The following is a 45,043-nucleotide window of genomic DNA, read 5'->3' as shown; positions in this document are numbered from 1 at the left end:
AAATCCTAGGAATTTGATTATTCCTATGTAAACTGTAGGATGGAATCTTAATCCTCCCTTGTAAGGTCCTATAGCTCCGTTGAATTGAACTCTGAAACCTCTGTTAACTTGTAACTTTCCAGCATCATCAACCCATGGAACTCTGAACATGATTTGTCTTTCTGGCTCACAGAATCTCTCTAAAAGATTTTCTTCGATGTATTCTGGATGTTTGTCAAGTACTGGAGCAAGTGATCCTAAAACCTCTTCAACAGTTTGTAAGAATTCTGGCTCATTGCCATTTCTTTTCTTAACGTTTTCAATGACCTCTTTAATGTAGTCTGCTGAGTTTACTTTTACATTTGTCATTTTATTTACCCCCATATATGAATTTATTTTATCATTAAATTTGTACAATTGATGTCTAAGTTTCTTTACACTATTTATATTCGATAACTATTGAATTAATCCTTCTCTTTTTTTTAAATCTTTTTTAATTTCTTAATTAATAATTTATCAAAGATTTGTCTTTGTTTCACGTTTTGTCCCTAATATATAATTCCCCATGAATTTTTTCATATTCAATTATAGATTTTTCATTTGGACTTTATTGCACTTCAATTGGACTAATGGTTTTTTTTAAATTTATAAAAATATTTTTTTCACATCCTATGCATTAGTTTTAATATTCAGAATTGTATATGTGTTAATTATTTAACCCTGTTTACAAAACGTTTACATTTGATATTTTAAAATGAATATTATTTAATTGTTTACAGTAAAATAGAAAATCAAAGAACATTTAGTACAATATCATATACTACTGTATGAATTTTTAAGACAAGGTTTATATAATATTAACTATTCAACAAGCTATCGTCATAACATTTATCTAACTTGCTTGGCTTAACCCTAATTTTTGATTTTTTTTCATAACTTTTATAGTATTTTTTAACAATTCTTTTATCAATACTATATTCCCTACTGAAAGTAGAATAATTAGGTTTCAAATTCACACCTTTAATTATACTAAATACTAAATTGTTCTAATAAATTCTTAATCATCATCATCCATCCTAGGAATACGATACCGAAATAGGTTGACATTACCCTTATTGGAATATATAATCAATATCATGGCTAAAATGTAAAATTTGTCCAATTTTGTATTTATACTTGTAATTTTGCAAATATTAAATTTTATCAAGGGGGATTCAAAAAATGAACAAAAAACTTATAACATTTAATTCAGATACTAATAAGTTATATCTGGATGGTAAGTATGTTTGTACTGTAGAAAAATCAAATGTTTATAATAAATCTACTGTTGCGAAAACAGCAAGTAATGGTTGGGAGCAAATAGCCAATAGTCAATTTAAATTAAATTTCTTAGGATCAGAAAGTGCTGCTGTTATAGCTGGTATGATAGCAGCTGTCTATGCATTCCCACCTGATGCTGCTCTTATTGGTGGTGTAGGAGTTATAGTGGGAGTTGCAGGTTTTTGCTCATTTAAATATAGAGAATACTGGGATGCCAATTATAGAAATCCCACTGTGAAACATGAATTAGATGTGTATTCAGATAGAACTTGGAGTACATATGAAACAACAATAAGGTACACAGAATTCCCTCAGCGTGGATAAATTTAAATTAAAAATGAATACACAAATTAAATTTGCAATATTTCTAATGCTGTTTTTAATGACATGTATGTTTTATTATTTTAAAAATATAACTTTAAGCTTTGTTTCAATGAATTTAATTTTTATTTTTATTTTTCTTTCTAACGCAATTAAGCAATATAAGAAATTTAGTAAAGTATCTCTTAGTGTAATATTATCCTTATTACCCTTATTACTACAACTGTATTTAATATATCGATATCTATATTAAAATAAAAAATAAGATTCATAAAAAAGTAGTGCAGTTTAAATGATGAATCACCTTAACGGGCGACATTCAGGCTGCACTATTATTATGCTCAAAAGCATTATTTGTAAATATGCATCATAAACGGTAACGCTAAACTGCTTTTGTACTTTGTTTATGAAACTAGATTTAGAACATTAAAAGTCCTTGTAAAGCTACTTTTTATAAAAATTGTAATGCAGTTATGATGCAGGTGCCAATAGAAACACCTCCCAATAGTTAAACACTAGTGGTTTATTCTATAAGTTGAAGAAGTATTTTGCAGAATTCAGTATCACAAATTTCAACGTAACAACATACTATAGTAAGTGGATAGTATCATTAATATAAAGGAGATTATAATGTTATCTGATAAGGATTATATAAGACACTCACTAGAAACAAATCTATTCTTCTTAAGAATTGTAAAGGAGCATGCCATCTTCGCAGCAGCTTCTCTACCTCCAAGAGACATAACAGTATCCCGTCAGTTAGTTGCCTTAAAAAACACCTTCGAAAAACTCTTAGCTAGAACAGTAATATTGGCAAATGGAATAATAGGAAAGGAAGCCCTCTCCTCTGGAGAATTTGTGACTAAGCTTACACTTCCTGCTGAAAAGCAAACTCAAGCATTAACTGGTATACCAATAGATACTAGAATTACTCAAAGAGAGCTTAACTTAACAGCTGCTACCCAAGGAAAGCAAACTAAACAGCTGCTAAAGCAGGTTTCCATGTTAAACAAGGCTGCAATATCCGGAACAAATACCGCTATAATATTCAAATCAAATCTTTTAAAGAATATATCTACCTGTAAAGCCTTTAGCTATACTTATCCTTCTATGCTTCATCATATAATAGAAGAATCTAAGTTCTACGTTATGCTTCTTACAAAGCTTGAAAATAAAGATGGCATTGACAGCATTAGAGAAATGATTGAGCAGGAAATTCTTTGGAATGATATTATGGGAGATCATTCTAAATTTATAAGAGGATATCTAGACCCAACTGAGGTACAGCTTTTCCAAAAGGCTAACGATTTTGCAAATACCTTTGACGCCCTTCAAAAGCAGGTTAATTCCCTTAAGAAGGAACCTAATAGATTCCCAGCAGTTACAAAGAAAAGCTTAAATGAAGTTACAGAATTGAGGAACTTTAAGAAACAGGGTACTGAAGGAATCCTAGCTTGTAAGATAAGATCTGTTATGCTGCCACTTTTGGCAGACCATGTAACTAGAGAAGCAAATCATTATTTGAGACTTCTTAGAGAATTTAGTACTGTTCATAATGTATAAATAAAAGCGCCACCCAATTAAGCTTGGGTGGCACCTTTTTATTCTTCATCGTAAAAATCTAAATAGGAGTGTTTTTCTCCGTCCTTCTGCCAACCTAAAATTGAATCCATGTTGACATTTTGTGCTGCTTGGAATACAGACTTTTCTACATCCTTAAAGTTTTTCTTTAATTCAACTAGTAAGTCCTTAATTTCATAGCGCTTGTTTCCTATTTTCTCCGCAGCTACCATGCAAGCACAGTTTAATGGCCATATACCAGCATTTTGTGTAAAACGCTGAATGTTCTGCTCTTCAATATAGTAAAGAGGACGAATTAATTCTAATCCTGAGAAGTTTGTTGATCTTAATTTGGGAAGCATTGTTTTAAAGTTCCCTGAGTAAAGTACATTTAATAATGTAGTTTCAATAACATCATTAAAGTGATGTCCAAGAGCTAGTTTATTACAGCCCAATTCCTGTGCTTTTGAATATAGCGAACCACGACGCATTTTTGCACACATATAGCAAGGGTAGTCCTTTGCAATACGGTCTACTACTTCAAAAATACCAGATTCAAATATGTTAATAGGAATATTTAGATATTCACAGTTATCAATTAAAAGCTTTTTTATATCTGGATGATATCCTGGGTCCATGGCGATAAATTCTAATTCAAACTTCATCTGGCCATGACGCTGTAATTCTTGGAATAATTTTGACATAAGTAAGCTGTCCTTTCCTCCAGATACAGCTACTGCTATCTTGTCTCCCTCTTCTACTAATTTGTAGTCCTTTATAGCTCTTATAAATTTTGACCATATATGTTTTTTATATCTCTTGGTAATACTACGTTCTATTTCCTCTAGTGGCTTTCTTTCATTAAAGGGAACTAATACGTCGCAACCACTTCCTGCAATATCACTCATCTTTAACACCTCGCTTTTTGACCACATCATTATATCATTTTTTTAATTTTTTGTCTTTGAAAATTATCGTAACTTGTAGATACAATTACCAAAAAGAATTATTTCTTAGATAACAGCTTATTTATATTAAGATGTGTAATGTTATATAAAACTAAAAACCCTATAAGATTAAATCTTATAGGGTAAAGTATTCAAAATGTTATTATCTTCTGAATCCTCTGTTGTTGTTGTTTTGTTGCTTCTTTGCTCTTCTGCAATCAGCACATCTTTGTGGCTCGTTTTCGAATCCTTTCTCTTTGTAGAAAGCTTGCTCTCCCTCAGTGAATACGAAATCTTTACCACAGTCTTTACATACTAAATTCTTATCTGCCATGTTAATTTCCTCCTTTTTGAAAATTAAGATTTAAAACTGACAACTAATTCTCAAAACGAGGACATGTTGTTCACCATTATTAAATCTCCTTAGCGATTATTTAACCGCTAGTACTTATTCATAATACCATACCACTATTTATTATGCAATAGATAATAAAATAATATTTTAAAAATCGTTAACCATATTTATAAAATATTTACTATTCCATCTATTTGGTGATGTACATTTCTGTTTTAATCTATTGAATAGCTTTCAGTTTACTTTGCTGCTCTTTGAACCTTAACAATTTTCCCTTTTATAGTCTTATGCTGAAGTGCCTCTAGCACCTGCTTTCCTTTTCCATCTAATATATCCACATAGGAAACATTATCTTGGACATCTATGATTCCGATATGATCTGCAGTTATACCTTCAATGCTGGTAATAGTTCCTACTATATCTCCTGGTCTTATTTTTTTCTTTTTGCCAGCACCTATGTATATTTTCATGATTTCCTTGTTAAGCTTAGCACTTTTGTCGGTTTTCAACTTAGGCTTAACCTTAGACTTTTCCTCAAATATTTTTCTTCCCTGCTCTACATCTTCATTAGAAGGCATCTCAGCTCTTTCTATTTTATATCCCACATATTCTTCTATGTCACTTAAAAATCTATGTTCATAAGGAGTTACAAAAGTTATTGCCATTCCTTCGCTGCCTGCACGACCAGTTCTTCCAATTCTATGAACGTAACTTTCATTTTCTAGCGGAATATCGTAGTTTATAACATGAGTTATATCCTCTACATCTATTCCTCTGGCTGCTACATCAGTAGCTACTAAAAAGCTGAATTCCCCTCGCTTAAAGCTTCTAATAGTATCAATTCTTTCCTTCTGAAGCATTCCTCCATGAAGTGCACTTACAGAATAACCTCTATTTTTCATTTTCTGAGCTAAGGTTCCTACGTTATCTTTTGTTCTGCAGAACAGTATACAACTATCTGGTCTTTCTGTGTATATAACTTTATTTAAAAGATTAAATTTCTTATCCTCTTCAATTTCGTAGTACACCTGTTTAATTTTTTCCCTATTTAATGTTTTAGATTCAATCTCAATATTAGTGGGATTAATCATGTATTTACGGGCTAGTTCTTCTATTTGCTCTGGCATAGTTGCAGAAAACAACATAGTTATTCTGTCTTTAGGCAGCTTATTTATTATAGCCTCCACTTGGTCAATAAAGCCCATATTCAACATCTCATCTGCTTCGTCTAGGATTAAATATTTAATCTTATCTAAGCTTAAGGTTCCTCTGTCAATATGATCCATTGTTCTTCCTGGAGTGCCTACTACCATATGAACTCTCTGTTTTAGCTCTCTTACCTGTGATTCGAAGGGCTGTTTACCAAAGATAGCTGCAGCTCTTACTTTTTTAAATCTTCCTATATTAGTTATATCTTCTTTTACCTGAATTGCTAATTCTCTAGTAGGTGTAAGCACCAATACCTGGGAGTCTCTTTCTTCTATGTCTATTTTTGTGCATAGAGGAATGGCAAAGGCTGCAGTTTTTCCGCTTCCAGTTTGAGATTTTACTATGATATCTCTGTCCTCAAGAGCTAAAGGTATAACCTGCTCCTGAACTTCTGAAGGCTTTTTGTAACCTAGAAGGTCTATAGCCTTTAGGATTTCTTCATCTATATTGAAACTTTTAAATTCTAAATTTGTCATACTTGTTTCTCCTTCTTATATTTTCTTATGAACTTAAATTATAACAATTTTCTCTAATAAAAGCATTCTTTTCATTAATATATCTAATTATTATATTTCCCAAAAGATAATATAAATAGTACAAAATTAAAGGCGAAGCTAATTGATTAACACTAAAGTTTCAATAATTATTTTTAAAACCAGTCACAAAATTACAATTTCTAAATATGCTGATAGTAGCATTCAAAATGAAAGGCTGGTGTTATTTATGAAAGTGATAATTATAGGTGGGGGTTGGTCTGGCTGTGCCGCTGCAATTACAGCTAAAAAAGCAGGAGCTGAGGTAGCCTTATATGAAAAAACTGATTTATTATTAGGGCTTGGAAATGTAGGAGGGATATTTAGAAACAATGGAAGATATACTGCTGCAGAGGAATTAATAAACCTAGGTGCAGGAGACTTGATTCGGATTATGGATGCTAATGCTCGGCATAAAAACATAGACTTTCCTGAGCATAACCATGCATCTCTTTATGATGTAAGTAAGGTTGAGCCAGATGTGCGAAAGTACTTATCAGATTTAGGTATCGAAGTTAACTTAATTGCCAGAGCAGCTACAGTGGAAATGGACAATAGGAGGATTAAAGCCATAAAGCTTCAAGATGGCAGCCTTATAGAGGGAGATGTATTTATAGACACTACCGGTTCTACTGGTGCTATGGATAACTGCTCTAAATACGGAAATGGCTGTGTAATGTGTGTTTTAAGATGTCCTACCTTTGGCTCAAGAGTTAGCATAAGTGCTAAGGCTGGTGCAGCGGACCTGTATTCAGAGAGGGTTGATGGAACTCCTGGTGCCTTTAGTGGTTCCTGTGAAGTACCAAAGGACAGTTTATCTGATGAGTTAATTAAAGAGTTAGATGAAAAAGGTTCTGTGGTGCTAAAAATTCCACCTGAAGATGTTAACTCAGATAAACTAAATATTAAGGTATGTCAGCAGTATGCGCTACAACAATTTGCAGAAAACTTAGTATTACTTGATACTGGACACATTAAGCTTATGAGTCCTTTCTATCCTATTGATAAGCTTAGAAAAATCCCTGGTCTAGAAAAAGTCCGATTTATGGACCCTTATGCTGGCGGAAAGGGTAACTCTATAAGGTATTTAGCTGCTGCTCCTAGAACCAATGACTTAAAGGTAATTGGGGTGGATAACCTGTTCTGTGCCGGTGAAAAGTCTGGCTTCTTCATAGGTCATACCGAAGCTATTTGCACAGGCTCCTTGACAGGTCATAATGCAGTAAGATTTGCTGCAAAGATGCCTTTGCTAGTTTTACCTAATGAAACTGTCATTGGTGATATTATTTCTTATTCTAATTACAGGCTGACTACCGAAAATGGCAATAGGATAAGACATACTTTTTCTGGAGCAGAGTATTTTAACAGAATGAAGAAGATTGGCTTATACTCAACGGATAATGGGGAGATTAAGGATAAAATCCATAGACTAGGCTTGTCTGATATTTTTGATAAAAAGTTAGTATAGAACAAAATTGAAGACTGTACCATGCTTTGGTGCAGCCTTCAATTTTTATATCAATCAGCCTTTTCTATAATGACTATGCTCAAGTTAACTTTATGACTTTTATAGTATTATTATTTTTTTATGAAACTTATTATTTCTTTCTCCACTTTTTCTACATCTGGAACATAGCTTTTTAATACTTTCATAGTTCCTCTTAAAGTATACTTGCCAAGGGCTGCAGGAATTAAAATACTATCTCCTTTTCTAAGCTTTTCAAGTCCACCCTCATAGGCTATCTCTCCACTTCCATCTACCACAGTGAAAACAAAAAATCTTTCTTCACTACTTGCTTCTTCCACTTCAGTTCTTAGGTCATACATTTCTAGACAAAAATCCTTACATAAACATAGGTAGGTTTTGTCAAAACCTTCATTTTCTATTTTGATTCCCGTACCTTTTTCTCCTCTTAGCCTCAAATCAACTACGTCTAAAGCTTTTTCTATGTGAAGTTCTCTATCCCTTCCATAGTCGTAGACTCTATAGGTAATGTCGCTATTTTGTTGAATTTCCGCAATAATAACTCCTTCACCTATGGCATGTATCTGTCCGCTTTTAACAAAGTATACCTCTCCCTTTTTCACATAAACTTTGTTCATGTAAGGCTCCAAGTTTCCAGTTTCTATAGCCTTTCTAAACTGATCCTTTGTACATCCTTCTTTTGTTCCAACTACGATATTGGCCCCCTGAAAAGCTTCTACTACATACCATACTTCAGTCTTTCCCTTATCTCCTTCTACTTCTCGACCATATTTGTCGTCAGGATGTACTTGGACAGATAAACTGTCCTTTGCATTGATAAGCTTTATTAAAAGAGGAAACCAGTCCTTAGGGATTTTTGTTCCAATTAGTTCACTGCCCTTTTCTTTTATTAAAGTATCTAATCTTTTTCCTTTAAGTTCCCCGTTTGCAACAACACTTGTTCCATTTTTGTGGCAAGCAACGTCCCAGCTCTCTCCTATATTTCCTTCTGGAAGATTATCTCTGAATAATGATAAATCTCTTCCACCCCATATTTTCTCAAAGTATAAGTTTTCAAATTTTATAGGATACATGGCAGTCCTCCAATTTTAATTTATATATCTATACTCTATTATATATATTTTTAATCTTTTCTTCAAATTCCCTGTGAAAGCTTATAACAACATTGACAAACACACATACTAAGTATAAAATGAGATGAGTTTTTACCAAAATTAAACTTAAAGGGGAGACAACTATATGACAACATCCTTTGACATATTAGGACTTAATGCCAATTTAATAGAAGGACTAAAAAAAGAAGAAATAACGGAACCTACGGATATTCAAGCTAAGGTAATACCTTTAGCACTAGAAAACAAGGACATAATAGGTGAATCTCAAACAGGAAGCGGAAAAACCCTAGCCTATCTGCTGCCTATATTTCAAAAGGTAGACAGCAGCAAAAGAGAAATGCAGGCAATAATACTGGCTCCTACCCATGAATTAGTTATGCAAATAGATAGACAAATAAAGCTTTTAGCTGATAACTCCGGCATACCAGTGACTTCAACTGCTATAATAGGAGAGGTTAATGTTAAGAGACAAGTGGAAAAACTAAAGGAAAAGCCTCATATAATTGTAGGTTCAACAGGAAGAATATTTGAACTTATAAAAATGAAGAAGATAAGTGCTCACACTGTTAAAACCATAGTGATAGATGAAGGGGATAGATTGCTAGATAGAAACAATCTATCTAAGGTTAAAGATGTAATTAAAACTACTATGAGAGACAGACAGCTTATGGTATTCTCTGCTACTATAAAGGAAGAAACTCTTAAGGAAGCAAAGGCTTTGATGAAGGATGCTGAAATTATAAAGGTTGCAGATAAAACTTCTGTAAATCCAAACATCTCACACATATACTTGGCTGCAGAACAGAGGGATAAAATTGAAGTTTTAAGAAAGCTAGTAGCTGCTATAAGCCCAGAAAGAGCTATTGTATTTATTAATAAAAGTGAAGAGACCCAGCTTACTACCCTGAAGCTCCAGCATCACAATATTGCAGCTCATGGAATATTCGGTAATGCATCAAAGGAAGACCGTAAGAAGGCTATGGAAGGATTCATAAGCGGAAAGATCCAAATTCTAGTTGCTTCTGATATAGCTGCTAGAGGTTTAGATATAAAAGACGTAAACTACATATTCAATTTAGATTTACCAGAGGACCCAAAGGAATACTTACACAGAGTTGGAAGAACAGGAAGAGCCGGAAAGTATGGCTGTGCTGTTTCTGTTGTAACAGAAAAGGAGCTTTCTTTAATAAAGAAATATGAAAGGGAGCTTGATATAGAAATTCAGCATAAGGATATCTATAAAGGAACTTTCGTTGATCCTAGAAAAGCTAAGCCTGCTGTTAAAAAAGATGTTAACAAAAATTCTGACGTAAAGAAAAAAAAGTTTAAATAACAAACTGATAATTATTTTAGAGTGCAAATACCATGTTTTTGCACTCTAAAATCATATTTTAACCCTTTGGTAGGAATCTCTATCAAATTCCTTTATTCCTCCCTTTACAGAATGTTTTACTTGATACATTGCAAAATCTGCATGTTTTATAAGTTCATCGTAATTGCCTCCGTCTATAGGATAATAGGCTATGCCGCTAGAGCATTTTATTTCTTTCTCTAGTCCTCCCGGAAGCTGGAACCTTTTACTTTCTCTATAGAAAATCTCCTTTATTTGTGCAAAGGCACTTTCTTTATCTGTAAAGCCATGAATATATATTGCAAATTCATCTCCTGATATTCTTGAAATCACTGCTCCAATTTCTTTAAAAACTGATATATTCTTTGCTGTGCACTGTATATAGTTATCGCCTATTTCATGACCATAGGTATCATTTATATATTTAAGATTATCTAAATCCATAAAAATCATTGCTCCAAAGCTTTTAGGGTCTTTCTCAATGATATCACTTACAATTCTTCTAAAAGCACGTCTATTATATAAACCTGTAAGAATGTCATAATCCCTATCGTACTCAAGCTTTTTCCTCTCTTCTACTTCATCAGTTATATTGGTGATAATGCCTAGAAGATTTTCTCTATTTTTTATTGATTTAACTTTTATCCATATGCTGTTCTCTGAATTATTAAATTTATACTCAACGGTAAGGTTGTTCTCCTGCAATATGGATTTAAAGATTTTTTCTCCTAAGATATCAAACCATTCATCATTAGATATATAGTTATCTCCGTTAATATGTTCAATATTAAGCATATTAAAAATGTTATCTGTTAGATAGGTCTTTCCTGTGTTTAAATTATATTCAAAGCAGCCTATCCTTTCATCGACTAGATTAAATATTTCTGTCAACCTAGCTGCCAAATCGTAAACCTCCCCACTTATATCTTCTAGTGCAGTGGTTAGTTCATCTATTTCGGATATTCCACTCTTCTCTAAATATAACCTGCCTGCTTTGTCCTTATTTTTTATTACTTCCTTTACTAGTCTTGAAATAGGTCTTGCAAAATAGTTTGAACCTATAATTATTATTATGATTGATACCACTATACAAAGGACAACGGATAACGCAACTGAAATTAATAGCTTAGATAAAACTTCATTATTAGGAATTAGTCTTAATATATCATCTGCTGAAATATATAGAAAAAAAACAAACATGGATGCTATTATAATCATTATAGCTATGGACATGGTGATAATTCTTAACCTAATTGACATGCCATGCTTTCTTTTCATAACTCCTCTCTACTCCTTTTATTTTTTACATATCTACTTTAAAAAATTTTCTACTATATTTCATTATATTATTGGTACCATTAATAGGTGATTAATCTATAAATAAAAACCGCCTCGGAAGCATACTCTGCTCCAGAGACGGCACTATCTTTTCTATTATTCTACAAATTCAACTATTCCTTCTTCAAGCTTAGCAATTCTAGCTAATGAATACACATCATATCCTTTATTGTCTAAAGCTTTACGGCCAGGTTGAAAGGATTTTTCAATTACTATACCAATTCCAGCAACCTTAGCTCCTGCCGCCTCCACTAAACGGGCAGCTCCTAATGCAGCTTCTCCATTGGCTAGAAAGTCATCAATAATTAGTATTGAGTCATCTGCTTTAATATACTTTTTTGATAGTGTCAGTTCATAATCTACTGACTTTGTAAAGGAATGAACGGTAGTCTGGTACACATCTTCATTTAAGATTTTTGATGTCTTTTTCTTTAAGGTTACCATCGGTAAATTCATTTGCATAGCAGTCATAACTGCTGGAGCAATTCCTGAGCTTTCGATGGTAAATACCTTTGTGATTCCATGGTTCTTGAAATAATCTCTAAAATAAGTTCCCATTTCATACATAAGTTCTGGGTCTACTTGATGATTTAAAAAAGAGTCCACCTTCAATACGTTTTGGGATAATGCTTGTCCTTCTTCTTTTATTCTTTTATGCAATGCTTTCATTTATATCACCTATTTCACAAGATTTTGTGCTTTCTTCTTTTAATATTAAATTTAATACTAGTGCTGCTATTGTTCCTGTTGAAATCCCCGATGAGAAAATCATCTTTAAGCCTTCTGGAAGTTGTGAGATAAAATCTGGACGGAAGGTAACTCCCAGCCCTAATCCAATAGATGTAGCTATAATTAATAGGTTACGATTATTTATCTTTACACGACTTAGGGTTTCAATCCCTGCTGCCGCTACTGTTCCAAACATAACAATTCCAACTCCACCAAGTACAGGCTGAGGCATTATATTTATTAAGGCTGCAAATTTAGGGAATAATCCTAAAAGAACTAGTAATATTCCAGCCATCATTGTTACATAACGGCTTGCTACCTTTGTTAGCGGAATTAATCCGATGTTTTGACTAAAGGATGTATTAGGTAATGCTCCAAAGAATCCTGCTAGCATACTTCCTACTCCATCTGATAAAACCCCTGCACCTATACCCTTTTCCTCTGATTTTATTTCTGAAACCTCATTAATAGCTTTTAAACATCCTACTGTTCCTATTATTGTAACAAAATAAGCTGGAATAAAAGGTAACACAACATTTAAGTTAAAGTTTATTCCATGTCCAAAAATCTTAGGTAAGGATAACCAACTTGCCTCACTAACAGATGAAAAGTTTATCATACCTAGTGGTATACAGATAACATATCCTAAAGCCATTCCTATTAAAATCGAGGCACTGCTTATCAATCCTTTTCCATAGTGATTTAGTAACAGTGTAATTATCATTATTAATAAAGCTATAGAAATATTTTTTAAACTACCATAATCGCTACTTCCTACACCGCCAGCAGCCCAATCTATTGATACCGGCAGTAATGTTAAACCAATTAAAGATACTACCGTTCCTGTTACAATTGGCGGGAATAATTTCATAAGAGGCTTAACAAAAAAACTTAAAATAATAACTATAAAAGAGCCTAAAATTGTTGCTCCAAAGATTCCTGCCAGTCCAAATTTTGATCCAACTACAATTGCTGGTGCTACGAAGGTAAAGTCTGTTCCCATAACACAGGCAACTCTAGCACCTACTGGTCCAATACCTCTAGATTGAATAAAGGTAGCAACCCCTGCCATTAAAATACTACTACTTATTAATGCTGTTGAAGTTTTTGCATCCAGACCTAATGCCGCTGAAATAACTATTGGTACAACAATAATTCCACCAAAGGCTGCAAAGATATGTTGAAAGCCTAATAAAATTTGTGTTAACATCTTAGGCTTGTCTTCAACTCCATAGATTAATTCAATGTGATTTTCCTTCTTCTTCATCTTTCCATCTCCCTCTATGATCTAAAGTATTTGTCTATCATACATAGAGCGTCGTAAGAGATACTTAGGCATATTAAAAATGCCAAATAAAAAAACACCCCAATAAAAATTGAGGTGTTGAGTTCCAGATAATCAGATTAAAATCCGTCTCCCCCCTAAGGTATGCCTAAATCTTAGATATACCCTAGGAGCGATGCTTATCCTAAAACAATACCTCGTAGTCTGCTAATTTACGGCTAGCAGGTAGAAACTTTCGGTCCATATTACCGATGATATACGAGCTTTTTGTATGATATGGAGTATTATATCACACTCCCCTATAAAAAAACAAATCTTTTAAAAACTTTTATTTTAACTAGGGAATTTTATAATATAATTAATATTAAGAAGTAAAAAAGGGGTGTTGTATATGAGTAATTTTATTACATCAAAGTGGCTTTATGAACATGCTGAGGATAAAGATTTAGTTATAGTAGATTGCAGAGCTGATTTATTTGATAAAGACTATGGAAAAAAGCTTTATGAAGAAGGGCACATTAAAAATGCTTTTTTTCTGGATGTTAAAAAGGATTTAGCTGACGAAGAAAAGGAACATGGAGGAAGAAGTCCTCTTCCGGACCTTAAAATGCTAAAGGATAAGCTTGAAAGCATAGGCATAAGTAATGATAAGACTGTTGCAATTTATGATGAGGCAAAGCTTGCAGGAGCAGAGAGATTTTGGTGGATGATGAAGTATCTTGGTCATGATAAAGTTTATGTGTTAAATGGAGGCATAAATAGCTGGATAGAGGAAGGCTATCCTCTTTATAACGAAGTTCCTATGGCTGAGAAAGGTGATTTTAACATAAACTTAAGGGAAGATATTAAAACAGACATATTTGAAATCAAAGGAAAAATGGCCAATAAAGACTTTATTATAGTAGATTCTAGGGCTCCTGAAAGATATCGTGGAGAGGTTGAACCCCTTGATAAAAAAGCAGGACATATACCTGGGGCAAAAAACTTCGATTGGAAAAACGTACTTGATGAAAAGGGAAAATTTAAATCAGAGGATGAACTAAAAGAATACTTTAAGCCTTTGAACAATTATAAGGATATAGTTCTTCAATGTGGTTCAGGAATTGATGCTTGTGGTAACTTTATAATATTGGATGAATTAGGTTTTAAGCCAAAGCTTTATGTAGGCAGCTGGAGTGATTGGGTTAGCTACGATGACAGCCCTGTTAGCAAGGGAGAAGAATAGAAAAGGCGCCCACTCCTGGGGTGCAAATGTACCCCAGGTACGGACACCATTATCTCTTGAGAAAGATTTGCTCTGAAAATAGAGTGACTAATCTCTATTAAATAGCTGAACAAGTTCTTCTCTTGACAGCCTATTTATCATGCTGCTATCCTTAAGCTCACCTGTAATAATGTTATCAATTAGTTCCTTTTTATGTTCCTGAAGCGTAAGTATTTTTTCCTCTATGGTACCTTTGGCAACTAGCTTAACTACTTCTACTACATTCCTCTGACCAATTCTATGAGCTCTATCTGTTGCCTGATTTTCTACTGCTGGATTCCACCAAGGGTCAAAGTGAATAACCAAGTTTGCCGAAGTAAGGTTAAGTCCCGTTCCTCCTGCTTTTAGGGAAATTAAAAACACCTTTACCTCTTCACTATTATTAAATTCATTTACCAGTCTAATTCTTTCTTTAGAAGGGGTAGATCCATCTAGATAGAAATATTCAATTTTCCTATCCTCTAAGGATTCGCCTATTTTCTTTAATGCTGAGGTAAATTGAGAAAACAACAAGGTTTTACCTCCAGAGTGTATGTTTTCTTCCAGCAGTGTCATTGCTGCCCTAACTTTTCCGCTGCCGCCCTTATATTCCTCTAATATTATAGAGGGATCTAGACAAATCTGTCTCAGCTTTGTTAAATAGGAAAAGACTTCAATTTTCCCCTGAAAATTATTTTTCATCTTTGCTCTCACATCTTTTATATAAGAGCTGTATACCGCCCTTTGAGCTGTAGTCATTTGTACAGTCATCTTCTTTTCAATTTTATCTGGAAGCTCTTCTATAACTTCTTTTTTAGTTCTTCTTAAAATAAAGGGTTTTATTAATAATTTAAGGTTTTCTAAATCAAATTCTGTGTCGTAAATAAATTTTTTATAAAAGTTTTCCTTAGAGTACAAATATCCTGGCATTACAAAGTCAAATATCGACCAAAGCTCCATTAAATTGTTTTCCATAGGTGTTCCTGTAAGTGCAAATCTTGTCTTAGCCTTAACTTCCTTAACAATCTTTGTGGTCTGAGCCTCAGAATTTTTTATATTTTGTGCCTCGTCTATGATGCAGTAGTCAAATGAAATTTCATTATATTTTTTAATATTATTTCTTAACGTTCCATAGGTAGTTAAAATAACATCATAATCCTCCAGGTTACTTATTATCTTTTCATGTTCGCTGGAACTACCATGAGCAACTCCTATTCTTAAAGTTGGAGAAAACTTTTTGAATTCATCCTTCCAGTTATATATTAAGGAGGTAGGTGTAATTATTAAGGATTTTTTATCCTCTTCAGATAGAAGAAAGGCTATTGTTTGAACGGTTTTACCAAGTCCCATTTCATCTGCTAATATGCCACCAAAACCAACCTCACTTAAGCTTTTAAACCACTTAAATCCGCCTACTTGATATTCTCTAAGCTTCGCCTTTAAGTCTCTTGGCAGAAGTAGTTCTTTACTATTCAATTCAGTTAGTTTATTTTCTATATCTTTTAATAAATGTACACCTTCTCCTAACTTATAATCCCTATTTTTTAAAGCTTCTGTTATATACAAGACTTTATTCTTCTCTATTTGTATCCATTTGTCTTCTATACTAGTATCCTCATTTAATACCTGAATTAAATTAAGAAAAGTTATTACACCTTCATCTTCAAAATCCAGGAACCCGTTATCCTTAGTTTTGTAAAACCTGTTATCTGCCTTATAACTTTCAATTATATTATTTAATTCCCCAACATCTATATCTCCAATATTGTAATTAAAGTTAAGATAGCCATTTTCCTCGTATAAGTCTATCTCAATAGACCTGGAGTCATATATTTTAATATTCTCTAGTCCCTTTCCAAAGGTAACTGAACCTAGGGAGTGTATAATATTTTCTCTATTGTTTAGAAGATTAAAAAGTTCTTCATCTCCGCCAACAAATAGCAGCTTGTTCTCCCTTCTGATAAACCTGTAATATTCTAGCTTCATAAGAACCTTCTCTTCTCTGCTAAAGTCTCTTATAAGCTGCATCTTGCTGCTATTTTCATCTAATATATTGATTTTTTCATTATAATAAGTTGCATATACGTCACAGTATATGCATTCTTCTTCCTTATAGATATGGAATTCAAAGCTTAAGGAATTAGAGGAAAACCTCTTTACCTCTTCTGAAATAGTAACATTTTTCGAAATACTGTTTAGTAAGGAAATAAGCTTATTATAATTTTGTATAGTTTTAACAAACTGCACTCTACCATTTTTTTGAAACCCTTCATATAAGAGATTATATTTTCTAATTTGATTTTCTGAAGGAAGATAGAGTTCATCATTAAAAAGATATACGTCCCTATTTTCATTTAAAATAATAGGAAGTTTTTTATGAGTTGTTAATATAAGATGGTCGTCTTTTTCTTTAAGAGTGAAGCTAAGTGGTAAATCTTCTTTAAAAACAAAGGTTTTATATTCTATACCCTTATATTTAAATATAATTTTATCTTCAAGAATACAGCTTAGAAACTTTCTTAATTCCTTAGGGTCTATTATTAAATTCCTACCTGTGCTTGAAATATTCTTGTTTGTATGGACTTTTTCCCTTATGAAATCTATAATTTTCATATCACTGAGGCGAATTTCATGATTCACGGGATTGTAGGCAAACTGATTATTGAAATATATTTTTTTCTCTTTGTCTAATGCTGAAATAAAGCTTCTTAAGTCATCAATTAAATACTTATGTTCAAAGCCTAGACGAAACTCCAGCTCATAGGTAGTTACACCCTTCCACAACTTATGAGTTACCTTTATTCCAACAGCTACCTTATCCTTCTCAATTTCCTTCTTAGGCAATTCTTTCTGATTTTCTTTTTTCTTGTAAAGCTGGTTTAAAAACTTATATCCAGTGCCGGTTAAATGCTGACACATAAATAATTTCCTGGTTTTAGATAGCTCTTTAAAGTCACTGCAACCACAGCTTACAGCCTCTACTTTTTTATCTGATAAATTTATTTTTATATGAGTCTTAAATTCATTATGGGTTACTGCGTTTAGTACATCTCCATAAATATGGTAGAAGTTTTCTATCTTTCTTCCTCTTATACCGGAAACTAGTCCTCTCTTAAAGACCTCTTCTCCAGTTTTTTTCATTAAATTGGAGGCTGGTTTGAAAATTATTTCTTCTAACTTTTTTATATTCATTTTCTCCCCCTTACCTTGTTGTTTTATTTTAAGTACTATAGTTAACTCTAATAATATAATTATACTATGTTTTTATGGTTTTTATTTTTTATTTTTTACTAAAGTACTTATCGGAAGTCTTGAAAGTTAATAAAAAATAAGCCCGACCTTTGCCGAGCTTATTTTTATATGGTTATAAAAGCTTCTCTATTATATAACTGCTTGGTAAGCAGACTGCTAATCCGTTGTGGTATCATCAGTGATATCATCCCAAGACTCCTTCATGCAGTGGCATGACTTCTTCATCATTGGATATGACATGGCAGGCTTCATAGCTGGGTGACCCATCATGTGACATGGGGCTTTCATCATCATAGGGCATGGTCTTTTTACCATATGACACATAGGTTTCATCATAGGGTACGGCTGTTTTGGCATTGGTGGACATGGCATCATAGGCTGCATAACTTGAGGTTTTATCATTATAGGCTGCTCTACAGGCTGTACTATCGGATGAATTTTTAACTGTATATTTGTATTTTCTACTACTGGCTCTATTTTAAACTGCACCTTTATTGGATCCATTACCACTGAGCCAACCTTAGGTTGTATATTAAGCTCCATATCTTGTGATTCCATTTTTGGCTGTATATTTAATGGCATACTTTGTGATTCCATCTTTGGTTGTATATTTAACTCCATGCTTTGCGCGTCCATCTTTGGCTGTATATTTAATTCCATGCTTTTCGGCTCCATCTTTGGTTGTATATTCAATTCCATGTTTTGTGGCTGCATCTGTGGCTGTATGTTTAATCCTAAGTTTTGTGGCTCCATTTGTGGTTGTATATTTAATCCCATACTTTGTGGCTGCATCTGCGGTTGTATATTTAATCCTAGATTTTGTGGTTCCATCTGTGGCTGTATATTTAATCCCATACTTTGTGGTTGCATCTGCGGCTGTATATTTAACCCCATGTTTTGTGGCTCCATATGAGCCTGTATATTTAATTCCATGTTTTGCGGCTGTATCTGTGGCTGTACTTTTACTGGCTGTACTGGCGGTGGTATATATTGTGGCGTTTTTTGTGGCTGAGGTTGTGGTTTTGGCTGAGCATATTTTTGAGGCTGTGCTTTAATAGGCTGAGCATAATTTTGCGGCTGTTGTTGTGGCTGCTTCATTTTTCTTTCCGTTTCTTCCTCTTCCATTCTATACATCATCATTGGGCACATCATAGGATACTGAAAAGGCATATAATCTTCCATTTCATAGTCTCGGTACATGATTTTCCTCCAATTAAACATTACATCAATTTATTATATGCAGAGCTTTCTACTATGTTCATGGTTAATATTAAATCTTTACGATGACAATGCCCTTTTAATCTCTACTAAGTAGCTTTTTCTTATAACTAGAAAATAGATAACCTGAACTACCATCATGCCTCCCATAACTAGAAAAGCCGCTGTAGTTATCTCTAGTTCAAAGGCATATTTTAGGGAAGAGAGTGCAAAAAAGGAGTGTATCACAGCAATTATATAAGGAAATAAAAACAATACTCCTATTTCGATAGTTAATATCCTCTTTATCTCCTTATAGGTTAGCCCTATTTTATAGAGCTGCTTATACTTCTTTTTATCCTCTAGAATATCCATATAACACTTGTTATACAAGAAGCTTGCCGTTGTTATTAGAAATATAAGTCCTATAAATATTGAACTGAATAAAATTATCCCATAGGCTATCTTAGTTCCTTCTAATATATTAGCCTTAAGAAAATTATTATAGTAGCTGCCTATTTTGTCTTCTCCAAAATTATTATGATAATCCTTGCATATCTTTAATGTGCTCTTATAATTCTCAACGTTAAAGACCCAAAAATAGTTTTTAGCTCCTTTTATATTTTCATATACATTATCTTTAACCACATATACCTCTCCATAAAAGGCAGGTAGTATTCTTCTGTCATTCTTTCCAGTAAGCTTTAATTCTATGTTATTTAATATAATAGACTTTTTCTCCTTCTGAGCTAAGGTAGAAACTATTATACTCTCATCCTCATTAAAGGGAATTGTGCCTAGAGATATCATGGCTGCTAATTCTTTGTAGGCAGTTTCTTTAATTATGGCAACTTCTTCTTTATATCCATCTGGAATAATAAATTTCATTTCGCCCTTAGTCTTAGTGTAATCTATTCTCTCTCTTTTCAAGGCATTCTCTATAAAGTCTGCTCTACTTTTATTGTTATCCCTATTAGCTAAGAAAAAAGCCTGAGGAAAACTTCTGTTTATCTGCTCTTCCTTATCCCTCCAATAAGCATATACTGACCCTACAGCTGAAAGAGCCACTGCTGAGGTTATAGTAATGAGGAAAAATATTCTCGTATTGTCTTTTACTCTGTACAATAAATTTGATACCCAGAGCATTTTAGTTTTATTCCTGTATACTTTCTTATTTTTTTTAATTAACTTAATTATAAATATACTTAATTGAGAAAATAATAAATATGTGGCTGCAATAACCATTGTTGTTACTGGTATTATTCTATTAGCTATTGTCTTTATATTGGCTGTAATGGACAAGTAATAACCTGTAGCTAACAATACTATGCATATAACTGTAAGAAAAATAGATGTCTTTGGCTCTGGTTTTGGCTTTTTAGATCCTTTAAGTAAAGTTAAAACCCTATCTTCCTTTATAATGAAGGAACAAAGCAGCGAAATTACTATACCTATTATTAGAAAAGCAGTGAAAGTAATAACTGCAGCTTTGGTTGGAAAGTAAAAGCCTAATGCACTATATCCTAACAGCTTTCCACTAACTGCTAAAAGTATTTTTGAGAAAACTAAGCCTAGCATTATGCCTAACACTCCAGCTACTGAACTAATTAGTATGTTTTCAGTAGTTATCATCCTTTGTATCTGCTTTTTAGAGGAACCTGTAATATAAAGTATTCCGAATTCTTTATACCTACTTTTTAAAAATACACTTACTGAATAAAATACAAAGAAGGATAAAAATAGATAGGCAATAATTGTGGTCATATTAAGAGCCTTTTGTAAATACAGTGGCAGCAGATCTGCTTGAAAACCTGGATGAAATATAATCATAGTGAAGGAAAATAGTAAGGCTGCGGATATGGTGCTGCTTAAAAAGTAATCAAAATATCCGCTTATATTTCTAAGCACATTTTTAGCAGCAAATTCTCTTAAGTTCATTAGTTACTTCCTCCCAGTAGTGCAAGTAAATCAATAATTTCCTGATAAAACTGCTGTCTGCTGTCACCTCTATAAATCTCGTTATATATGGCTCCATCCTTGATAAATAAGATTCTGCTGCAATAGCTTGCAGATAAAGGGTCATGGGTTACCATCATTGTAGTTACCTTTTCCCTTTCATTTATCTCTTTTAGCAATTCCATTACAGTCTTCGCTGACTTTGAGTCTAGATTGCCTGTTGGTTCATCCGCCAGAAGTAAGGCAGGCCTGTGAATTAATGCTCTTGCAATTGCTGTTCTCTGCGCCTGTCCTCCTGATATCTCAAAGGTTCTTTTGTTTAAAAGCTCTTCTATACCAAGTATCCTTGCTATTCTATCTAAAGCTTTATCCTGCTCCTTAACAGACACTCCATCTAGAGTAAGTGGAAGCACAATATTTTCACCAACTGTTAAAGTATCCAACAAATTAAAGTCCTGAAAAACAAAGCCTAATTCTCTCCTTCTAAATAAAGCAAGGTCATCTCCTTTAAGCTTTAAAGGATTTCTGTCTTTTATTTTTAGTTCTCCAGAAGTAGGTTTATCTATTGTTGAAATCATATTTAACAGCGTTGTCTTGCCACTTCCGGAAGGTCCCATTATTCCTACAAATTCTCCTTCTTCTATGGTAAAACTTATATTGTCTAAGGCACTAAATACTACCTTACTTCCATATACCTTACTTAGGTTTGTAACTTGCAAAATCTCCATACTTTTCCCCCTGCTATGTTAAAGTAATAATATTTGTTAGTACTAATATCCCTAGCAAAGTACCTGCTGCAATTCTATACACTGCAAAGACCTTCATTGGTTTCTTTTTTAGATAATCAATAAACTTCTTAATAACTATTAAGGCTACTATAAAAGCCACAATAAAACCTACTGCTAGTGAAACCCATAAAGTCCCTGTCATTATAGAAAAATCAAATTCGAAAAGATCCTTTGCTGAAGACCCTACCATAGCTGGGATAGCTATAAAGAAGGAAAACTCCGCTGCTGCTGCTGTTGATAACCCAGCAACCCATCCTCCCATAATTGTAGAAGCACTTCTTGACATTCCCGGCCATACAGCTAAAAGCTGCAGTACTCCAACCTTAAAGGCCTGCATAACTGTTATGTTATCTAAGCTTTCTACTCTGTGAGCCTTATTTCTATATACTTTTTCAATTATTATTAATAGGAACCCTCCTACAATAAATCCTAATATAACTGCTTCTGGTACAAACTTTGATTTTATCTTATCGTAGAATAACACTCCTACAACTGCCATTGGAATAGAAGCTGTAATAACGTTTATTCCAAACCTAAAGCCAGTCTTTCCTTCTCTTCCTCTAGTAATTATAAACTTTAAAAAGTCTCTTATGCTTTCTTCTATTTTCCCCCAGTACAAAACAACAACTGCCATTATTGCTCCAAGTTGAATTACAACTTCAAACATCTTTGCAAATTCCCCTTTAAAGCCAATAGCCCATCCAACTAATATCATATGCCCTGTAGAAGACACAGGAATAAATTCCGTTATTCCCTCTACTACAGCAATTAAAACTGCCTTTAATATAAAAATTAAATCCATACCCTATCACTTCTCCTTACAAACTTTATTACTGACTATAGTTTATACTAATAATAAAGAATGTAGTATTGGTTAATCTTACAGTTATGTGACAGTTGTGTAAGATTGAAAAATAGATGTTTTTTAATCTTTTCAGCAGCTCTTAGTTCTTGAACTTTATTGTAACTGTTGTTCCTTCATCAACTAAAGACTCTATCTCTACCTCATGTCCTAAACTCTTGCATACCTCTTTCGTTATGTATAGCCCCATCCCCGTAGACTCTCCATACTTTCGTCCGTTTTCTCCAGTGAAGAATGGATCAAATACTCTTTTGATATCCTTCTTAGGGATTCCAATTCCATAGTCAATAACAGTTAACCTGCTTCCCTCAGCTTTTATAATTAATTCTTTTCCTTTACCCTTTGAATATTTTATTCCATTAACTATGAGCTGCTTCAATACAAACTTTAACCACTTTCCATCAGTATAAACTTGCATATCTTCATCTATCTCAACTCTAGGGATTATTCCATTTTTTATAAAACTCTTCTTTTCCTCGTTAACGGTATCCAAAACCTGCCTTTTCAAGTTAACTCTTTCTACTAATAGATCCTTTTGAAAGGAACTTAATCTTGCAAAATACATCGCCATATTTAACCCTGCATTTAACCTGCTGACCTCCTCCTGCATTTCCTCAAATTCCTCTTCGCCTTCATACTGTTGAAGCTGAAGCTGGATTACAGACAGAGGTGTCTTCATTTGATGTATCCATTGATTAATAAATCTAAGATGATCTCTATGAAGCTTATTTCCCTTTTCTATTTCAGCTTTGTATAAATTGTGTAGCTTCTTTAATATCTCAGATACATTTTTACTTAATTCTGAGCCTCCAAGTTCTGTAAAAGCATCATTTAGAGAATTCACTCTATGTCTTAAAAGTCTATACAACTGTCTATTTTTATAATACCTAAAAGCTAAAAAGGTAAACAAAATAACGGTATTAAAAATAAGTATGTATATAATCTCACTTGTTTCTATAAATCCCTTAAGGCTGGAGTATATAATGGTGAGAGCCAACCCTAATAGGTATGTAAAAATATAACCTTTGTTATCCTTTAAAAATAATTTCATAATCAATCACCAGGTTTTATTTAATCTATAACCTGCTCCTCTTATAGTTTCTATTGCCTTATCTATGCCTAACTCCTGAAGTCTTTTTCTTATTCTACTGATGTTTACACTTAAGGTATTCTCCTCTACAAAATCTAAATCATCCCATATCTTTTCTAAAAGAAAGTTTCTGCTGACTACCTTAGGATACTTTTTCATTAGATATTCTAAAAGTATACCCTCTCTTTTAGTTATAATTACTCTTTCCCCTTTAAATTCTAGTTCTGATCTTTCTGGATAGAGCTTAAGACCATCAACTTCTACTATTTTTTCCTCTACCTTAGGCGCATACTCACCATAAGTTCTTCTTATGTGGCTTTTTATTTTTGCTATAACCACATCATAGTAGAAAGGCTTTGTAATATAATCATCTGCTCCACTTTCTAGAGCCATTATCTGATCCATGCCACTATCTCTTGCAGAGATAAATATTATAGGAATCTTTGACTGCTGTCTAATCTTTCTGCACCAGTAGAAACCATCATACTTAGGCAAGTTAACATCTAGCAATACTAAATCTGGATTATATTCATTAAAGTCATTAAGGATTTCCTGAAAGTCTTCTGCTGCCTTAGCCTGAAAACCGTATTTCACTATATATTCCTGCAGCAAAGCACTTATGGATAAATCATCTTCTATAATATATACTTTATAGTTCATGTTACCTACTCTCCTGTTTACTAATAATTCCAAAATATTACCTGTTTTTTAATTATACTATGTTTTTAGCAATGATGTAGAAATTATATATTTATTTTATGCTGCTTTGCACAAATTTAATGAAAGGTATATAACACAAAACCCAGCACCTGTAAAAGTACTGGGTTTCAATAAGTATTGTGTTGTAAAGGGCCGTAACTATTCTAATCAGCAGATTAGGATGCTACACATATTTATATCTTAATAATTAAAAGGTATACTATCTTTATTTCCAGGATACCTGTGCTTCCTTTCTAGGTACAGTTCTTGAATACTTCACATCAGGATATCCTATTACCATACAAGTTACGATTTTCTTACCTTCCTTAACTCCAAGGAAGTCCATAATTTTTTTGTTATCCTGTGCTGCTCTTACAAAGAAGCCACTGAAGAAAGTTCCAAGACCTAAAGCGTCAGTCATAAGTTCCATATTCGAAGAAGCTAGTGCTCCATTTACCTCTGAGTCAGCTGTAACTACTATTACTGCTGGAGCATTGAAGAATAATCTATCACTTTCAGGGTTTTTCTTGTACTCCTCACCCATGTTTACCCACATCTCAGCATATCTTTTGAATCTCATAGTTTCAGGAGTTAAATTAGCCAGCATGTATTCTCCTAAGCCCTTAAGACTTTCGAAAGTTAAAGCTTTAAGTTCTTCCATGCCTTCTCTTACTACTACATAAGATACATCCTGAAGGTTACTTCCAGTCTGAGTAAATCTACCTGCTTCTATAATTTTAGCAAGCTTTTCATCTTCTACTTTTTTATCCTTAAATTGTCTTACAGTTCTTCTAAACTTAATAAAGTTTAATAAATTATCTGCCTCCACTGAAAACTCTTCTTTATTATAGTTCTTTACTTCTTCCATGTTGTACTCATCTGTTGATACTGCATCCTTAGGACATACAGCAATACAGTGTCCACATTTAATACAGGTTTCATTATTAATCTTAGCTTTTCCATCAATTATTTCTATATCCTTTGGAAAACAGTCCTTAACACATAGTCCACAGCCTATACATTTTTCAGTATTTACCTTCATCATAACAATCCACTCCCACATTTTTTAATATTAAAAATTAATTTATTTATATTACATTCTTTTTTAAAATTTTAATATATAATTGAGCTTCTATAACTTTGACTTATGCATAAATAAAATTTATAATAAATTTATATAAATCCTTTAGCACATTAAGGATTATATCATCAAATAATTGCTATTGTCCAATTAATAATATTCACATATCCATAACCAAAAGTTATAGATTAGCAATATTTTTCTTATATAAATAATAAGGAGTTCTAAAATGAATTTACAACAATTAGAGTATTTGAAAAAAATAGCTGAGACTGAAAACTTCACCACTGCTGCAACTTTATTATCAGTAACTCAACCAGCTTTAAGCAAAGCAATTTCTAAACTAGAGGCTGAACTAAATGTACCTTTATTCGAAAGAACTGGACGTAATGTTAAACTTACTTCCTTTGGTGAAGCCTTCTTAAAGCATAGCAATCTAGCCTTATTGGAAATCGAAAAAGGTATTCGAGAATTGCAGGATATGGTAGATCCTGATAAAGGAATTATTTCTATTGCCTCTACCTATTGTATTGGTACTTACTTTATGCCCTTTATAATTAGTGATTTTTTAAGCTGCTGTCCTCATACCAAATTTCAATTTAGTCATGAATCTGTCCCAGAAATATTAAATGATTTAAGAGACGGTAAAATAGACTTAGGCTTTTATGACAACCTGGATGACATTCATACACATAGTGAAATTGAATCTATACCAGTAAAGGAAGAGGAATATGTGCTTATTGTGCCCAAGAATCATCACCTCTCAAAAGAAGTGGAGGTTTCTTTAAAAGATTTAAAAAATGAATCCTTTATTGTATTTCATGAAGGAGATAAAGACAAGATGCTTTCCTGCTCTGAATTTATAAATCGCGCGCCTAAGATATCTATACAACCTAACGAAGCTAGTATGCTGGGAGGACTAGTGGCTGCTGGTGCTGGCATTACCATAGTTCCTAATACTCCTCTCATTAATACTAGTGCACTATCTATTATAAAAATAAAGGAAAACATTGGACGCAAGGTTATTTATATAGGCTGGCTTAAAAACTCCTATATGTCTCCTATAGTAAAAAAGTTTAGAGATTACGTTATATCATCAGCTCCTGCTAACTCACTTAGTTTGAAAATTTAAGAGGAATTAGGTTTTAGGCTATAAGAACTTAACTATATTCTCTTTAAAATTGCCTTCATTTTGAGTTTTTTCAATAGGATAATATATTTATTTAAAGGGTATTCTATGAATGAATAGAAATTACTGAGTAATGGAGGTATTAACATATGGGAATATTTGATGGAATGTTTGGAAATAACGATGATACTAAAAAAGAAAGTAATGAGGATAATGCAAAGCTTCGCCTCCGCAAAGAAGAGCTTGATATTACTAAGAACAGAGTGCAAAAAGGTGAAGTAGAGCTTAGTAAGGAAATTGTAGAGGAGCAAAAGAGTGTTGATGTTCCTGTAACTCGCGAAGAAGTAGTCATCGAGAGAACTAACTTGAATAACGAAGTAAGTGATTCGCCTATCACCGATGAAGAAACTATCCGAATTCCTGTCAGCGAAGAGAAAGTGGATGTAAATAAACGTACAGTAGTAACAGGAGAAGTTTCTGCTCATAAACATGTTATAGAGGATACAGAACATATAGACGAAACTCTTAAGCGTGAAGAAGCTCGTGTAAATACCACAGGTGATGCTAACGTAGTTGACAACGGCACAGATAATAAAACAGATATGCAATAACTAAAATAAAAAACACCTCTGAATCCCTTAAATGATTCTTGAGGTGTTTTTTCTGAGAATGGAGGCAAAGATATGGACTGTGAAATGGATACCAAAAAGGTTGAGAATATGAAAGAAACCGATAATTATGATAAGAAGGTTACTCTTCAAATAAAAGAAGAAGAACTTGATATAGCAAAAAAGTGGATTCAAACAGGAGAAGTAAAGGTCTATAGAGAAACCTTTACTGAGGAAAAAACTTTTACTATACCTGTTATACGGGAAGAACTAGTAATTGAAAGGAGGTTCCTTGATTCATCTACGCCAAAAGACAAAGATATTCCTAAAGAAATTATACGTATACCTATTAGCGAAGAACAGGTTCAGTTTACAAAACATAAGGTTGCTCTAGAGGATGTATCCATATATAAAGAACAGGTAAAAGAGATAAAACATATTGAAGAGACATTGAAGAAGGAAAAGGCTAAGGTTAAAATCTCTGGCTCTCCAAGAGTTAAAGAAGAATAAAATATTATTTATATAGAAGGTGATTTTAATGAAAATGAAAGATAGACTGATGAAAACATTACTTGAACTTGTAGAAGTTCCCGGAATCTCCGGAACTTCTAGTGAAAATTTCACAGCTCAAAAGATATATGGTATTTTAAGTGAAATTCCTTACTTTATAAAAAACCCACAAGACCTAATCCTTAATAAAATAGAGAATGACCCACTAAATAGATATTTTGTCTCTGCCATTGTACGTTCACAGAATAGCTCTGATAAAACGCTAATACTAAATGGACATTTAGATGTTGTAGCTGTTGATGATTTTGGTCATCTAAAAGAACTTGCTTTCAATCCTACAAAATTAGTGGACAGGATATCTGAACTTGGTCTTTATGACGAAGCTCTTGAAGATCTTAGCTCCGGTGACTATATATTTGGAAGAGGAACTGCTGACATGAAGTTTGGAATTGCCCTTAATATTGAACTTCTAAGAACTTTTTCAGAAAGGTCGGATTTCAAGGGAAATATAATTTTCTTAGCAGTTCCAGGAGAAGAAAGCAACTCAGAGGGAATGCTTGGAGCCATTCCTTACCTTACTAAACTTAAAGATGAACTTGGATTTAACTATGTAGGTGCTCTTGTGTCTGAGTGCTGCCTGCCTAAGGTTCCTCATGATAAAGACAGATATGTTTATCTTGGTTCTGTAGGAAAGGTAATGCCTCTATTTTTCTTTGCAGGTAAGGAGTCTCATGTCTGTGAGCCTTTTAACTCTGTAAGTGCTAATCTTCTTGCTTCTGAAGTAAACAGGCTCTTTGAGTATAATACAGAGTTTTGCGATTCCTCCTTCGGTGAGACTGCTCCACCACCTCTTTGCCTAAAGCAAACTGATTTAAAGGAATTATACTCTGTTCAAATACCTCTATATGCTGCTTCTTACTATAATCTTTTAACTCTTAATATGTCTCCAGAACAGCTTATGGAGAAGTTAAAAAGAATTTGTAGCGATGCCTTTGAAAGTGCACTTAATAGTATTAACAAAAGTAAAGAGTTGTATGAAAAGATGGCTAATATAAAATGTTCCTCTCTTAATATTAAGCCTTGCGTTATGACCTATGAGGAGCTACTTAATGAAGTAAAGTCATCCTATGGTGATGAATTTAATACACACCTAGATAACTTAATAAGTAATTGGATGGATGAAAAATTAGACAATCAGACCATTGCAATTAAAATAATAAAGGAAACCTATGATAAGTATCCTAATAAAGTTCCTATGATAGTCATTGGCTTTGCACCACCTTATTATCCAGATAGGCATATTAATGGAGAAGCTGCTGCCCATGTTAAATTCCTAGATGCAGTAGATAAGGCTATAAACGAGGCATCAAATAAGCACAATGTGGTAATTAAAAAAGATAACTACTTTATGGGTATAAGTGATTTAAGCTATACAGGACTTTCTGATGCCAATTCCTCCGAAATAAATGTGTTGTCTTCAAATATGCTTTCTTCTAAAATCAATTATAACCTACCACTGGAAAATCTAAAAAAACTAGACATTCCAGGAGCGGTTATAGGTGGCTTTGGAAAAGACTTTCATAAGTACACAGAAAGGTTAAATATATCCTATTCTTTTAATGTTGTTCCTGATATTTATGAGGATATTATTTATTCTTTACTTAAGTAATATGATTCGATAACCTTATCAAGCACAGATTTAAACCAGAAGGTATATAAATGACCATTGTTTTTGATATCACGCTTAACTTCATCAATATCAATCCATTTATAATCTTCAACCTCATTTTCATTTGGAACTATTTCACCGTCATAGGTTCCAATAAAAACATGATCATATTCGTTTTCAGTAAGGCTATTTTCAAAATTCACCTTGTAACAAAAGCTAAATAGCTTGGTAAGTTCACAGGTAAATCCCATTTCCTCCTTAAGCCTTCTGTATATTGCTTCTTCTAGCTTTTCCTTGTATCGGGGGTGACTGCAGCAAGTATTAGTCCAAAGTCCCCCCGAATGATATTTTCCACTATATCTTTTTTGCAATAGTAATTGATCCTTGGAATTGAAGATGAATATGGAAAAGGCTCTATGTAGTACCCCTTTTTCATGAGCTTCCATCTTTTCTATAGGACCTAACTCTTTATCATTTTCATCAACTGCTATAATATATTCCTCCATTTAACCTTCTCCTTAAATTATATTAGTGCGTCTCTATATTTTATAATAATCATATTAATTTATTCAACAGGTTTATGTAAAATAACACTTTCAATATAGTTAACATATCTTCTTAATTCCTTTGCATTTTCCCTGTTAATTTCCCCTGCTTCATACATTCGATGAATTTCTGAACGCTCCATGTCCATAATTTTAATTCGTAATTCTTCCTTTTGTTCCTCGCTTTTTTCGTTATATGCTGTATTTCGGCGCTTCAATCGATTAATCATTCTCCTATAATCCAAAATCACTGCATAAACAATATCTGATTTTTCCTGCTCTCTTCTATACTCTTCCAAGTATTTAAGAGCTGCTTCAAAAGCCTTTAATTGAATATCCTTCCCTAAACGTAATTTAGCTAATCTAGTTTCTTCATCTTTATAGCAACGACTATTAAAACGTTTCCAAGTTCTTATCATCTTTCTTATAAGATACATTATTTCAGAACGGACGTTGTTTGATAAAGCTTCTTCCCTATAATCAAGAGATTTTTCAAAGGTTTCAAAAACTGTTTCATCCATTCCTTTTTTGTCCATTACTTCATGGATATATTTTCTTTCAGCTCTTAATGCCATTAATCTTATTTCTCTCATTCTTTGCTGGTAAAGCTGTGCTCCTTCTTCTGTAATACTCTGTTCTGATTGGAGCTTTTGAAATGCAATCTTATATTCATCAATTAATTCATAAGCTACAGATTCATTTTCTTCCTTTATTTCTAACTTAATTTTTTTAATGGCTACTAGTAAAAGCTTTCTCTTTGCCTCCCCTAAATCAATTTGACTTAATACTTCTCCCTCTGTTGTTTCCCCTTTACTTAAGATAGGCAGAAATATTGTGGCAACTATTAATGTAAATAAAATTACACCAGCTGCTAAAAAGAGTATCAATGAGTGTTCTGGAAATGGCTCTCCACTGGCCAAAAATAGAGGAATTGACAGCACACCTGCCATGGTAACTGTACCACGAACTCCTGTTAAACTAATTACCAATGCTGTTTTCAGGTTTGGCTTTTCAGCATCCTTTGTTTTTTTCAGAGCATATTCATAATAGAGAAAAGCATAGGACCAAATGAAGCGAATGCCTAAAATAACAAATCCTATTGCAATAACATAGCCAATAACTAACCAATTGTCCATATTAGGATTAGCTACCGTTTCACTCATTGATGAAGGAATGTTTAGTCCTAGTAGTAGAAATACAATACCATTTAAAACAAATAAAACAATTGACCATATATTTTCCGTAAGTACTTGCTCTTCTGCTATAATAGTTTCTGTTTGTTCTCTTATCAATGAGTGAACAATACCAGCTACTACCACTGCAATAACTCCAGAGGCATGTAAAAGTTCCTCTGTAATAATAAAGATGATAAATGGAGTTAACACTTGTAACAACGAGTGAAACACTACATCATTTATTCCTTCTTTACGCAAGGCAAATCGTACTAATGTTACAACCAAACCAAGTATTAATCCTAAAACTGCTCCAAGGAGAAACATATAAGAAAAGTCAAATATTGCTTTTTGTAGAGAAAAGTAACCTGTTACTACTGCCGCTACTGCATAATTAAAGGCAACTAAACCGGATGCATCATTTATTAAAGATTCTCCCCTAACGAGGTTTAATACTCTTTCAGGAATATGAATTCTTTTTGCAATTCCATTAACAGCTACAGGGTCTGTTGGTGATAAAATAGCTGCTAAAGCAAAGGCTGCAGCAAGAGGAATATCTGGTACCATCCAATGAATAAAATACCCTCCTCCAAGGGTTGTTAAAAGAACAAGGACAAGGGCGTTTCCAAATATGGGAAACCTCATCTTCCACAACTCTTCACGAGGAAAATGTCTCCCATCATTGTATAGAAGAGGTGCTACAAATAGTAACAAGAACCATTCTGTTTCTATTGGAAATGAAATATTCTTGAATACAAGGGCAATTATTACCCCAAGAGCTATTTGAGTTAAGGCTGTGGGAATAAATGGGGTGTAGTGACTAATTACATTGGAAATTAGTAAACAAAGCAGCAGCAATAATACTGTCATTAATAAGTGCATTTAAGTTCTCCTTCCCCTTTTTTGTAGTATTTTGTCTTATAATAATATTATAACATAATGAATATTCCTTATATCTTCCTATTATTATCGATCTTAATTAAGATTTTTATTATAAATAGTTAAGGTTCTAGAAAAAATCTCCTAAATGAAAAAAGCCCGGCATCTGCTGAGCTTTTTTCTAGCTATATTTTTATAACTCCACCTTCCATACCTGAGGTTGCCATACTTGTATACAGTCCAAGTACTCCCTTTGTATATTTAGGCGCCTTTGGTTTCCAATCTTTTTTTCTTTCATTTAATATAAAGGCAACTTCTTCTAGATCTTTTTCTTCTCCATTTATTCCTACAATATTTATACCTCTATCTTCTATATTTATATGAATTATATCTCCATCCTTTACAAAGGCTATTGGACCACCACTGCTTGCTTCTGGTGATACATGTCCTATTGCTGGTCCTCTAGTTGCTCCTGAGAATCTTCCGTCAGTTATTAAGGCTACTGTAGAATTTAACTTTTCATCTGATGCTATTGCCTCTGTTGTATAGAACATTTCAGGCATACCGGAGCCCCTAGGTCCTTCATATCTTATGATTATAGCATCTCCTGGTTTAATACTTCCATTTATCACCGCTTCAAAAGCTTCTTCCTCTGAATCAAAGGCTCTAACTTTAAGTTTTATATCTTTCATTCCAGCAGGAAGACTTGAGTGTTTTACTACACAGCCTTCTGGAGCCATATTACCTTTTAATACTGATACAGCTCCACTTTTATTGATTGGGTTTTCTGCATCGTATATAACTTCACTGTAGTCCATCTTAGGTGCTGATTTTAAGTATTCTCCATAAGTTTCTTTGGCATCAAAGGCTTCTAGATTTTCTCCTAAGGTCTTTCCTGTTACTGTAAGTACATCTAAATGAAGATATTTCTTTATTTTATTCATTATAGCTGGCACTCCACCTGCATAAAATACATAGTTAGCTGGCCACTGTCCACTAGGTCTTACATTTAATATAAAAGGAATTTCTCTATGAATTCTATCAAAGTCTTCTGGATTAATTTCTATCCCTAATTCCTTTGCAATCGCTGGTATGTGAAGTAATGCATTAGTTGATCCTCCGATAGCTGCATGGACCATTATTGCATTTTCAATAGATTTTTTATTTACTATATCTGATACCTTAATTCCCTTTTCTATTAGGTTTATAAGGGCCTTTGAAGACTTTCTAGCATAAACCTTTAACATATCTGAAGTAGATGGAAGTAGCGCTGCACCGGGAAGTGCTAAGCCTAAGGCTTCGCTAACTACTTGCATGGTAGCCGCTGTTCCCATAAACGAACACGCTCCACAACTTGGACACGCATTTTCTTTATAAGACTCATATTGCTCCTTAGTTATTTCCCCTCTTTTATGCATTGCACTGTAGGTTCCTATTTGATTTAATGTTAAAAGATTAGGCCCAGCGTTCATAATTCCACCAGGAACAACTACAGAAGGTATGTTAACTCTGCACATAGCAACTAAGTTTCCCGGCATGCCTTTATCACAACTTGCTACAAATACCCCTCCATCAAAGCCTGTGGCATTTGCATGTATTTCTATCATATTAGCAATTATCTCTCTAGATACAAGGGAATAATTCATTCCATCATGGCCTTGAGCTTGACCATCGCATATATCCGTTGCATAATAATCTGCTGGCTTTGCCCTTAGGCTGTCCAATTCATCCATGGCTTCATTAACTATTACATCTAAATGTGCACTTCCTGGATGACTTTTACCATAAGTACTCTCAACTATTACTTGCATTTTTTCTAGATCCTTAGTATTCCAGCCCATACCTCTTTTTAACGAATCCATTTCAGGAGCTATTTTTCTTACCTTTTGAGAATATAACATTTTTCTCTCCTACCTATCTATAATATTTTTAGAGCATATTATTTTTTCTACATCACTAGGTTCTACTGCCATACTGTCCCCTTTTATTGTGCACTTTAAAGTAGCCGATGCTACCCCAAAATCTAAGGCTTCCTTTAAAGTTTTCTCTTTTATTAATGAATAGATTACTCCAGCTACAAAGGCATCTCCACTTCCCACTCTCTCAATCATTCTAGTAGATGCTTTTATTGACTCTTGAAGGTTTTCCCCTAAACCATAGGCATAATAGCTATTGTTATCTTCCTTATCATTTGTACGCTCTGTGTGAAATATATATTTAAATTGAAATTCTCTTTTTAACTCCTTCATTCTTGCAAATATATCTTCTTTAGTAGAATTCTCTCTATCAAACATCTCTGTGTCCTTTTCATTAACCATTATAGGCTCTATGCCAAAACACACATCAGCATAAGGTGCAAGCTCTGTCATATATTTTTTAGCATCTACGGCACTACACATCTTACTTCTGAAATTTAAATCTATGCTTATAAATATGTTTCTTCTTTTAGCCTCTTTAACTATTTCTTTAACTAAATTTCTAGAGTTTTCTCCTACTGCTAAGGTAATTCCACTAAAATGAAGCCAAGTTACTCCTTCTAAAACCTTAGAAATATCAATGTCTTCAGCTTTAAGTTCTGAAAAGCTGCTGTGTTTTCTATCATATATAACACTGCTATTTCTGACTCCTGAATTTCTTTCTAGAAAATATAAACCTATCTTTTCTCCCTTTGTTACTATATTGCTTACATCTACTCCCAGTCCTCTAAAATATCTTTTTATATTTTTTGATAATGTGTTATCTGGAAGAGCAGATAATATTGAACTTTCAATGTCCCAATAAGAAAGTGTAGAAGCTATATTAGCCTCTGACCCCCCAAAGAAATATTCAAACTCATTATTGTTGCCATAAACATCAAAAGCCTTTGGAGTAAACCTTACAAGTATTTCACCTATTGAAAGAAACCTTCCCATTACCTGTCACCTGCAACTTTCCCCATGAAACTTCTTGCCTTACCTGCGATTTTTTCATGTTCATTATTTGTGCCGGAGGTAAGTATACTTCCTATTCCTAAAGCATCCGCTCCACTGTTTAACCACTCTCCAATATTTTCTAGGTTAACTCCGCCAGTTACCATTACTCTTACATTCTTAATAGGTGCTTTTATAGCCTTAATATATTTAGGACCTAATACTTCTCCAGGGAATAGTTTTATAAGTTCTACGCCTTCACTTAAGGCATTTACTACTTCCGTTGGTGTGAAACACCCTGGTACGTAGTCTATTTTTTTATCCTGACAATATTTATTAATAGAACTGTGGAAGTTAGGTCCTACTATAAACTGTGCTCCTGCTTCTATTGCTTCCCTTGCAGTATCTACATTTAAAACACTTCCTGCACCTATGACTACATCAGCATATTTATTCACTAAGCCTTTAATAATCTCTGATGCATCCTTATTTGTGTAAGTAACTTCTACAATCTTTATGCCACCATGGATGGCAGCCTTAATTATCCCCTCTGCTTCTTCTTTGTTGTTCCCTCTTATAACAGCTACTATTTTATTTTTAATTATCTTATCTAATATAGTCATAATATCCTCCTATAAAAGCAAGCTCCACTTAATAGTGAAGCTTGCTTTATTAATAATCTATTTATACTCTAGCAAGATACCTTCTTTAGCCTTCATAATCACATCAGTGTTAAAAGTTACAATTTTGTGGTTATTAAGTTCTGATATTACTAGCATAGTAGTATCCTCTAATCCATTTTCTTTAATAAATTCTCTATCAAAACTTAAAAGAAGATCACCTTTTTTCACAGTTTTTCCTTCTTCACAATGTAGTTTAAAGCCTTCACCCTTTAAGGTTACAGTATCAATTCCTACATGTATAAGAAGCTCTACCCCATCTTCCGTTCTTATGCCAACTGCATGTTTACTCTCTTTCATAACTGCAGCAATAGTTCCATCACAAGGAGAATATATCTCACCACTACTAGGTTTAATAGCAATTCCCTCTCCCATCATCTTTTGTGAGAACACCTCGTCATTAACCTTTGTTAAATCAACACTTATACCATCTGCAAAGGCATAAAATATCTTATTCTTATTTTTCTTAAATAAATTCTTAAACATATTAAACCTCTACTTTAATTCTGGCCAATAGCCTTTATTAGCTTCTATAAGATCATCTAATACTAATTTAGCAACCCTAGCACTTGGTACAGTTTTAGATAAAGTAAGTGCCTGCCATAGTTTTTGATAGCTCTTTTCTATCCACGCCTCAACAACTAACTTTTCTACGGACACTTGCTGTTCCATTAACCCCTTTTGGAATTGTGGAATCTCTCCTTGTGCTAAAGGTTCTGGCCCATCGCTTCCAACAATACATGGTACTTCAACCATAGCAGTTGGATCAAAGTTAGCAATTGCTCCCTTATTTTCTACTATACATAACATTCTTTCGTGAGTATTGTAAGCAATTGCTCTAGCTAAATCCACGATAAAGGTTGCATGAGCATCAATATGAAATTCTCCGCCTTTTGCTGTTTTATTCTTTACAATAGCCCTTGCTGCTTCAAATACATTTTTCTCTCGTCCATCCATTACTTCGTTTGCTCTAGAATATTCTCCATTAGAATGCTCTACAACATAATCTGGATATAGGTAGTATTTTAAATAAGTGTTAGGTAAGAATCTTGGATCTACTGCTAATAAATCCTTTGCCTTTTTATGCGTTTCCTGCCAGCTCGGATCAGTGTGTTGAGTTTCTACTTCCTTTACTGTTAGGTATCCATTTTCTGCAACATATTCTTTGATTTTATCTGTTAAATCATTTCCTTGTTTGTCCTTAACGCTAGTCCACCAACCAAAGTGATTTAATCCAAAGTACTTAACTTCTAAATCACTTGGTTCCATATCCACAATACCAGCCATACGACGAAGTGTTCCTACTGGCATGTCACAGATATTTAAAACCTTTGAATTTGGCTTTAGTCTACGGCAAGCTTCTGCAACAATAGAAGCTGGGTTAGAGTAGTTAAGCATCCAACAGTTTGGTGAATACTTTTCCATTAAGTCTATTAACTCTAACATACCCCCTATACTTCTCATTCCGTAAGCAATTCCTCCTGGTCCGCAAGTTTCCTGACCAACTAATCCATACTTTAGCGGAATCTTTTCATCCTTTTCACGCATTTCATATTTTCCTACACGAATATGAGCCATACAGAAATCCACATCGGTAAATGCCTCTTCTGGCTCTGTAGTATAAGAAAATTCAATGTCCGGCGCATTTTCTTTTAATACTATCTCTAAGGCTTCGCCAATAACACTTTGACGCTCACCATCATTATCATATAATTTTAATTTTCTAATGGGAAAACGGTGTACATTATCTAATAGCATCATAACTATTCCTGGGGTGAAAGTACTTCCTCCTCCTGCAATAACAATAGAATGTTTTTTCATATATATTACCTCTTTCCTCTAATTTATTTTATTCCCCAACTACCCTAATACTTTATCTAAATTAAAACTATTCTCCTACAATTCCTAAAGCTTCATCTACCATAGATCTAATTCTAGTTACCTGTAATCCGTAAATTACTTGAACATTTTCACCTTTTTTAATTACTCCTGCTGCACCTGTTCCTTTTAATGTACTTTCGTCAACCTTTGATGTATCTTCAAGAATCAATCTTAATCTTGTATAACAGTTATCTACCTTTTTGATATTTTCTTTTCCACCTAATGCTTCTATTATTACAAGTGCTTCATTGCCTGAAGCTTTTGTTTCTGTTTCCTTTTCCGCTACTGCTTTATTTTTATAATCATTTTTGCTGTAAAGTTTAACTTCTTCAGTACTGTCTTCTCTTCCAGTAGTCTTTAAATTAAGTTTAACTATTAAGAATCTAAATATTAGGTAGTAAACTGCAAACTGTGCAATACCTACTAGAATAAACATAGGCCAACCTGTTTTTGCTATACCTAATGGCAGGTTATATAATAGGAAGTCTATAAGTCCGTTAGGCCCTATTGCTCTTACATTTAATATATTTAAAGCAACCATTCCAAGTCCGCTTAATACTGCGTGTACTCCAAACAATATTGGTGCTGTAAACAGGAATGAGAACTCGATAGGTTCTGTTACTCCCGCTATTATTGATGTTACTGCTGCTGGAATAAGTATCGCTTTAGCTTTCTTTTTCTTGTCAGCATCTGCTGTATGATAAAGTGCTAAACACGCTCCTACTAGACCAAACATTTTTGATAATCCTCTAGCATCCCATATAACTGTGCTAGATAACACCTTGATTGAAGGATCTGCAATTTGTGCAAAGTAAATGTTTCTTGCTCCTTCTATAACCTTTCCTCCTATAGTTTCTATTCCTCCAAGCTGAGTATATAGGAACGGAGTATAAACTAAATGATGTAATCCTGTTGGAATTAAAAGTCTTTCTAACATTCCATACATGAATATTCCGAAGTTACCAGACTTTTGTATATAATATCCTAAGCTTGATATTCCGAGCTGTACTGTTGGCCAAACATAAGAAAGTATAACCGCTAATATAACAACTACCGGAATTAGTATTAAAAATACTAGTCTTGAACCTCCATATATCTGGAAAGCCCCGTTAAATTCTTTTTTACAGTACTTGTTATGAAAATAAGCTACAACTATACCTAAAATTATTCCTAAGAAAACTCCCATGTCTAGAACTTGTGTTCCAAGTACCATTGCCTGACCAGATCCTCTTAATTTATCAACTGGAACTAATTTACCTGATAAACTAAGGAAGATATTCATAGCATTATTGAATATAAAATAAACTAAAACCGATGTAAAACCAGCTTCTGCCTTTTTCTCTTTTGCAAGTCCTACTGCTAAACCTACGCAGAATATTATTCCAAGGTTAGCCAGTATAGGCACTAATGATCCAGAAAGTATCTTACCAAATCCAAATATTAAGTTATTTTTTAGAAATGGTGCATATTGAGCTAGCTTAGCATTTGTTAATATATTTCCAAATGCTATCAGTATACCTACTATAGGAAGTATTAATACTGGAATAAACATAGCTTTTGAGAATCTTTGCATGGCATTCATAATCTTATCCTTCATAATTTTCACCTCTTAATTACTTTATTTTTTACAGCTTTGATTACTTAATTCTTTTTACAGCTTTATTATATATACGTTTTCATATTTTCGAAATGGATTTTGAACATGAAGAAACCTGTTAGCATAAAAGATAACAGGTTTCTCAAATCAGACTATTTATTTACTTCTATCTTCCTTTTTTGTTTCTTCATAGTATCTATAAATTAAGTACTCCATGAACATAATCATATTTGCAAAAAATGAGTTAGGCAATAAATTACCGTCATCTAGCTTGTGCATATCAAATATCTTAAAGGAAATGTCAGAAAGAACTGAAATGCTATTTTCAACTTCCTTTGTAAAAGAAACAACTAATTTATTTCTCTTTTTTGCTACTTGAACCTTATCTAATACCTCTTTAGTTTCCCCAGATTTTGATATTACTATTAGCATTTCCATATCTTCTAGATTGCTTTCAAAGCTTCCTATAGAATCTATTAGTATACTTTTTATTCCTATGCCTAGCAGCTTTTTATTGAAATATTCTCCAGCTATTTTAGAAGATCCTCTTGCATAAATAAAAATATACTTCCCTGTTCCTTTTGATAGCAACTCTACGAATCTTGTTATGTGATTTTCTTCTATATACTTAGATAAAAAATTAATGTCTGTACCTATTAATGCCTCTGATTTTTCTGTAACTCCTGTATTGCTGCTATCTACTAGAGGGGCTATATTATAAATCATATCGATAAATCCAGTAAAACCTAATTTTTTTGAAAGCCTCATGATTGTAGATGTAGAGGTGTAGTTTTCAGCTGCAACACCTCTTACACCAATATCCATAACAGAATCAATATTATTAATTATGTATTCTAGTACCTGCTCTTCTAAAGCTGTTATCTTTTTATTATTAACAATTTTACTTAAGTCAACCTTCATTCTTCAACCACCCTCTAGTTAACATATAGATTTTAATGAATAATTTGCACAATAATATTGTGATGTATATTACATTGGAACTTATATTATATCATAGTATGATATAAGTTGACTTAATCTTCTATATTTTCCTGTCTAAGCTGTCCACATCCACCTTTAATGTCCGCACCGAAATTATGGAATATACCACAATCTATCTTGTCTTTAAGTTTATTGTAAAAATCTATTACTTCACTTTGTTTAGGGGCAGTTAGCCCCTTTATATTATTGTCATTATAGGCTGAAATAATTAGCTTCAGTGGTTTCCCCTTTAACAAAGCTTCTAATCTTTGTAAATCAAGTTCTGTGTCGTTTATCCCCTTAAAAATCATATATCTTAATCTTGTCTTCCTTTTAAAGGTTTCTGCATATTTAACAGCTGCATCAATTATTGACTCTATTGAATATTTTGATGTAACTGGCATTATAGGCTTACGGCTTTCATTTGATGATGCGTGAAGAGACAGATTAAGTCTTATGTTAATTGGACTGCCTTTAAAATCACTTATTAGTTTGTCTATTTTTGGTGTCAAGCCTACTGTAGCAATTTCAAAATTACCTATTTTGTACTTTTCATATATATTTACTATTGCCTCTTTAACATTTTCATAATTCATAAGAGGTTCTCCCATTCCTGCAAAAACAACTGCATCTATTGGCATTAAATTCATTTCTCTACAGTAGCTAACACAAGTGTCTACCTGTTCAGTTATTTCAAGAGAGGTAAGATTTCTCACAAATCCTTGTTTTCCTGTTGCGCAGAAAAAACATCCCTGGCTGCATCCTACCTGAGAGGATACACACACTGTGCTGTGGTAGGTAAGTTTTAACTGGCCGTCGTACATGTATAAGGTTTCAATAGTATTACCATCCTCCATCTTCAATAAGTATTTTACAGAGTTATCCTTGCTTACTAGCTTTTTAACTATTTCCATAACTATCACCCCATCAAAAATTTTTATTACAAAAAGCAAAAAATTCTTGAACACGAATATTCGTATTCAAGAATTTTACCATCATTCTTACTACAGTATCTCTTCCCTAAGATACAATAATGAAAAAGGCAGGTCTCCTGGCTCACGGCTTAACGATACTTTTTCCTTCCCAGTGTTAACCAGTGGATTATAAAAGTTCTACCGCTTACAGTGGTGGGACCGCTGAGGCTTCAACCTCATTCCCTATTCTCCCTTACGGGCACCTTTTTCTACCTATATTATTATGTCAATAAAAGGATATTCCTTTATAAAATTATTATAACTAATAATTCCTAACTTTACAACTACATCATTTTTAATTATAAATTTTTTCTAAGCTAATAATAACAAATAACTGGACTACCTGCCTGTATATTGTAGAATATTTCCCTTGCTAGATAATAAGGGCAGTTTACACAACCGTGAGAGCCATTTGTTCTGTAAATATTTCCTCCAAAAGCACCTCTCCAGTTTGCGTCATGAATTCCTATACCTCCATTAAAGGGCATCCAAAAACTAACAGGTGAACTATAGTCCTGACCCCTTAATACAGTATCTGCTTGTTTATATTTTAGTCTATAAATGCCCTTAGGTGTTCCGTGGTTACTGCTTATATTGCCTGTAACAATATCTCCTTGTACCACTAGGGAGCCATTTTTATAAAACCATAAATGTTGGTTTGTCATATCTATTTCTACATAGGTATTACCAATACCATTTTTATTATGAGATAAAGCAGTTTGGCTATATGTTGGTTCTTTTGTTATAGTTTGTCCTTCTTTGATGATTGTATTTAAATCCTGTATTTCCTTGGCAATATTAATCGACCAACCATAATCGCCACCATCAATATCTATTGTTTTTCCTGAAGATGTAACAAAGTTCCTCAACTTACCAACTGTATTGTAAGCACTAAAAATCTCTTCTAAGCTGGTTCTTACTTTTTCCTCATCAACAGTAATTTCAAAGTTTTCATTAATCTTAAGCCACTTGTTTATTTCTGAACCAGCTATAGTTTCTTTAGATTCTCCGAAAACATAGGTAATTTTCGAAGATACATACTTATTAAGAATATCTTTGACTTTTATAATTTCAGGGGATTTAGAAGTATACTTAGGGCGAATATAACAATCTGTTGTTTCCAAATCTATTGAAGTTTCCTCCTTAGATATCGCTTTTACTATTTGGCTGTATAAAATATCCTTATCCACCTTATTTCCATTCACTTCACTTATAATGACATAACCCTTATCTTCATACTTGAAGCTAGGGTTTTTAGGCTCAACTACATTGCTGCTGTTAAAGCAAGGAAGCTTGTCTATCTTTTCTTTTAATAGTTTGTTGTCATAGGAAAGTTCATCTGTCATTTTGGATTCTTCTTTATCAAAAGGTGCTAAAACCCACCTGTAAGGATTTTGTTTATCTTTGAACTCTTTATAACTCCTACTCGGATTATACTTTAAATTAATATCAGGTCCTCTAATTTCTTCCTCTTTACCACCTCTCTCCTTTAGATTTAATCTATATGACTGTAGTTTAGAAGCCATTTGTTCCTTTGTCTCCTCTACAGTTTTACCAGAAACATTGATTCCATTAATTTCAGAGCCAAAGTAAAAGCGATTTGTAAAATATGCCACCGTCCCCATATACGTGATAAGTAAAACCCAAAGAATAATCATGATACCCATGATTATTCTATTTCCTTTTTCCGTTTCCGTGATACTCATCCCCTTTATAATTAAAATAAAGATTTAAATGGATATTTGTTTTTTAAGATTAATGAATTTTGTGTTAATAACACATACATTTTATTTTATGTTGTGATATTTATACTTAAGACAATTATTATTAATTTTTAGTAGAGAAATATATTTTTCGTGATGATAGTAAATATAAGGGCGTCTACTGAATTGTTAATTTACCAAACTAAATAAGGTAGCTCAGCTGAGCTACCTTATTTAGTAGTATTTATATTTTTTTAGACCAATTAAGTTTTACATGCCTTCCTCTGCAACATATCTTACTCTATAGGTGCCATAAGTATTCTTCCAGTTCCACGGTACACATTAACTAAACCTTCACCTGAAACCGCAGAACCAATCAAACTTTTACTGGACTTTTCAACTCTAAAATCTAGCGAATCAGACCATGCAATGGCATAATTTCCATCAATTCTAACTTCATCATTTTCAAGTACGAATTCTATAAGTTCATCTCTAGGTACAGGACTCTCTAATACAGCGATTCCTTCACCTCTAAGAGATAAATTGAATAATCCTTCCTTTCCCATCATTGCCGAAGAAAGATTAGTTCTAGCTACTACCTTTTGTTGAACCTTGGATTCACAAGCAAGAAAAAGTCCATCATCTAGTACTATTCCACCCCATTCTGAAACCTCTTCAAGTAAAATGTGTTTATATGTAGGCTCTAACATTAATAAACCATTTCCTTGATATTTAGGCTTGATTGCAGATTCTTTTGTTACCTTAGAAGATAAAGCTTTACCAAATAAGTCACCAATCCCCTTAACATCTGCAGCCATACTAACAGCCCCTGAAGTCCACTGCATTGCTCCTGCACTAATTGTATAAGCACTATCTTTTAATTCAATCAAAACCTGTCTCTTTCTAACATTCATTTCTGAAGCAAAATATGCAGCCACAGCATTTGTAGCACTTACACTTAAATCTTTCTTATACTCGAGAACCTTTACATTTCCTCTAGTCTCTACTATTTCTATGTTTTTATTTTCATAGAGATTTTTACATGTTACCATTTTAATTTCTCCTCCTCTTATAAGTTACTATTATTTATTACCATAATACAATTTTATGCACTTATAGTAAGGTAATTATATGATAAGTATTGTGAAAATTCAATCAATAAGATTTAAAACATAAATATTGTCAAATCTATTATATATAGAATCTCCACCTGAGTTTTTGGAAACCTCATCCCAACTGATTTGTTTTTGCTTATCCTCTCCTATTTTGTATAATTTAATATTTACTGTTCCTATATAAAAAAGAAAAGAACTTAAATGATCATCAATGAATACAAGAATGTTACACCTCGTAATGGACGGTATTCATCGGAACTGCTAGCCTTAAAGAAAAAGTTTTATGAAAAATTTATAGCAATAAAATAAGCCCAGCCTACGCTGAGCTTATTTTATATGTATGTCTAATAACTTAAATATTGATACAATTTACTGACTTTAAATATGCAAAGCTGTAGCTTTTAACATATCTATCTAATATGGGATACTCTCGTAATTAGTTATTTATAGTCCACTTCAAAATTCTACATTTCATCAAATCAAACAGGTACATTATCCCAACCAATACAGCCCCAATAAAAATAAATCCAACACTTACAAGATCAAAGCGTGCGAAATCAGAGTAATACTGGACAAAGTATCCCATACCAGAGGTCGCTCCAAACATTTCCGCTACTGTAAGCAGTACAAAGGAAAATTTAAGTGCAACAGCACAACCAGAGAGTATTGCAGGAGAGGCTGCTGGGAGTATAACTTTGAATAATTTTTCTACTCCATTTATTTCCAGGGTGTCCGCATTTTCCAAATACCTTTTGTCAATAGTCATAGTTGCATTAACTGTTGTACCTAGTATTGGCCAAAATGCTCCTAAAAAGATAATAAATATGGATGCATATCGAAAGGAAGAAAAAATGTGAATTGCATAAGGTGTTAAAAGTGTCGCTGGAATAGCGCTGAACCCATTAATATATGGAGTAATATTTTTTCGCAACAACTTTTTCAATCCTATAAGTACACCTAGACTTATTCCCAAGGTTACCGCCATAATATATGCT

General features: G+C 33.2%; 38 protein-coding genes and 2 riboswitches (1 of these 40 cut by a window edge). Of the genes, 9 read left to right on the top strand and 29 right to left on the bottom strand.

From position 1 onward, the window contains the following. Nucleotides 1–348, bottom strand: a 348-nt coding sequence (locus tag P8V03_RS06510) for a Glu/Leu/Phe/Val dehydrogenase dimerization domain-containing protein (protein ID WP_318797389.1), incomplete at its 3' end; no start/stop codon positions are given. An 852-nt stretch (nucleotides 349–1,200) separates the two neighbouring features. Here P8V03_RS06510 and P8V03_RS06505 point away from each other — a divergent pair. Next, nucleotides 1,201–1,623 (top strand): hypothetical protein, encoded by a 423-nt coding sequence (locus tag P8V03_RS06505; protein ID WP_318797387.1) that lies wholly within the window; start codon nucleotides 1,201–1,203, stop codon nucleotides 1,621–1,623. A 627-nt stretch (nucleotides 1,624–2,250) separates the two neighbouring features. Continuing rightward, nucleotides 2,251–3,183, top strand: a complete 933-nt coding sequence (locus tag P8V03_RS06500) for a DUF2935 domain-containing protein (RefSeq protein WP_318797386.1) — start codon at nucleotides 2,251–2,253, stop codon at nucleotides 3,181–3,183. A 38-nt stretch (nucleotides 3,184–3,221) separates the two neighbouring features. On the opposite strand, the gene P8V03_RS06495 is transcribed toward P8V03_RS06500, so the two are convergent. The 3 genes from P8V03_RS06495 to P8V03_RS06485 form a co-directional block, all read right to left on the bottom strand. Next, a complete protein-coding gene (locus tag P8V03_RS06495) occupies nucleotides 3,222–4,088 on the bottom strand; it encodes a tRNA 2-thiocytidine biosynthesis TtcA family protein (protein WP_261670638.1) in 867 nt (288 codons plus the stop codon). Between the two features lie 202 nt (nucleotides 4,089–4,290). Beyond that, entirely contained in the window at nucleotides 4,291–4,461 is a 171-nt protein-coding gene (locus P8V03_RS06490) for a zinc-ribbon domain-containing protein (protein ID WP_261670637.1), read from the bottom strand. A 260-nt stretch (nucleotides 4,462–4,721) separates the two neighbouring features. Further along, a complete protein-coding gene (locus P8V03_RS06485) occupies nucleotides 4,722–6,167 on the bottom strand; it encodes a DEAD/DEAH box helicase (protein ID WP_318797382.1) in 1,446 nt (481 codons plus the stop codon). Nucleotides 6,168–6,414: 247 nt separating this feature from the next. Between P8V03_RS06485 and P8V03_RS06480 the strand changes: the two genes are divergently transcribed. After that, the gene (locus P8V03_RS06480) at nucleotides 6,415–7,692 is read left to right on the top strand and encodes an FAD-dependent oxidoreductase (protein ID WP_318797380.1); all 1,278 of its coding nucleotides are present in this window, start codon (nucleotides 6,415–6,417) and stop codon (nucleotides 7,690–7,692) included. 110 nt (nucleotides 7,693–7,802) lie between these two features. Here P8V03_RS06480 and P8V03_RS06475 read toward each other — a convergent pair whose 3' ends face one another. Continuing rightward, complete coding sequence (locus P8V03_RS06475) at nucleotides 7,803–8,783, bottom strand: type I phosphomannose isomerase catalytic subunit (RefSeq protein ID WP_318797378.1); 981 nt, start codon at nucleotides 8,781–8,783, stop codon at nucleotides 7,803–7,805. Nucleotides 8,784–8,949: 166 nt separating this feature from the next. Between P8V03_RS06475 and P8V03_RS06470 the strand changes: the two genes are divergently transcribed. Continuing rightward, nucleotides 8,950–10,158, top strand: a complete 1,209-nt coding sequence (locus P8V03_RS06470) for a DEAD/DEAH box helicase (protein ID WP_318797376.1) — start codon at nucleotides 8,950–8,952, stop codon at nucleotides 10,156–10,158. Nucleotides 10,159–10,209: 51 nt separating this feature from the next. Here the strand turns inward: P8V03_RS06470 and P8V03_RS06465 are convergent, their stop codons facing one another. The 3 genes from P8V03_RS06465 to P8V03_RS06455 form a co-directional block, all read right to left on the bottom strand. Further along, entirely contained in the window at nucleotides 10,210–11,454 is a 1,245-nt protein-coding gene (locus P8V03_RS06465; protein WP_318797373.1) for a GGDEF domain-containing protein, read from the bottom strand. 156 nt (nucleotides 11,455–11,610) lie between these two features. After that, nucleotides 11,611–12,183, bottom strand: coding sequence for a xanthine phosphoribosyltransferase (locus P8V03_RS06460; RefSeq protein ID WP_318797371.1), 573 nt, complete (start codon nucleotides 12,181–12,183; stop codon nucleotides 11,611–11,613). Further along, complete coding sequence (locus P8V03_RS06455; protein WP_261670630.1) at nucleotides 12,167–13,510, bottom strand: nucleobase:cation symporter-2 family protein; 1,344 nt, start codon at nucleotides 13,508–13,510, stop codon at nucleotides 12,167–12,169. Before P8V03_RS06455 ends, P8V03_RS06460 begins: the two co-directional genes overlap by 17 nt. A gap of 198 nt (nucleotides 13,511–13,708) precedes the next feature. Continuing rightward, nucleotides 13,709–13,810, bottom strand: a riboswitch (purine riboswitch). Between the two features lie 109 nt (nucleotides 13,811–13,919). Between P8V03_RS06455 and P8V03_RS06450 the strand changes: the two genes are divergently transcribed. Then, entirely contained in the window at nucleotides 13,920–14,753 is an 834-nt protein-coding gene (locus P8V03_RS06450) for a sulfurtransferase (protein WP_318797369.1), read from the top strand. Between the two features lie 87 nt (nucleotides 14,754–14,840). Here P8V03_RS06450 and P8V03_RS06445 read toward each other — a convergent pair whose 3' ends face one another. The 8 genes from P8V03_RS06445 to P8V03_RS06410 all read right to left on the bottom strand — a co-directional run bounded on the left by P8V03_RS06445 (nucleotide 14,841) and on the right by P8V03_RS06410 (nucleotide 25,660). Next, nucleotides 14,841–17,963: a DEAD/DEAH box helicase gene (locus P8V03_RS06445; protein ID WP_318797367.1), complete on the bottom strand. Its 3,123-nt coding sequence runs from the start codon at nucleotides 17,961–17,963 to the stop codon at nucleotides 14,841–14,843. A 216-nt stretch (nucleotides 17,964–18,179) separates the two neighbouring features. Then, nucleotides 18,180–19,223, bottom strand: a complete 1,044-nt coding sequence (locus P8V03_RS06440) for a polyadenylate binding domain-containing protein (protein WP_318797365.1) — start codon at nucleotides 19,221–19,223, stop codon at nucleotides 18,180–18,182. Between the two features lie 78 nt (nucleotides 19,224–19,301). Further along, nucleotides 19,302–21,158: an ABC transporter permease gene (locus P8V03_RS06435; RefSeq protein WP_318797363.1), complete on the bottom strand. Its 1,857-nt coding sequence runs from the start codon at nucleotides 21,156–21,158 to the stop codon at nucleotides 19,302–19,304. Next, a complete protein-coding gene (locus P8V03_RS06430) occupies nucleotides 21,158–21,904 on the bottom strand; it encodes an ABC transporter ATP-binding protein (RefSeq protein WP_318797361.1) in 747 nt (248 codons plus the stop codon). The genes P8V03_RS06435 and P8V03_RS06430 overlap by 1 nt, the downstream gene beginning before the upstream one ends. A 13-nt stretch (nucleotides 21,905–21,917) precedes the next feature. Continuing rightward, nucleotides 21,918–22,766 (bottom strand): undecaprenyl-diphosphate phosphatase, encoded by an 849-nt coding sequence (locus P8V03_RS06425; RefSeq protein WP_318797359.1) that lies wholly within the window; start codon nucleotides 22,764–22,766, stop codon nucleotides 21,918–21,920. A 142-nt stretch (nucleotides 22,767–22,908) separates the two neighbouring features. Then, nucleotides 22,909–23,877: a sensor histidine kinase gene (locus tag P8V03_RS06420; protein WP_318797357.1), complete on the bottom strand. Its 969-nt coding sequence runs from the start codon at nucleotides 23,875–23,877 to the stop codon at nucleotides 22,909–22,911. Between the two features lie 6 nt (nucleotides 23,878–23,883). Beyond that, complete coding sequence (locus P8V03_RS06415) at nucleotides 23,884–24,576, bottom strand: response regulator transcription factor (RefSeq protein WP_318797355.1); 693 nt, start codon at nucleotides 24,574–24,576, stop codon at nucleotides 23,884–23,886. Nucleotides 24,577–24,841: 265 nt separating this feature from the next. Beyond that, a complete protein-coding gene (locus tag P8V03_RS06410; RefSeq protein WP_318797353.1) occupies nucleotides 24,842–25,660 on the bottom strand; it encodes a nitroreductase family protein in 819 nt (272 codons plus the stop codon). A 265-nt stretch (nucleotides 25,661–25,925) separates the two neighbouring features. On the opposite strand from P8V03_RS06410, the gene P8V03_RS06405 reads away from it, so the two are divergent. The 4 genes from P8V03_RS06405 to P8V03_RS06390 all read left to right on the top strand — a co-directional run bounded on the left by P8V03_RS06405 (nucleotide 25,926) and on the right by P8V03_RS06390 (nucleotide 29,612). After that, nucleotides 25,926–26,828, top strand: a complete 903-nt coding sequence (locus P8V03_RS06405; RefSeq protein ID WP_318797351.1) for a LysR family transcriptional regulator — start codon at nucleotides 25,926–25,928, stop codon at nucleotides 26,826–26,828. Between the two features lie 146 nt (nucleotides 26,829–26,974). Continuing rightward, nucleotides 26,975–27,436: a YsnF/AvaK domain-containing protein gene (locus tag P8V03_RS06400; protein ID WP_318797349.1), complete on the top strand. Its 462-nt coding sequence runs from the start codon at nucleotides 26,975–26,977 to the stop codon at nucleotides 27,434–27,436. Nucleotides 27,437–27,508: 72 nt separating this feature from the next. Further along, on the top strand, nucleotides 27,509–27,943 hold the full coding sequence (locus P8V03_RS06395) for a YsnF/AvaK domain-containing protein (protein WP_261670618.1): 435 nt from the start codon (nucleotides 27,509–27,511) through the stop codon (nucleotides 27,941–27,943). 28 nt (nucleotides 27,944–27,971) lie between these two features. Then, entirely contained in the window at nucleotides 27,972–29,612 is a 1,641-nt protein-coding gene (locus P8V03_RS06390; protein ID WP_318797347.1) for a M20/M25/M40 family metallo-hydrolase, read from the top strand. Here the strand turns inward: P8V03_RS06390 and idi are convergent. The 13 genes from idi to P8V03_RS06325 form a co-directional block, all read right to left on the bottom strand. Beyond that, nucleotides 29,594–30,118, bottom strand: coding sequence for an isopentenyl-diphosphate Delta-isomerase (idi, locus tag P8V03_RS06385; protein ID WP_261670616.1), 525 nt, complete (start codon nucleotides 30,116–30,118; stop codon nucleotides 29,594–29,596). The two genes, P8V03_RS06390 and idi, sit on opposite strands and share 19 nt — an antisense overlap. A 59-nt stretch (nucleotides 30,119–30,177) precedes the next feature. Continuing rightward, nucleotides 30,178–32,211: a Na+/H+ antiporter gene (locus tag P8V03_RS06380; protein ID WP_318797345.1), complete on the bottom strand. Its 2,034-nt coding sequence runs from the start codon at nucleotides 32,209–32,211 to the stop codon at nucleotides 30,178–30,180. 182 nt (nucleotides 32,212–32,393) lie between these two features. Further along, nucleotides 32,394–34,109 carry a dihydroxy-acid dehydratase gene (gene ilvD / locus P8V03_RS06375; RefSeq protein WP_318797343.1) on the bottom strand — a complete coding sequence of 572 codons (1,716 nt, stop codon included), beginning with the start codon at nucleotides 34,107–34,109 and terminating at the stop codon, nucleotides 32,394–32,396. A 9-nt stretch (nucleotides 34,110–34,118) separates the two neighbouring features. Next, nucleotides 34,119–35,120 (bottom strand): sugar kinase, encoded by a 1,002-nt coding sequence (locus P8V03_RS06370; RefSeq protein WP_318797341.1) that lies wholly within the window; start codon nucleotides 35,118–35,120, stop codon nucleotides 34,119–34,121. Next, nucleotides 35,120–35,740, bottom strand: coding sequence for a bifunctional 2-keto-4-hydroxyglutarate aldolase/2-keto-3-deoxy-6-phosphogluconate aldolase (locus tag P8V03_RS06365; protein ID WP_318797339.1), 621 nt, complete (start codon nucleotides 35,738–35,740; stop codon nucleotides 35,120–35,122). Before P8V03_RS06365 ends, P8V03_RS06370 begins: the two co-directional genes overlap by 1 nt. Before the next feature lie 57 nt (nucleotides 35,741–35,797). Further along, nucleotides 35,798–36,283: a PTS sugar transporter subunit IIA gene (locus tag P8V03_RS06360; RefSeq protein WP_318797337.1), complete on the bottom strand. Its 486-nt coding sequence runs from the start codon at nucleotides 36,281–36,283 to the stop codon at nucleotides 35,798–35,800. Nucleotides 36,284–36,292: 9 nt separating this feature from the next. Continuing rightward, complete coding sequence (locus P8V03_RS06355; RefSeq protein WP_318797335.1) at nucleotides 36,293–37,618, bottom strand: 6-phospho-alpha-glucosidase; 1,326 nt, start codon at nucleotides 37,616–37,618, stop codon at nucleotides 36,293–36,295. 67 nt (nucleotides 37,619–37,685) lie between these two features. Beyond that, nucleotides 37,686–39,275: a PTS transporter subunit EIIC gene (locus P8V03_RS06350; protein ID WP_261670609.1), complete on the bottom strand. Its 1,590-nt coding sequence runs from the start codon at nucleotides 39,273–39,275 to the stop codon at nucleotides 37,686–37,688. A gap of 156 nt (nucleotides 39,276–39,431) precedes the next feature. After that, nucleotides 39,432–40,196 carry a MurR/RpiR family transcriptional regulator gene (locus P8V03_RS06345; RefSeq protein WP_318797332.1) on the bottom strand — a complete coding sequence of 255 codons (765 nt, stop codon included), beginning with the start codon at nucleotides 40,194–40,196 and terminating at the stop codon, nucleotides 39,432–39,434. A 113-nt stretch (nucleotides 40,197–40,309) separates the two neighbouring features. Next, entirely contained in the window at nucleotides 40,310–41,170 is an 861-nt protein-coding gene (locus tag P8V03_RS06340) for a radical SAM protein (protein WP_318797330.1), read from the bottom strand. Between the two features lie 110 nt (nucleotides 41,171–41,280). Continuing rightward, nucleotides 41,281–41,452: riboswitch (cobalamin riboswitch) on the bottom strand. A 95-nt stretch (nucleotides 41,453–41,547) separates the two neighbouring features. Beyond that, nucleotides 41,548–42,936 carry a L,D-transpeptidase family protein gene (locus P8V03_RS06335; protein ID WP_318797328.1) on the bottom strand — a complete coding sequence of 463 codons (1,389 nt, stop codon included), beginning with the start codon at nucleotides 42,934–42,936 and terminating at the stop codon, nucleotides 41,548–41,550. A 293-nt stretch (nucleotides 42,937–43,229) separates the two neighbouring features. Further along, nucleotides 43,230–43,985, bottom strand: a complete 756-nt coding sequence (locus P8V03_RS06330; RefSeq protein WP_261670605.1) for an AIM24 family protein — start codon at nucleotides 43,983–43,985, stop codon at nucleotides 43,230–43,232. 499 nt (nucleotides 43,986–44,484) lie between these two features. Beyond that, nucleotides 44,485–45,043: the 3' portion of an ABC transporter permease gene (locus P8V03_RS06325; protein ID WP_318797326.1), read on the bottom strand. The gene runs 200 nt beyond the window's last position; only the last 559 of its 759 coding nucleotides appear in the window; its start codon lies off the right edge, out of view — the gene reads right to left on this strand; its stop codon occupies nucleotides 44,485–44,487.

Source organism: Clostridium tanneri, assembly GCF_033659955.1.
In the GTDB taxonomy this organism is placed as follows: domain Bacteria; phylum Bacillota; class Clostridia; order Clostridiales; family Clostridiaceae; genus Clostridium_AM; species Clostridium_AM tanneri.
Note: the sequence above shows the minus strand (reverse complement) of the source record. Positions and strands in the feature narration are given on the sequence as shown.

What these genes read in the sequence shown, in the direction of transcription:
- idi (WP_261670616.1), bottom strand. Translation starts at nt 30,118, where the DNA reads ATGGAGGAATATATTATAGCAGTTGATGAAAATGATAAAGAGTTAGGT.
- P8V03_RS06330 (WP_261670605.1), bottom strand. Translation starts at nt 43,985, where the DNA reads ATGGTAACATGTAAAAATCTCTATGAAAATAAAAACATAGAAATAGTA.
- P8V03_RS06480 (WP_318797380.1), top strand. Translation starts at nt 6,415, where the DNA reads ATGAAAGTGATAATTATAGGTGGGGGTTGGTCTGGCTGTGCCGCTGCA.
- P8V03_RS06370 (WP_318797341.1), bottom strand. Translation starts at nt 35,120, where the DNA reads ATGGGAAGGTTTCTTTCAATAGGTGAAATACTTGTAAGGTTTACTCCA.
- P8V03_RS06445 (WP_318797367.1), bottom strand. Translation starts at nt 17,963, where the DNA reads ATGAATATAAAAAAGTTAGAAGAAATAATTTTCAAACCAGCCTCCAAT.
- P8V03_RS06410 (WP_318797353.1), bottom strand. Translation starts at nt 25,660, where the DNA reads ATGATGAAGGTAAATACTGAAAAATGTATAGGCTGTGGACTATGTGTT.
- P8V03_RS06420 (WP_318797357.1), bottom strand. Translation starts at nt 23,877, where the DNA reads ATGAAATTATTTTTAAAGGATAACAAAGGTTATATTTTTACATACCTA.
- P8V03_RS06360 (WP_318797337.1), bottom strand. Translation starts at nt 36,283, where the DNA reads ATGTTTAAGAATTTATTTAAGAAAAATAAGAATAAGATATTTTATGCC.
- P8V03_RS06485 (WP_318797382.1), bottom strand. Translation starts at nt 6,167, where the DNA reads ATGACAAATTTAGAATTTAAAAGTTTCAATATAGATGAAGAAATCCTA.
- P8V03_RS06415 (WP_318797355.1), bottom strand. Translation starts at nt 24,576, where the DNA reads ATGAACTATAAAGTATATATTATAGAAGATGATTTATCCATAAGTGCT.
- P8V03_RS06350 (WP_261670609.1), bottom strand. Translation starts at nt 39,275, where the DNA reads ATGAAGGATAAGATTATGAATGCCATGCAAAGATTCTCAAAAGCTATG.
- P8V03_RS06490 (WP_261670637.1), bottom strand. Translation starts at nt 4,461, where the DNA reads ATGGCAGATAAGAATTTAGTATGTAAAGACTGTGGTAAAGATTTCGTA.
- P8V03_RS06500 (WP_318797386.1), top strand. Translation starts at nt 2,251, where the DNA reads ATGTTATCTGATAAGGATTATATAAGACACTCACTAGAAACAAATCTA.
- P8V03_RS06495 (WP_261670638.1), bottom strand. Translation starts at nt 4,088, where the DNA reads ATGAGTGATATTGCAGGAAGTGGTTGCGACGTATTAGTTCCCTTTAAT.
- P8V03_RS06340 (WP_318797330.1), bottom strand. Translation starts at nt 41,170, where the DNA reads ATGGAAATAGTTAAAAAGCTAGTAAGCAAGGATAACTCTGTAAAATAC.
- ilvD (WP_318797343.1), bottom strand. Translation starts at nt 34,109, where the DNA reads ATGTTATATTCTCAAAAGGTAAGAAAAATAGCTCCTGAAATGGATTCG.
- P8V03_RS06455 (WP_261670630.1), bottom strand. Translation starts at nt 13,510, where the DNA reads ATGAAGAAGAAGGAAAATCACATTGAATTAATCTATGGAGTTGAAGAC.
- P8V03_RS06505 (WP_318797387.1), top strand. Translation starts at nt 1,201, where the DNA reads ATGAACAAAAAACTTATAACATTTAATTCAGATACTAATAAGTTATAT.
- P8V03_RS06400 (WP_318797349.1), top strand. Translation starts at nt 26,975, where the DNA reads ATGGGAATATTTGATGGAATGTTTGGAAATAACGATGATACTAAAAAA.
- P8V03_RS06390 (WP_318797347.1), top strand. Translation starts at nt 27,972, where the DNA reads ATGAAAATGAAAGATAGACTGATGAAAACATTACTTGAACTTGTAGAA.
- P8V03_RS06365 (WP_318797339.1), bottom strand. Translation starts at nt 35,740, where the DNA reads ATGACTATATTAGATAAGATAATTAAAAATAAAATAGTAGCTGTTATA.
- P8V03_RS06465 (WP_318797373.1), bottom strand. Translation starts at nt 11,454, where the DNA reads ATGAAAAGAAAGCATGGCATGTCAATTAGGTTAAGAATTATCACCATG.
- P8V03_RS06335 (WP_318797328.1), bottom strand. Translation starts at nt 42,936, where the DNA reads ATGAGTATCACGGAAACGGAAAAAGGAAATAGAATAATCATGGGTATC.
- P8V03_RS06470 (WP_318797376.1), top strand. Translation starts at nt 8,950, where the DNA reads ATGACAACATCCTTTGACATATTAGGACTTAATGCCAATTTAATAGAA.
- P8V03_RS06425 (WP_318797359.1), bottom strand. Translation starts at nt 22,766, where the DNA reads ATGGATTTAATTTTTATATTAAAGGCAGTTTTAATTGCTGTAGTAGAG.
- P8V03_RS06430 (WP_318797361.1), bottom strand. Translation starts at nt 21,904, where the DNA reads ATGGAGATTTTGCAAGTTACAAACCTAAGTAAGGTATATGGAAGTAAG.
- P8V03_RS06475 (WP_318797378.1), bottom strand. Translation starts at nt 8,783, where the DNA reads ATGTATCCTATAAAATTTGAAAACTTATACTTTGAGAAAATATGGGGT.
- P8V03_RS06405 (WP_318797351.1), top strand. Translation starts at nt 25,926, where the DNA reads ATGAATTTACAACAATTAGAGTATTTGAAAAAAATAGCTGAGACTGAA.
- P8V03_RS06460 (WP_318797371.1), bottom strand. Translation starts at nt 12,183, where the DNA reads ATGAAAGCATTGCATAAAAGAATAAAAGAAGAAGGACAAGCATTATCC.
- P8V03_RS06440 (WP_318797365.1), bottom strand. Translation starts at nt 19,223, where the DNA reads ATGTACCGAGACTATGAAATGGAAGATTATATGCCTTTTCAGTATCCT.
- P8V03_RS06345 (WP_318797332.1), bottom strand. Translation starts at nt 40,196, where the DNA reads ATGAAGGTTGACTTAAGTAAAATTGTTAATAATAAAAAGATAACAGCT.
- P8V03_RS06435 (WP_318797363.1), bottom strand. Translation starts at nt 21,158, where the DNA reads ATGAACTTAAGAGAATTTGCTGCTAAAAATGTGCTTAGAAATATAAGC.
- P8V03_RS06450 (WP_318797369.1), top strand. Translation starts at nt 13,920, where the DNA reads ATGAGTAATTTTATTACATCAAAGTGGCTTTATGAACATGCTGAGGAT.
- P8V03_RS06355 (WP_318797335.1), bottom strand. Translation starts at nt 37,618, where the DNA reads ATGAAAAAACATTCTATTGTTATTGCAGGAGGAGGAAGTACTTTCACC.
- P8V03_RS06380 (WP_318797345.1), bottom strand. Translation starts at nt 32,211, where the DNA reads ATGCACTTATTAATGACAGTATTATTGCTGCTGCTTTGTTTACTAATT.
- P8V03_RS06395 (WP_261670618.1), top strand. Translation starts at nt 27,509, where the DNA reads ATGGACTGTGAAATGGATACCAAAAAGGTTGAGAATATGAAAGAAACC.